Origin of the sequence: Kitasatospora sp. HPM-01-4 (assembly GCF_051374625.1) — a bacterium.
Lineage (GTDB): Bacteria > Actinomycetota > Actinomycetes > Streptomycetales > Streptomycetaceae > Kitasatospora.
Window position 1 is genome coordinate 633,366 of the sequence record NZ_JBPQGP010000005.1, and the last position, 57,671, is coordinate 691,036.

The 57,671-nt window shown below is 73.2% G+C and carries 41 protein-coding genes and 1 pseudogene (2 of these 42 cut by a window edge); 15 read left to right on the top strand and 27 right to left on the bottom strand.

Annotated elements, in window-relative coordinates:
• Positions 1-139 carry the final stretch of a DUF6328 family protein gene (locus ACSMTC_RS02740; RefSeq protein WP_436558011.1) on the top strand. It extends 404 nt beyond the left edge of the window, so 139 of the gene's 543 nt are visible here — the last part of the coding sequence; its start codon lies beyond the left edge, outside the window; the stop codon is at positions 137-139.
• Positions 140-332: 193 nt separating this feature from the next.
• Positions 333-842, top strand: a complete 510-nt coding sequence (locus ACSMTC_RS02745; RefSeq protein WP_436558012.1) for a universal stress protein — start codon at positions 333-335, stop codon at positions 840-842.
• A 254-nt stretch (positions 843-1,096) separates the two neighbouring features.
• Here the strand turns inward: ACSMTC_RS02745 and ACSMTC_RS02750 are convergent, their stop codons facing one another.
• Together ACSMTC_RS02750 and ACSMTC_RS02755 are read right to left on the bottom strand one after the other, a co-directional pair.
• Complete coding sequence (locus ACSMTC_RS02750) at positions 1,097-2,191, bottom strand: PP2C family protein-serine/threonine phosphatase (protein ID WP_436558013.1); 1,095 nt, start codon at positions 2,189-2,191, stop codon at positions 1,097-1,099.
• Between the two features lie 242 nt (positions 2,192-2,433).
• Positions 2,434-3,090, bottom strand: coding sequence for an NADPH-dependent FMN reductase (locus ACSMTC_RS02755; RefSeq protein ID WP_436558014.1), 657 nt, complete (start codon positions 3,088-3,090; stop codon positions 2,434-2,436).
• A gap of 339 nt (positions 3,091-3,429) precedes the next feature.
• Between ACSMTC_RS02755 and ACSMTC_RS02760 the strand changes: the two genes are divergently transcribed.
• Both ACSMTC_RS02760 and ACSMTC_RS02765 read left to right on the top strand, forming a co-directional pair.
• Positions 3,430-3,726: a hypothetical protein gene (locus tag ACSMTC_RS02760; RefSeq protein WP_436558015.1), complete on the top strand. Its 297-nt coding sequence runs from the start codon at positions 3,430-3,432 to the stop codon at positions 3,724-3,726.
• Positions 3,727-3,894: 168 nt separating this feature from the next.
• On the top strand, positions 3,895-5,025 hold the full coding sequence (locus ACSMTC_RS02765; protein WP_436558016.1) for a PP2C family protein-serine/threonine phosphatase: 1,131 nt from the start codon (positions 3,895-3,897) through the stop codon (positions 5,023-5,025).
• A 126-nt stretch (positions 5,026-5,151) separates the two neighbouring features.
• On the opposite strand, the gene ACSMTC_RS02770 is transcribed toward ACSMTC_RS02765, so the two are convergent.
• Both ACSMTC_RS02770 and ACSMTC_RS02775 read right to left on the bottom strand, forming a co-directional pair.
• Complete coding sequence (locus tag ACSMTC_RS02770) at positions 5,152-5,334, bottom strand: hypothetical protein (protein ID WP_436558017.1); 183 nt, start codon at positions 5,332-5,334, stop codon at positions 5,152-5,154.
• Positions 5,335-5,568: 234 nt separating this feature from the next.
• Complete coding sequence (locus ACSMTC_RS02775) at positions 5,569-6,099, bottom strand: hypothetical protein (RefSeq protein ID WP_436558018.1); 531 nt, start codon at positions 6,097-6,099, stop codon at positions 5,569-5,571.
• 164 nt (positions 6,100-6,263) lie between these two features.
• Here ACSMTC_RS02775 and ACSMTC_RS02780 point away from each other — a divergent pair, with 164 nt between their 5' ends.
• Both ACSMTC_RS02780 and ACSMTC_RS02785 read left to right on the top strand, forming a co-directional pair.
• On the top strand, positions 6,264-6,698 hold the full coding sequence (locus tag ACSMTC_RS02780) for a MarR family winged helix-turn-helix transcriptional regulator (RefSeq protein WP_436558019.1): 435 nt from the start codon (positions 6,264-6,266) through the stop codon (positions 6,696-6,698).
• Positions 6,695-7,129 carry a hypothetical protein gene (locus ACSMTC_RS02785; RefSeq protein WP_436558020.1) on the top strand — a complete coding sequence of 145 codons (435 nt, stop codon included), beginning with the start codon at positions 6,695-6,697 and terminating at the stop codon, positions 7,127-7,129. The genes ACSMTC_RS02780 and ACSMTC_RS02785 overlap by 4 nt, the downstream gene beginning before the upstream one ends.
• A 118-nt stretch (positions 7,130-7,247) precedes the next feature.
• Here ACSMTC_RS02785 and ACSMTC_RS02790 read toward each other — a convergent pair whose 3' ends face one another.
• From ACSMTC_RS02790 to ACSMTC_RS02810, 5 genes are all read right to left on the bottom strand, one after another.
• Complete coding sequence (locus ACSMTC_RS02790) at positions 7,248-8,435, bottom strand: cytochrome P450 (protein WP_436558021.1); 1,188 nt, start codon at positions 8,433-8,435, stop codon at positions 7,248-7,250.
• 30 nt (positions 8,436-8,465) lie between these two features.
• The gene (locus ACSMTC_RS02795) at positions 8,466-9,659 is read right to left on the bottom strand and encodes an acyl-CoA dehydrogenase family protein (RefSeq protein WP_436558022.1); all 1,194 of its coding nucleotides are present in this window, start codon (positions 9,657-9,659) and stop codon (positions 8,466-8,468) included.
• A complete protein-coding gene (locus tag ACSMTC_RS02800; protein ID WP_436558023.1) occupies positions 9,656-10,558 on the bottom strand; it encodes a hypothetical protein in 903 nt (300 codons plus the stop codon). Before ACSMTC_RS02800 ends, ACSMTC_RS02795 begins: the two co-directional genes overlap by 4 nt.
• Positions 10,559-10,572: 14 nt before the next feature.
• Complete coding sequence (locus ACSMTC_RS02805) at positions 10,573-12,075, bottom strand: type I 3-dehydroquinate dehydratase (RefSeq protein WP_436558024.1); 1,503 nt, start codon at positions 12,073-12,075, stop codon at positions 10,573-10,575.
• Positions 12,076-12,765: 690 nt separating this feature from the next.
• Entirely contained in the window at positions 12,766-13,731 is a 966-nt protein-coding gene (locus tag ACSMTC_RS02810; RefSeq protein ID WP_436558025.1) for a LysR family transcriptional regulator, read from the bottom strand.
• A 194-nt stretch (positions 13,732-13,925) separates the two neighbouring features.
• On the opposite strand from ACSMTC_RS02810, the gene ACSMTC_RS02815 reads away from it, so the two are divergent.
• A complete protein-coding gene (locus ACSMTC_RS02815) occupies positions 13,926-14,255 on the top strand; it encodes a YciI family protein (protein ID WP_436558026.1) in 330 nt (109 codons plus the stop codon).
• A 257-nt stretch (positions 14,256-14,512) separates the two neighbouring features.
• A complete protein-coding gene (locus tag ACSMTC_RS02820; protein WP_436558027.1) occupies positions 14,513-15,034 on the top strand; it encodes a MarR family winged helix-turn-helix transcriptional regulator in 522 nt (173 codons plus the stop codon).
• 511 nt (positions 15,035-15,545) lie between these two features.
• On the opposite strand, the gene ACSMTC_RS02825 is transcribed toward ACSMTC_RS02820, so the two are convergent.
• From ACSMTC_RS02825 to ACSMTC_RS02835, 3 genes are all read right to left on the bottom strand, one after another.
• Positions 15,546-15,908, bottom strand: coding sequence for a peptidoglycan-binding domain-containing protein (locus tag ACSMTC_RS02825; protein WP_436558028.1), 363 nt, complete (start codon positions 15,906-15,908; stop codon positions 15,546-15,548).
• A gap of 12 nt (positions 15,909-15,920) precedes the next feature.
• Complete coding sequence (locus tag ACSMTC_RS02830; protein WP_436558029.1) at positions 15,921-16,310, bottom strand: hypothetical protein; 390 nt, start codon at positions 16,308-16,310, stop codon at positions 15,921-15,923.
• Positions 16,311-16,495: 185 nt separating this feature from the next.
• Positions 16,496-17,398, bottom strand: a complete 903-nt coding sequence (locus ACSMTC_RS02835) for a helix-turn-helix domain-containing protein (RefSeq protein WP_436558030.1) — start codon at positions 17,396-17,398, stop codon at positions 16,496-16,498.
• A gap of 336 nt (positions 17,399-17,734) precedes the next feature.
• On the opposite strand from ACSMTC_RS02835, the gene ACSMTC_RS02840 reads away from it, so the two are divergent.
• Positions 17,735-18,535: a GNAT family N-acetyltransferase gene (locus ACSMTC_RS02840; protein WP_436558031.1), complete on the top strand. Its 801-nt coding sequence runs from the start codon at positions 17,735-17,737 to the stop codon at positions 18,533-18,535.
• Positions 18,532-19,557 carry a lysophospholipid acyltransferase family protein gene (locus tag ACSMTC_RS02845; RefSeq protein ID WP_436558032.1) on the top strand — a complete coding sequence of 342 codons (1,026 nt, stop codon included), beginning with the start codon at positions 18,532-18,534 and terminating at the stop codon, positions 19,555-19,557. Before ACSMTC_RS02840 ends, ACSMTC_RS02845 begins: the two co-directional genes overlap by 4 nt.
• 37 nt (positions 19,558-19,594) lie before the next feature.
• Here ACSMTC_RS02845 and ACSMTC_RS02850 read toward each other — a convergent pair whose 3' ends face one another.
• From ACSMTC_RS02850 to ACSMTC_RS02875, 6 genes and pseudogenes are all read right to left on the bottom strand, one after another.
• Positions 19,595-20,383 (bottom strand): NAD-dependent epimerase/dehydratase family protein, encoded by a 789-nt coding sequence (locus ACSMTC_RS02850; protein WP_436558033.1) that lies wholly within the window; start codon positions 20,381-20,383, stop codon positions 19,595-19,597.
• A gap of 172 nt (positions 20,384-20,555) precedes the next feature.
• On the bottom strand, positions 20,556-21,359 hold the full coding sequence (locus ACSMTC_RS02855) for a hypothetical protein (protein ID WP_436558034.1): 804 nt from the start codon (positions 21,357-21,359) through the stop codon (positions 20,556-20,558).
• A 538-nt stretch (positions 21,360-21,897) separates the two neighbouring features.
• Entirely contained in the window at positions 21,898-23,691 is a 1,794-nt protein-coding gene (locus ACSMTC_RS02860; RefSeq protein ID WP_436558035.1) for an alkaline phosphatase family protein, read from the bottom strand.
• A gap of 98 nt (positions 23,692-23,789) precedes the next feature.
• Positions 23,790-24,638 (bottom strand): class II fructose-bisphosphate aldolase, encoded by an 849-nt coding sequence (locus tag ACSMTC_RS02865; RefSeq protein WP_436558036.1) that lies wholly within the window; start codon positions 24,636-24,638, stop codon positions 23,790-23,792.
• On the bottom strand, positions 24,629-25,561 hold the full coding sequence (locus tag ACSMTC_RS02870; protein WP_436564579.1) for a 1-phosphofructokinase family hexose kinase: 933 nt from the start codon (positions 25,559-25,561) through the stop codon (positions 24,629-24,631). The genes ACSMTC_RS02865 and ACSMTC_RS02870 overlap by 10 nt, the downstream gene beginning before the upstream one ends.
• A 257-nt stretch (positions 25,562-25,818) precedes the next feature.
• Positions 25,819-26,235, bottom strand: a pseudogene (locus tag ACSMTC_RS02875) (ATP-binding protein); the annotation flags it as partial.
• Positions 26,236-26,366: 131 nt separating this feature from the next.
• Between ACSMTC_RS02875 and ACSMTC_RS02880 the strand changes: the two are divergent.
• Positions 26,367-27,647 carry an ATP-binding protein gene (locus ACSMTC_RS02880; RefSeq protein ID WP_436558037.1) on the top strand — a complete coding sequence of 427 codons (1,281 nt, stop codon included), beginning with the start codon at positions 26,367-26,369 and terminating at the stop codon, positions 27,645-27,647.
• A 126-nt stretch (positions 27,648-27,773) separates the two neighbouring features.
• Here the strand turns inward: ACSMTC_RS02880 and ACSMTC_RS02885 are convergent, their stop codons facing one another.
• Both ACSMTC_RS02885 and ACSMTC_RS02890 read right to left on the bottom strand, forming a co-directional pair.
• Positions 27,774-29,108, bottom strand: coding sequence for a cryptochrome/photolyase family protein (locus tag ACSMTC_RS02885; protein WP_436558038.1), 1,335 nt, complete (start codon positions 29,106-29,108; stop codon positions 27,774-27,776).
• 316 nt (positions 29,109-29,424) lie between these two features.
• Positions 29,425-29,991, bottom strand: a complete 567-nt coding sequence (locus ACSMTC_RS02890; RefSeq protein ID WP_436558039.1) for a GlcG/HbpS family heme-binding protein — start codon at positions 29,989-29,991, stop codon at positions 29,425-29,427.
• Between the two features lie 211 nt (positions 29,992-30,202).
• Between ACSMTC_RS02890 and ACSMTC_RS02895 the strand changes: the two genes are divergently transcribed.
• Both ACSMTC_RS02895 and ACSMTC_RS02900 read left to right on the top strand, forming a co-directional pair.
• Positions 30,203-31,384, top strand: coding sequence for a sensor histidine kinase (locus tag ACSMTC_RS02895; protein WP_436558040.1), 1,182 nt, complete (start codon positions 30,203-30,205; stop codon positions 31,382-31,384).
• Entirely contained in the window at positions 31,381-32,037 is a 657-nt protein-coding gene (locus ACSMTC_RS02900) for a response regulator (protein ID WP_436558041.1), read from the top strand. Before ACSMTC_RS02895 ends, ACSMTC_RS02900 begins: the two co-directional genes overlap by 4 nt.
• 30 nt (positions 32,038-32,067) lie before the next feature.
• Here ACSMTC_RS02900 and ACSMTC_RS02905 read toward each other — a convergent pair whose 3' ends face one another.
• Entirely contained in the window at positions 32,068-33,759 is a 1,692-nt protein-coding gene (locus ACSMTC_RS02905; RefSeq protein WP_436558042.1) for a glycoside hydrolase family 27 protein, read from the bottom strand.
• Between the two features lie 62 nt (positions 33,760-33,821).
• Positions 33,822-35,915 carry a glycoside hydrolase family 27 protein gene (locus ACSMTC_RS02910; protein ID WP_436558043.1) on the bottom strand — a complete coding sequence of 698 codons (2,094 nt, stop codon included), beginning with the start codon at positions 35,913-35,915 and terminating at the stop codon, positions 33,822-33,824.
• Positions 35,916-36,280: 365 nt separating this feature from the next.
• On the opposite strand from ACSMTC_RS02910, the gene ACSMTC_RS02915 reads away from it, so the two are divergent.
• Positions 36,281-36,820 carry a hypothetical protein gene (locus ACSMTC_RS02915; protein WP_436558044.1) on the top strand — a complete coding sequence of 180 codons (540 nt, stop codon included), beginning with the start codon at positions 36,281-36,283 and terminating at the stop codon, positions 36,818-36,820.
• 6 nt (positions 36,821-36,826) lie between these two features.
• Positions 36,827-39,706 carry a M56 family metallopeptidase gene (locus ACSMTC_RS02920; protein WP_436558045.1) on the top strand — a complete coding sequence of 960 codons (2,880 nt, stop codon included), beginning with the start codon at positions 36,827-36,829 and terminating at the stop codon, positions 39,704-39,706.
• Between the two features lie 137 nt (positions 39,707-39,843).
• Here ACSMTC_RS02920 and ACSMTC_RS02925 read toward each other — a convergent pair whose 3' ends face one another.
• The 5 genes in view from ACSMTC_RS02925 to ACSMTC_RS02945 are tightly spaced (at most 52 nt apart) and all read right to left on the bottom strand, a layout consistent with a single transcriptional unit that may run on beyond the window.
• A complete protein-coding gene (locus ACSMTC_RS02925; RefSeq protein ID WP_436558046.1) occupies positions 39,844-40,035 on the bottom strand; it encodes a hypothetical protein in 192 nt (63 codons plus the stop codon).
• 42 nt (positions 40,036-40,077) lie between these two features.
• Entirely contained in the window at positions 40,078-40,809 is a 732-nt protein-coding gene (locus ACSMTC_RS02930; RefSeq protein ID WP_436558047.1) for an SRPBCC family protein, read from the bottom strand.
• 52 nt (positions 40,810-40,861) lie between these two features.
• Complete coding sequence (locus ACSMTC_RS02935; protein WP_436558048.1) at positions 40,862-42,088, bottom strand: cytochrome P450 family protein; 1,227 nt, start codon at positions 42,086-42,088, stop codon at positions 40,862-40,864.
• Positions 42,089-42,099: 11 nt separating this feature from the next.
• Positions 42,100-42,315 (bottom strand): MbtH family protein, encoded by a 216-nt coding sequence (locus tag ACSMTC_RS02940; RefSeq protein WP_436558049.1) that lies wholly within the window; start codon positions 42,313-42,315, stop codon positions 42,100-42,102.
• Between the two features lie 27 nt (positions 42,316-42,342).
• On the bottom strand, positions 42,343-57,671 hold the 3' portion of the coding sequence (locus ACSMTC_RS02945) for a non-ribosomal peptide synthase/polyketide synthase (protein ID WP_436558050.1). The gene runs 8,533 nt beyond the window's last position; the window shows 15,329 of its 23,862 coding nt (coding positions 8,534-23,862); the start codon falls outside the window, past its right edge; its stop codon occupies positions 42,343-42,345.

The following is a 57,671-nucleotide window of genomic DNA, read 5'->3' on the forward strand; positions in this document are numbered from 1 at the left end:
ACTCGCGCTCAACGGCGCGGTCCTGCTGCTGATGGACGTCGTCCTCGGCCGCACGGCCGCCATCGCCATCGTGTCCGTGACCGCCGTGATGTTCGCCGTCCTGTGGTTCCTCCTCCCCCGGGTGCTGCGCCGCTGGTGAGGGCGGTGGTGCGCCACGGTCCGGCCGCGCCCGCTGGGTGGGTTGCCCGCCTCAGAACCGCCCGCATCATGCAAGGGAAAGTTCGCAAAACTCTTTCGATTTGCAGGCAGATCGAGGAACATGGCAGCATAATCACAGGCATCAAGAGGAATGATCCGCCAAGGCGGACAAGAGCGGAAAGAAGCCAGGACCCATGTCGGACGGCGCGCGCGTCATCGTCGGTGTCAGTGGTTCGTTGAACAGCATGACCGCACTGCACCGCGCGGTCGACGAGGCCCGCGCCCGGCAGGCGGTGCTGGTTCCGGTACTGGCCTGGACACCCGTGGGCGGCGAGCGCAACTACCGCGCCCACCCGTGTCCGCCGCTGATGCGGGCCTGGGAGGCGGCCGCCGGTGCGCGACTGGAGCGCGCCTTCGAGGAGGCGTTCGGCGGGTTCCCCGTCGGGGTCCGGGTGGAGCCGCTGGTGATCCGCGGCGAGGCCGGTCCCGCGCTGGTCGAGATCGCGGACCGGCCGGGCGACCTGCTGGTCATCAGCACCGGCCGCCGTGGCGTGCTGAAGCGCCTCCTGCGCGGCTCGGTGGGCCGGTACTGCCTGGCTCACGCCGGCTGCCCCGTCATGGCCGTTCCGCCGTCCGCGCTCTACACGGAGCTGCGGAGCATCACCCGCAGCCTCGACCTCCGAGAGCTGTCGCACGCGGCCTGACGCCCCGCGGGTCCGCGGCCGGCCCGCATCACCCCGGCCGGTTTCGGCGACATCAGCGGCCGGGATCCGTACGGGAGTTGGTGGAGCGTCCCGCCCCTGCCGCAGGGCGGCGACCCGTTCGGCGGCCCCCGCCGCGCCGCTCACCGGGACGTCCGGGGCGACCCCGGGCCGTCACCGCATCACGAGACGGCGGATCCGCCTCACGGCCACGCGGGCACGATCACGGCCGCGGGCGGGGTCCTCCCGGGACCGGGTCACCGGTCCCGGCGAACGGCGAGCAGGGCAGCGTCGTCCGTCAGTCCGGAACCGACGAACGCCCGGACGTCGACGAGCAGTTCGTCCAGCAGTGCCTCCGGATCCCCGTGCGCCAGCACGGCCAGGCGCTGGGCGAGCGGGTAGAACCGGTTCCCCGAGTCCCGGGCCTCGGACACGCCGTCCGTGTAGAGCAGCAGCAGATCGCCGTGGTCGAAGGCGAACGACCAGGCCCGGTAGTCCCCGCCGACCAGACCGAGCAGCCCCAGCGGGGGTGCCTCGACGGGCGGCTCCACCTCGCCGACCCGGCCTTCGTGGCACAGCAGCGGTGGCGGGTGGCCGCAGTTGACCGTGATCGCCGGGCCCGGTGCGTCGGGAATGCCGATCAGCACCGCCGTGACGAACTCCTCGCTCGCCGGGCGGCGGGCGAGCGCCGAGTCCAGCCGTCTGGCGACCTCCGTCAGGTCCGGCTCGGCCCGCGCCGCCTCCCGGAACACCCCGAGCACGTCGGCGGCGGTCTCCACCGCGGCCAGCCCCTTGCCGCACACGTCCCCGAGGAGCAGCCGCACACCGTACGGGGTCCGCATCACCTCGTACAGGTCCCCGCCGATCCGCGCCTCGGCCTCGGCCGCCACATAGCGCACCGCCACCACCAGTGGTCCCAGCCGCCGGGGCACCAGCCGCAGCAGCGCCCGCTGCGCCGCCTCGGCGACCGTGCGGACCCTGGCCAGCTCCCGCTCCTGGGCCCGCACCACCACGACGTTGGCGCAGGTGAAGAAGGTGATCATGACCACCGTCACCGCCGCGGTCGCCATGACACCGCTCGGCACGCCCACATCGTAGAGCGCCAGGAGGACGACGATGACGCTGGCGACCACTCCGGCCGCCAACGGAAGCAGCACTCGACGGGTGCCCACACCGGCCAGTACCGGGAGGGCGGCGAGGACCGGGGCGAACGTGGTGTCGGTTCCGGTGACGAAGTCCACCGCCACGGCCGCCGCCACCAGCAGGTAGCCACCGGCCGTGAGCCTGCGTGACCACTTGGGCAGGAGTCGCGGTCGGCGCCACGATCCGCCGCCGTTGAAGACCTCAGACACCGGACTGCCCTTCTGTCCCGCTCGCCCCCTCAGCCGAGCCGTTCCCCCTCTCCACAGTCAATCGCCTGCCGCCCTCCCGCGACAGGACTCCCGAGAACGGCCCCGGTCCGCGTGCCCCGGGGACCGGCCAGTGGGGGGAACCGGCCGGGCGGCCGCGGAGCGCTGTCGGCTGCCGTGGGCATCCGGACCTCCACAGCCGTCGACACCGCCGTCGGCCGTCACCGGTCCGGCCCGTGGAGCGGCTACGACTCGGCCCGTTGGGTGATGGCCGCCTCGGTCCGGTCCCCGAGGAACTCGTACCAGCGGCGCTCCAGGCAGACGTAGCGCACATCGGCTCTGACGAGGCTGAGGAAGCCCTCCACGGTCTCGGTGAGGCGCTGCCGCAGCCCGGGGTCCTTGAGCGCCCCGTCGGCGAAGGCCTCGTACGCGTTGGCCAGGCTGAACATGTCCGGATAGACGCGGGTGCCGAGGTGCTCGAGCGGGACCCGCAGTGCCCACAGCCCGCGGTTGCCGCCGACCAGGGACGGGGAGGCGGAGACGAGCAACGCGTGCTTGGTCTTGAACGGCTGCGGCCGGACCCGCGAGACCCAGTCGATCGCGTTCTTCAGCACCCCCGGCACCGAGCCGTTGTACTCGGGCGAGGAGATGACGAAGGCGTCGCACTGCTCGATCCGGTCGCGCAGTGCGAGGGCGCCGGCCGGCAGGCCTCGGTCGGCCTCCATGTCGCCGTCGTACATCGGCATCTCGAACTCGCGCATGGCCGCGAGGTCGACGGCGGCACCGGTGTCCGCGATCAGGTGGGCCACCAGGGAGGCGAGCTGGGCGTTGACGGATTCGGCCCGCAGCGCGGCGCCGAAGACCAGGATCCGCAGCGGGCCGGGGGGAGCGTCCGTGGGCATGGAGTACGTCCTTCTGTCGTCTGGGCTCGCGCCGGGGCGGGGAAGCACGGGGAATAGTGTGGCCACGCCGGGACCGCTGTGCGACATGCTTGGGCCATCCGGGGGAACGCCGCTGGGCCTTCCGGGGTGACGCCGCCGCTACGGCGCGGGACCGGGAGGACAGGGCGCCGCGTCCTGGTCGGGCCCGGGTGGTGCGGCCGCGGCCGGAACACCAGGCCGGGCCCGACCGCGACGGCTTCAACGGCGGTCCGGTGTAGCGGAGTTCCGCAGAAGCGTTACCTGCGGTCTCGCGACTCCGCCGACTACGCCATGGTGACGCCCGGCCGGGAAGCTGTGCATATGCCAAACGACTATGACGGAACCGCGATGCTCCACGGGCTGGCCCGGCAGGCGCAGGCGTGGAGTCGGCCGTTCCGCCTCGACCCGTCGTCCGCGCCACCCGCCGCGCTCGATCGGCTGGTGGCCTGGTGGTCGCGCCATCGAGACCCGCTCGGGGTGCCGGCGACGGCCGCCGCCGTCGGCATCCGGGGCCTTCTGGCAGCCGTCCCGCCACCGTTCCACGGGGTGGACCCTGCTCCGCCAGGACCGGGCGGAGCCCCACCGCACCGTACCGGACGGGCCCGGGCGGACCGGTGAGCCGGACCGGTCCGGACCGCGGCCGAGAAGGCGGGTCCCACGGGGTGTTCCGCTGGTGGGGTACCGCCCGTACCAGGGTCTTCGGGTCCTGACGTGGCGCCGCGCGCGGGGCTCCCGGAGGCGCCCGACGCCCGGCGCGCCTCCGGAGGGACTTCATATACTGCCCATATGACCGGTCCGACGCGGTTGACGCCGAAAGGCCGGAAACGGATCACTCCGTCCGACTACGTGAACCTCATGCCGTTCGTGCTCATGGCGCTGACGGTTGTGTTGGACCTGGCCACCCCGGTGGATCTGCAGTTCGACCGTCTGCTCTCGGCCGTCCCCGCTCTGGCCGCCTGCACCTACTCGGTCTCGGGGACTCTGTGGATCGGACTGCTCACCCTGGTGGTGAACGTCAGCCTCGCCGCCGGCCAGGGGCTGCTCCTGCGCCCCGGGCACTTCTTCACCGTGGGAGCCATCGCGGCCGTCACCCTGGCCGCCGCTTTGGCCAGCGGCTTCAGGCAACGGCGGGAACGCACCCTCGCCGACGTCCGCTCGGTGGCCGAGACCGCCCAGCGGGTGCTGCTCCGCCCCGTTCCCCACCACCTCGGCCATGTCACCGTCGACACCCTCTACATGGCCGCCGCCGCGGAGGCCCGGATCGGCGGGGACCTGTACGAGGCGATGCGCACCCCGCACGGCGTACGCCTGCTCATCGGCGACGTGCGCGGCAAGGGCCTGCTCGCCGTCGAGGCCGCCGCGATCATGCTGGGCGCCTTCCGCGAGGCCGCACACGACGAACCCGACCTCCCCCACCTGGCACACCGGGTGGAGACCAGCATGATCCGCACCGCGGCCCAGCTGCCGGGCGGCGACGTCGCCGAGCGCTTCGTCACCGCGGTGTTCGTCGAGATCCCCGACGACGAACCGGCCGTCCGCATCGTCAACTGCGGCCACCCGCCCCCGCTGCTCATCCACGACGGGCACGTCCGCGAGGTCGAGGCCACCGCCCCTTCGCCGCCCCTCAACCTGGGGATGCTCGTTCAGGACGGCGGCTACCACGTGGACGTGGTCCCCTTCACGGCCGGTGACCAACTGCTGCTCTACACCGACGGCGTGACCGAGACCCGCGACCTCGGCGGAACCTTCTACCCCCTGGTCGAACGCGTCCGCTCCTGGCTCGCCGCCCCTCCCGGCCAGCTCCTCGACCTCCTCCACCAGGACCTCGTCACCTACAGCAACGGCACTCTCCACGACGACATCGCCGCCCTCGCCGCCAGGCGGCTCCCGACGACGGCCGGGCCGTCGGCCGGTTGACCCGGGACCGGATGTTCCGGCCGCGGAGCGGGGCGTCCGGCCGGTCCGCCGTGGAGCCCGTCCGCACCGCGCGGGTGCGCGGCCGGGCTCGGTCTCCGCATGGCGACGCCGGGGGCACCCGCCGGATCAGGTCTGCGACTCGCCGGGGTCGGCGGGCTCTGATATCGCCTCGCGTACCTGTGGCTCCTCCTCGGCCGGCGATGTCTCCTGCCGGTCCGGCGGCGGCGCGGTGAGGCGGTCCTCCAGTCGGCCGAGCAGCAGCACGGCACCGAGCAGAGCAGGGGGTATGAACAGCACGAGCACCGACATGTGAGCCTCCGGGAGGGACGGTCACGGTTCGCTCGACCCGCCGATCTATCCGCATACAAACTCTATGGTGCGCAGTCCGGCCCCGCCCCCTCGGTCGGCGGGCACCCAACCGGCGCAACCCGTCACCACCAGGGCTGACACCGGGGCGGCGGTCTCGCGCGACCCGGTCGCGGCACACACCCGAACGGGTGAAACCCACCGTGCCAGGTGCCGTGCCACGCGTCCGGGACCGCGTCAGTAGTGGAGCGCCGCCTTGGCCATCACGATGATCACTCCGAGCAGGAGGTTGGCGACGCCGCCGGCCAGCACCATGCGACGCGGGGCACCGGCCCGCAGGACCGGGACGGTCGCCCAGCCGACCTGCTCGGCCAGAGCCACCGCGAGCGCGAACCACGCGGTCCCCTCCGCCCCCAGTTCCAGCAGCGGGCTGATCGCCACGGCGGCGGCCGGCGGGACGGCCACCTTGACGATCGGCCATTCACCGACGGCCACCCTGCGGACGTCCCTGCCGGTCAGCGGCTGCCGCAGCAGCCGCTCCCCCACGATCCGCGCGTAGACGTGCGCCGCCCAGAAGACCACCCCGGTGACCAGCAGGAGCAGCACCAGCTTGATTCTCGGGAACGGGCCGAGAGCTCCGGCGGTGGCCACGACCGAGGCCGCGAGGATCGAGCCGTAGACGGCCCCGGCGTAGTCGGTCCGCGTTACGGCGGGCGGCTTCGGCGCCTCGCCGTCCGCACCGCCGCCCCTGGCAGCTCGACGTCCCACGCTCCCCAGGATCGGTCCGGTCGGACGGGGCCGCAGAGCGACAGCCGCCGGTCGGCCGCACCCACAGCCCCGATGAGAGGGGGCGGCACCGCGCGGGTCCGCGCCCTCCGTACATGGCCGGTTCGACTTGCAGGCGATACTACGAAACCGTAATATCCGAAATCGTGAAGTCCGAATCCGTTCCGTCGGAGCCGTCGGCGCTGCTCGCACTGCAACGCGCGACCCATGCCACGCTCCAGATCATCGCCGCCGAGCTGGTCGACCTCGATCTGACCGCTTCCGAGATCAACGCTCTGGCGAACCTCGCCGACGGACGCGGCCGCACCGTGTCCGAACTGGGCGCGGCCGTGGGCACCCGCCCGACGACGCTGACCGGCGTACTGGACCGGCTCGAACGCCGCGGCCACATCACCCGCGGCGCCCGCGCGGGCGACCGCCGGTCCGTACTCATCGAGTTGACCCCCACCGGCCGTCTGACCGCCGACACGGTCCGGCAGACCCTGACCGATCTGGAGGACCGCGCGCTCGGCGGCCTCTCCCCCACGGAAGTGGCCGGCTTCCACGCCGTCCTGCAGGCCTTGACCGAGGTGTCCCCGTGAACGTTCCCCAGCACGCCCCGAACCCGGGCGAGACGGCCTTCAAGACACTGATGCGGGAGGTGATGGCGGATGCCGACCACTTCGGCCACCGCCAGCACGTCCGGCTGACCTGGCTGGCCGTCCGGCGCTACGGCACCGCCGCCGCGCTGGACCTGGTCGGCGAGGGCATCCGGCAGGCCGCGAGCGACGCGGGGGCGCCGCAGAAGTACCACGCCACCGTCACCCGTGCCTGGGTCGAGCTGGTGGGCCACCGGGCGGACCGGACGGACACCCGTGACTTCGACGCGTTCGCCGAGCAGCACGCCGAGTTGCTCGACAAGCAGCTGCTCGACCGCTACTACCGGCCCGAGACCCTGGCAAGCGACCGGGCCAGGACCACCTGGGTCGAACCCGACCTCTCGCCCTTCCCCTGGCAGCTCACCGGCCGGTGAGACCCCGGGAAGCCCGCCTGTCAGGCACGGCAGTTGAGCATGAGGTGAGTGTGCGCCCGACCGCAAGGCCCGATTCGGCTCCCCCGACCGGTCGGTGAGCCGCGCGCGGCCGGGCGTCTCACCAGGTCACCGGCAGCTCCGCCAGGCCCTGCATCCTGGGCAGGTCCTTCCAGCGGGGTCCCGACTCCGGTGCGGCCGGCCGGAGTTCCGGAAAGCGGTCGAGCAACCGGGCGAGGCAGACCCGGAGTTCCACCGGTACGAGGTGTGCGGCCAGGCAGCGGTGGATGCCGTACCCGAAGGCCAGGTTCGGCGCGCCGGAGCGCTCAGGGTCGAACACGTCGGGCTCGGGGTAGACGGCGGCGTCCCGGTCGGCGGCGTTGATCGACGCGACCACGGGATCGCCGGCGCGGATGAGCACGTCGGCCAGCCGGACGTCCTCGGTGGCCACCCGGAGGCGGCCGTCCGTCAGCAGCAGGTGCCAGCGCAGCATCTCCTCCACCGCGTCCGGCAGCAGCTCGGGGCGGCGGCGCAGCAGCGACCACTGTTCGGGGTGGTGCAGCAGGCCGTGCACGGAGGCCGCGATCAGGTTGGACGTCGTGGTGTGTCCGGCGAAGACGATGGCCTGGCCGAGGCCGACCAGTTCCCGCTCGTCCAGCGCGCCCTCCTGGTCGTGGGCCTCGACCAGTGCGCTGAGCAGGTCCTCGCCCGGCGCGGCCCGGCGCTCGGCCAGCGCCCCCGCCAGGTAGTCGCACATCTTCCGCTGGATCGCGATCACCTCGTCGACGGGTCCGGCACCGGTGATCTCGGCGTTCCAGGCCAGGAGGCGGGGGACGTCCGCCCGCGGGAGTCCCAGCCAGGCGCACACCACGCTGAGCGGCAGCACATCGGTCAGGGCGGGGACGAGGTCGGCCGGCGGGCCCGCCTCCGCCATCGCCTCCAGCAGTCCGTCGACCGTCCGCCCGACCATCGGGGCGAGCCGCTCCATCCGGCCGGCGCTGAAGGCCGGTGCCACCAGCCTGCGCAGCCGCTGGTGGTCCTGTCCGTCGGTCTCCCGCAGCTGGACCACGTCCGGCAGTGTCATGGGCACCCGGTCGAGGCTGGGGCCGCCGGGCCGCGCGGCCTCGGCCGCACTGAACCTGGGGTCGCCGAGGACCAGGCGGACGTCCTGGTACCTGGTCACCAGCCAGGCTTCGTGGCCGCTCGCCAGTACGACCCGGCTGACCGGTTCGCTCTCCCGCAGCCGGGCGAGCTCGGCGTGCGTCCCGGCGGGGTCGGTGCAGCGGAAGGGGAAGGGCCTGGCGGACATCCGGCTCTCCCTTCAGAGCGTGTGGAACGTTCAGAGCCTGTGGAACGCGGGGTCGTAACTCTCACCGAGCGCCGCCCGGCCGATGGTGGCCAGGATGTGATCGTCGTTGTCGTGCCGCTGGTAGAAGGTCAGGTCGCGCAGGATCCGTTCCACCGGTGAGGGCCGGATCAGACTGCGGGCGCCGCAGGCGCGGATGCAGTGGTGAACCGTCTCCTCGGCGAGATGCTCGATCAGATGCCGTGCCTGGCTCCCGGCGATCCTCGCCTCCTCCAGCCTCCCCTCGTCCCACAGTGCGGCGACATGGCGCAGCCACAGGCGTGCCGTGTCGATGTTGACGGCCATCCGTCCCACCCGCTGCTGGACGTACGGGTCCCCGCTCTTGCCCTGGTGCTTCAGGTAGCCCAGTGCGTACCTGTAGGCGGCTTCGGCGGCGCCGAGGAAGCTGGCGGCGTAGTGCGGGACGAACGCGCACTGCCAGTATCCGGCGAGGTAGCTGCCCGGCTCGCCGATCAGCCGGTCGTACGGGAGGAAGGTGCCGTCGAAGCGCACCGCGTGGCTGGCGGTGGCGCGCATGCCGCCCGGGTTCCACCACGAGGTGTCGACGGTCACGGTCGGGTCGCCCAGATCGCAGGCCAGCAGCAGCACTCCGTCCGACGTCCCTGGCGAGTGCCGGGCTCCCCCCGGCCCGGCCCGGTCGACCAGCAGGATCGCCCAACGGGCGCCGGTGGCGCTGGTGGCGAACGCCTTGGTGCCGTGGAGCACCCAGCCGCCGTCGGCGGCTGCCACGGTGGTGCCGAACCGGGGAACCTCGCCCGGTTTGGGGGCCCGCGGCTCACCGCTCCAGGCGGCCCAGATCTCGCCCCGCTCCACCACTCCGCCGAACCAGCGCCGCTTCTGTTCGGCGCTGCCCAGGGCGTCGATCAGGACGAGGGAGTTGGCGTGGCCCTCCCAGCAGCGGGCCAGCGACAGGTCGGCACCCGCGAGCAGCGTCGTCAGCTGCCACAGCGGCAGCGTCTCGCGCTGCTGCGGTCCAAGGCCGAGGCCGCCGTAGTCCGTCGGTACGGCGGCGGCCAGCAGGCCGGCCGCGAACAGGTCGGCGAAGTCGTCGGCCGGGAAGACGGCGTCGCGGTCGTAGCCGTCGGCGCGGGCGGCGAAACTGTCGCGGGCCAGTCTCTCCGCCTGCCGAAGGGCGGTGGTCGCGGGGGTGTGCGCGGTTGTGGTCATGCCTTGGCCGCCTCCTCCGGACGGTGGAAGTGGGCGCGGTACATCACGCTCGCCGCCGGGTCGCCGGGTACGGCGGCGTGGACGTCGATGGTCAGCAGGCCGCGGTTGAGGTAGCCGCAGAGGTAGACCTGCCGTGGGCCGGGCTCGGGGCCGAGCTGCGCCTCGGCCCTGAATCCGATGGCCCGACGACCGTCGACGCCGGTTGCCAGCGGGAGGACGGGCAGCGGGCCCCAGGCGCTGCCGTCGGCCTCCAGGAGCCGCAGCCGCAGCCGGTCCGCCCGCTGCTCCGCCTGTGCGTCCAGCACACCGGTGGTGGCGCGGTCGAAGTTGGTCCACCGGCCGAGCAGCGGCAGGACGTCGAGCGGCCCGGTCGGCCCGGTGCCGGTCGGGCGGTCCTCCTCACGGCTGACCTCCGTCATGACCGCCGCTTCGCCCCGCCCGCCCCCGGGCGATCCTGGCCCGGTTCCCCCGCCGCCGGGCTCCGGCCGGGCCCGGGGACGGCTCTCTCCGGCACCGGCGCACCCTTCGGCCCGCCCGGTCCGGTGGAAGAACTCGCGGGTCCAGTAGTCGGCGCGGGAGCTGCCGTCCCTGAAGACGTTGGACGTGGTGACCACCAGGATCCCGCCCTTGTGGTGGGCCGAGACGACGGTGCGCAGGAAGCCGAAGTCGAAGGCCACGGTGAGTGCGGACGCCGGCACGCCCAGCGTCGTGTACCGCACGGCGGGGGCCACCCCCCAGTCGCGGGAGCCGCCGCCGAAGGCCCGTACCCAGGTCGCGCCGTCGTGCTCCCGCACCTCCAGCCGGGCGATGCCCGGCGAGGAGTGGCCCTCGGTGCTGAGCCAGTCGCCCAGCAGCGGGCTGGTCGGTCCGGTGTGCCGGGTTCCCGTATCGGGCGTCATGGGGACTCCTCATCTCACCGGTTGCCGGGCGGACGGGCTTCGGTCCGCCGGCGCGTGCCGAGGGCGCAGAGCTCCGGGCCGAGTGGCATCTGCCGTCCGGTCAGCAGGCGGAACTGCTCCCGCATCTCCATGATCAGCACTTCCCGGCCGTCGATGGCCGGCAGGCCGTGGGACCTCGCGGAGACGGCCAGCGCCGTGGGCCCGTCCCGGTAGACCAGGTCGAGGACGGCCGTGTCGGGGGCCGCGGCCGCCAGCCGGAACGGCACGCGGTCGGCCAGCGGTGTGGCGTGGACCAGCAGCGAGTAGCCCCGGGCGGAGAAGCCGGCCAGCGGTACGAAGGGCAGGCCGGTAAGCGCGGCGGCCTGGCGGCCCCGGGCCCGGCCTCGGTTCACCAGGGTCACCGAGGCTCCGGCCAGGTGCAGCGCCAGGGCGGCGGCCCGGCCCGCGCCCCCGCAGCCGACCACGGCCGCGCGCTGCCCCGTCGGGTCGACCCCGGCCCAGGCCAGGGCGTGCAGGACGGCGGCGCCGTCGGTGGTGTCGGCGTACCAGCGGCCGTCCTGCTGCCGCAGGACGTTGGCGGCTCCGGCTCCGCGTGCCGAGGGGGCGACCCGGTCGGCGAGGCCCACCGCGTCCTCCTTGTGCGGGGCGGTCACCGTCAGTCCGCGCAACGGCAGGCCGGTCCACCGGCCGAGGACGGCCGCGCTCCGCAGCAGGCGGGGCAGCGAGTCGGTCGCGAACGGCAGGTAGAGGGCCGGCAGCCCCAGCTCGCGCAGGGCCGCGTTGTACAGCCGGGGCGCGAGTGAGCGTCCGGACGAGGGGCCGGCGATGCCGTAGAGGGCGTCCAGTCGGGGAAGCGCGGGCAGGCCGTAGTCCGCGACGAGCCGACGCAGGGGCGGCATCCCGTCCGCGCCGGTTCCGCCCACCCTGCCGAAGGCCACCGGAGCGCCCAGCCACGGAGCCAGGACCCGGGTCCAGAGACCGGCCTCACCGGTGCCGAAGGCCGTCACATCGGACCGCCCGAGGGCGGCGAGCAGGCCGGGCGCCGGTGCCGGGCCCTCAAAGACCAGCAGGTAGAGCGCCGCGGGTACGACCGCCATGGCGCCGAACAGGGCGTGCGGGCCGCCGGTCGCGCGCTCCGGTCCGTGCCAGGAGATCCGGCGCTGCCGCGGGGGTATGCGGCTGGTCAGCTCCGGTACCAGGTCGTCGGGCCACTCCAGGTCGACCAGGTCGTACTGGGCGGCGGCGCGCAGCAGCCGGGCTCGCCGCTCCACCGGTGTCCCGTCGTGGCTCCCGCCCTGACGGCGGGAGCGCAGGGTGTAGGTGAGCGGGCCGCTGAACAGCCTCCGCAGCCGCCGGGGTTCGGGGTCGCCCACCAGGTCGGCGCGGATCTCCAGTCCGTCGGCCGTCGGGGCGAGGCCGCTCAGCCGGGCACCATCGAGGTCGTCGGCGGTCGCGACGACGGCCACCAGTGAGGCCCGCCGCCCGGTGCCGTACCGCCCGGTGGCCGACGCGCTCATGGGTGACACCGCCGGTACTCCGTACGGCGGGCCGGCGGTGGATCGGACCGGCGCGCGGGAGCGCCCCGGTCGGCTGCCGCCCGCGGTGTCCGCAGCGGTGCCCGCGGGGTTCGTCCCGTCACCACGACGGCCCGCCCGGCTGGGGCGGCCGACGGCTCCGCGCCGGTGTCGCGGGCCTCGGGGTACGCGAACGCGAGCCAGCCCATAGTGCCCACCTCTGACCATGTCACCGCGCGGTGGAGATCGGGTGATGAGCGCGGATCGACGGTTGTCTCATCGGAGGGAGCAGGTCCCGGTACGGGCCGCGCCTGAGCCGGGATTCCTGCGGTGTGCCCGAGGTCGCACACGCCGACGGGTGGGCGGACCGGCCACGTCGCGGTACCGGTCCGCGTCCACGGGCTGCCGGTGCGGGCGGCCCCGGGCGGAGATCACGGTGTTCCGTCCGACTGTATCCGAGTGGTCATCGCCCCGCCTTCCGGCAGGCGACCGGACCTGCGCCGGGGGCCGCCCGGCGGCTCGCGCAGCCGCCGTCCGCTCCCCCGACGGCGAATTCGTTCACCGGCCGGCCCGACCGGTGCCGCCCTGAGGCTTACGCGGCCGTCCCGGCACCGCGGGACCGCCTGGCGCTGCCGTCTCGGCGCTCGCGGTCCACCGGCCTCCCCCGGGGACGGGCCGAGGGCTCGGGAGTGATCAGGGTCGGCCACCGGCCGGGTACGCCCGCTCGTCCGGTGCGGCGCCGAGTGCCCGGCCTGGCGCCGACCGGTGCCGCCGCAGTGCGGCGACCAGCTCCAGGAGGACGGGATCGGTGTTCGCGGCGCGCCAGGCGGCGGCCAGGGTGAGGCTGGGAGCGTCCCGTACGAACGGCCGCCAGACGAGGGCCGGGTCGTCCGCCGCCGTCGAGGCGGCCTGTACGGCGACGACCGGCTCGCCGCAGGTGAGCTGGGTCTGGAAGACCGAGCGGCGTCCCGATCCCGGGCGCAGCCGCGGATCCCACCCGCCGCGACGGCAGACGGCCAGCACCTCGTCATGGTGGCCAGGCGCGAACTCCCTTGGGAACCATATGAGTTCCTGCCCTTCCAGATCGCCGAAGCCGACCGCGTCCAACCGCGCGAGCGGGTGGAGGCGGTCCATCACCACCCCCATCGGCTCCTGCCACACGGTGAGGGTCCGCAGGCCCGCCGTCGGGAACGGGGCGGTGAGCAGGCCGAGATCCAGGTCGCCGTCGGCGAGCCGGTCGAGCTGCTCGGCCGTCGAGGCGTCCAGGAAGCGGATCCGCACGGGCGGCAGCTCGCCCGAACCGGCCTGCCGCAGGGCCGCACCGGCCTCCCGCACGCACCTGACCAGCGCTGCGGGTACACCCGCCGGCACCCCGACCCTCAGGACCACGGGCTCCGTACGGGTGGCCGACTCGACCGCACGACGCGCTCGTTCCACCGCGTCCAGCGCGGCCTTCGCCTCCGGCAGCAGGGCGAGCCCGGCCTGTGTCAGGGCCATTCCGCCCGCACCGCGTTCGAAGAGCGCGGCGCCCAGCTCCTTCTCCAGCAGACGGATCTGCTGGCTGAGCGTGGGCCCGCTGAGGTACAGCCGCTGGGCCGCCCTGGTGAGATTGCCCTCTTCGGCGACGGCCTGGAAGTAGCGAAGCTGACGCAGTTCCACGGTGCTCCCCGAGCTGGGCGGCGGGTCGGTGTCCTCGGCAGCTTACTGACCCCTGAACCCGCGATGACCTGCGGCGTTCGCTCCCGCCTACCGCCCCTTCGGCCGGAACTCATGGACGTCCCGGCACTCCGGGAGGTTCGCTGGGGTCGGGCACGGCCCTGACGACGACCGATCACGGTAGAACGGAGCACGCGGTGTTCATCCTCACCCTCACCTACCTCGGCAGCCTGGAGGAGATCGACGCGCTGTTGCCGGCGCACCGGGAGTACCTCGAACGCCACTACCGCGAAGGGCGCTTCCTCCTCTCCGGCCGGCAGGTTCCCCGGACCGGCGGCTTCATCCTGGCCCTGGGAGACGGTCTGGAGGAGCTACGGGAGATCACTCGCACCGACCCCTTCGCCGACTCCGGCCTGGCCCGGTACGAGATCATCCAAATCGCCCCCACCACGGCGAGCACGCTGATCCTCGACGGCCTCGCGGCGGCGGGGATCCACGACATCGCGAGCGTCCAGCCCGCTCGGTGAGCGGAGCCGCCGGCCTGATACCGGTACCGGCCCGGCCGACCCTCCCGGAACCGGCCTGATACCGGTACCGGCCCGGCCGACCCTCCCGGGCCGCTCCGGCACCGCGGCACCGCGGCACCGGCCCGGGGGCCCGCCAGGACCAGGGCCTGTTCCATGATTGCCCAATGCGAAGTTCAGCGAGGCCGTCCCGCCCGACCGGCGCGGTGCGCCCCCAGCGGCCGCTCGCCGCAAGCGACACAAGCGATATAAAGGGCGGCATGGGACAGGACGCGCACTCTCACCCGGACCGGCCCGAGGGCGGACGAGACGGTCTCTCCCACGACACGGAAGAGGTCATCGACGCGGTCATGACCGCGTCGCGGCTCTTCGTGGCGCTGTCCGCCCGCACCCTGGCCGACACCGACGCTCCGCTCACCCTGCCCCAGCTGCGGACCCTGGTCGTCCTGAAGAACCAGGGCCCGGTCAAACTCGCCGTTCTGGCAAGCGCGTTGGCGGTGAACCCGTCCACCGCCATGCGCACGATCGACAAGGTCGAGGCCCTGGGCCTGGTCGACCGCCAGACCAATCCGGACAACCGGCGTGAGGTCATCCTCCGTCTGACGGCGAAGGGCCACGAGCTGGTGGACGAGGTCCTGGCCCACCGGCACCGCGAGATCGCCAAGATCGTGGCGCGGCTGTCTCCCGATCAGCGCTCCGAGCTGGTACGGGCGCTGCGTGCGCTCATCACGGCGGCGGACGAACCCGCCCTCGAGCCGTACGCCGACCTGCCGACCCCCTGAACCGCCGCCCGGGGGCCGACCGGTCGGCGACGGCGTGCCGCCCGGCCGGGATCAGCGCACCGTCCGCCACCCTCGGCGGGAAGCCGCCGGGCCACCGCGCACGGCGCGCGATCGGTGCACCTCCCGGTCGACCCGGCGGACGACCCGAAGATCACGCGTGGCCGCCGCCCGCTGAAGCGCCGCCCCTGCCCTCAGCAGCTGCTCCGCGGCCGTTGCCGCCGCCCGCTCCGCCGTCCCACGCGCCCTGCGATACCTGGGTTCCCGCCGATTCCGCGCACCGAGGCGCACCGAAGGCGGCCCGGCCGCTGACGCGGCGACCCGCTCCGGACGGGGCCGCGGCTCTGCCCATCCGCCGTCGAAGCCCCGGAGGCCGGCAACTCCCCTGCCCGGTACCGGGCAGGACGGGCATCCGCCTCCGCTCCTCGCCCCCGGGCATGCGGAGGTGACGGACCGGAGCCCGGCCCGTCACCCGTTCTCCCGCAACCCCGTCAGCGGGCCCTGCCGGCGGGCGTCATCGGTACAGCGCCGCCCAGGTTCCGGCGTCGACCCTGCCGTTCGCCGGCAGACCGCGCTTGGCCTGGAACTTCTTCACGGCGGCGAGCGTGGTCTTGCCGAAGACACCGTTGACGTCGCGCCACGGGAGGTACTTCCGGTTCGCCAGCAGGCACTGGACCTGGGAGACCCTGGGCCCGTGGTCCCCGTAGACGGTCAGCGCGCGACCGTCGTAGAAGGCGCAGGCCGCCCGCGGGGACTCGGCGCCGGGTGCGGTGGTCGTGGCGGCGCTCGGCGTGGCCGCGTCGGCCACCCCGGCGAAGCAGACCAGGGACAGCAGGGCGGCCGCCGCCGCCGCCGGTGTGCGACCGGTTCGGAACATCGTCGGCCTCCCTCAGCAGTCCGGAACGCCGGCGATCTTCTGGCTGCTGCTCTGCAGGTTCACGTTGCTGACGTACGCGAAGTCGCTGCCGCCGACCAGCGTGACCATGCTCCACCACCGGTTGGTGCCGCCCTTCGGGGTCTTCACCGGCGTGGTGTTCCGGTCGGTCTGGCACCAGTCCCACAGGTGCTTGTGCGAGACGGTGGCGAGCACGATGGCACTGGTCCGCGGGGCCTCCCTGAGGTGGACGTTGGTACCGAAGACGTAGACGGTCTTGTGCTTGGTGGGCACCTTGAGGGGCGCCCGGTGCTCCGCGGCCTGGGCCGCCGGCGCCATGAGGAGCGCGGCCGCGCTGATGGCGGCGACGCCCGTCGCGACGAGAGTGCGCTTGCGTACGGACATGTCGTCTTCCCCCGTTCCTTGACGACGTTGTGGCGGACAACGCCCTGCCGAAGAGCCTGCCTTGCCGCCCCCCACGCCGTATTGGAAGAAAACGCACAGAAGCGGACTGATCGCATCCGAACAGACTCGTCCGCTCAAGCCCGGCCCACCGGTCCCCTGCCCGGCGCCGCCCACCCGCACCGGGCTCAGCCCGCCAGCACCAGGCTGGTGACCTCCCCGGGCAGGCGGTCCACCACCGGCGGGCCGCCGCGGCCCCTGGCCCGCTCCGCCGTGAACGTCCTCGGGGTGCACCCCGTCATCGTCTTGAACTCGCCGCACAGATGGGCCTGGTCGTAGAAACCGCAGCGCGCCGCGACCATCGACGCCCGCTCACCGGAGACGAGCAGTCGCCGGGCGCGCTGGATCCGCAGCACACGCGCGGCCGCCTTCGGCCGCTGTCCGATCTGCTCCCGGAAACCGTTCTCCAACTGTCTTACGCTCCAGCCGACTTCAGCGGCCAGTTGCGGCACCGGCATGGTTCCGGCGGTCCGGGTGAGCTCGGCCCAGGCCCGTACGGCCTGCGGTGACGGCGGCGGGCCCATGCGCGCCCACCGGCGGAGGGTGAGGTCGAGCAGCTCGAACCGGGCCGCCCAGTCCGGGGTCCCGGCGAGCGCGTCGGTCAGGGTACGGATGCGGTTGCCGGGCAGCCCGAGCGGGTCGACGGGGCCCCCGGAGAGCTCGTACTGGTCCACGCCGAAGAGCGTGAACGCCATCCAGGGCGCGAAGTTGACCTCGACGCCGCACAGCCGCCCGCCGTGCACGGCCAGCAGCGCGCCCGTGTACAGCCCGGCCAGCACGGACACCAGGGTGACCGGCGGCCGCTTGCTCCCCACCCGGGTCACGGTGATGGGATGGTCCTCGAAGGCGAGGAACAGCGTCGCCGCGCCGACGGGTGCTTCCAGCCGACGACGCGGGCGGTCCAGGGCGATCCTCAGACCCCGGTATCCGATCACCCCGGGGCGCAGAGCGGGGTGCGGAAGTGCGTGCGCGATCTCCCAGGTGCCCAGTGGACAGGCACGCAGACGCAGGTTCGTGTCGGTAGCCGTCACGCGATGTACACGCCATGCGGAGCACGATGGTTCCCGTTCCGGACCGCCCGGCCGGCAAGGCGGCGGCCGCGCCGGAAGCCGCGTCCCACCATCGCCCACCAGCCCCTCCGGCACCACCGGGAACCCGGCGGACCGGGCCGCCGGTCCGGGAAGGACGGCCCGCGGAGGAGGGCCCGGTCCGCCGGCGGCAGCCGTTCAACGGGTGCACATCTCGGCTCCGTCAGTTGGCCATCTCGATGCCGGCCGGGGCGGGGACACATAGCAGAGCAAGCCGTCGTGAGCCCGACCACCACCGGACTCGATCTCCTCTGTCCTTACCGCCCCGGAGAGTTCGCCATGACCGCTGTGCCCTCCACCAGTTCGTCGACCCCCGCCCAGGGCGTCCCGGCCGCGTCGCGGCGCCGGGGACTGCCGGGCTACTCCGTCTCCCTCGCCGAGGACGGAGCCGATGTCCGTGCCGCGCAGCGGCTGCGCCACCAGGTGTTCGCCGAGGAGATGGGAGCCGTGCTCGACAGCCCGGAGCCCGGCCTGGACGTGGACGCCTTCGACGAGTACTGCGACCACCTGCTGGTACGGGAGTTGGAGACCGGGACGGTGGTGGCCACCTACCGGCTGCTGCGGCCGGCGCAGGCCGTCCGGGCCGGCCGGCTGTACGCGGAGACCGAGTTCGACCTCTCGCGGCTGGCCGGCATCCGCGGTGACCTGGTCGAGACCGGCCGCTCGTGCATCCACCCGGACCACCGGGGCGACGGCTCGGTCGTCAACCTGCTGTGGGGCGGAATCGCGCGGTACCTGGTGAACAGCGGCAACACCTGGATCGCGGGCTGCTGTTCGGTACCGCTGGCCGACGGCGGCGGCCTGGCGGCGTCGGTCTGGGACACCGTCCGGGCCAGGTACCTCGGGCCCGAGGAGTACCGGGTGACCCCGCACCGGCCGTGGGATCCCACCGGCGTTCCCCGGCCCGCCGGGGCCGGGCTGCCGCCGCTGCTGCGCGGCTACCTGCGGCTGGGTGCCCAGGTCTGCGGGATGCCCGCGCACGATCCCGGTTTCGGCGTGGCGGATCTGTACGTGCTGCTGTCACTGGAGCGGACCGACCCGCGCTACCTACGGCACTTCCTGTCCGGAGCGCCCGCGTGAGCGAGCACGAGGACACGGGTGTCTGGCTGCCGTGCCCGCCCTGTACGCCCGAGTCGTGCGTGGCCCCGCCGTGGCCGGTGGTGGGCGTCGCGCGCCGGCTGCTCCGGGTCGCGGGCTGCGCGTCCGTCCTCGTCGTGGGGGTCGCCCTCGCCCCGGTCCTGCGCGGCCGGGGCCGAGGGGCGGGAGAACGGCTGGTCCGCTGCTGGGCCCGCACGATCGTCACCACCCTCGGGGTCCGGATCCGGCCCGCCGTCCCGCCCCCGGACGGCGGCGGAGAGCTGCTGGTGGCCAATCATGTCTCCTGGCTGGACGTCCCGTTGATCGCGACGGCGTTTCCCGGCCGCATGCTGGCCAAGACCGAGGTACGGAGCTGGCCGGTGCTCGGCCCGCTCGCGGCCTGGGGCGGCACGGTCTTCATCGACCGGGACCGGCTGCGCGCGCTGCCGGGCACCGTCGGGGAGGTCGCGGCCGCGCTGCGCCGGGGCGAGCGGGTGGTGGTGTTCCCCGAGGGCAGCACCTGGTGCGGACGGAGCGGCGGCCGGTTCCGGCCCGCGCTCTTCCAGGCCGCGATCGACGCCGGGGTGCCCGTCCAGCCGGTGGTGATCCGCTACCGGCTGGCCGACGGGGCGCCGACCACCACACCGGCGTTCGTGGGCGAGGACGGGCTGCTCTCGTCGCTGCGGCGGGTGGTCGCCGTCCGCGGTCTGTGCGCGGAGGTGGTCCCGCTGCCGCGCATCCCCGCCGGGCGGCACTCCACCCGGCGCTCCCTGGCCCGTGCCGCGCAGGCCGCGGTGGACCGGCACCGCTTCGCCGGCTCCGGCGGCTCCGGCGGCTGCGCCGCGCAGAGCGCTCCCGGGCGGCGTCCGGGCATCCCCGGCCCGCGGACGGCACCGCCTCCGGGCTTCGCCCGGGAGGCGGTCGCGGCCTTCCTCGCCGTCCGCGGCGCACCGGTCGCCGCGGCCCGACCCGACGTCCGCCCGGCCCGGGCCGCCGGCCTCGCCGTGGCGTGCCCGCGGCCGTAGCCGTGGCCGTGGCCCGGCGGCCCGGGGTCTTCGTCCGTCACATCCGGGTGAAGGCCCCGCCGATGTAGCGGTGGTCCGGGTCGTCCTCGGCGAGCTCGCCGTGTTCGGCCAGGAGCCCGGCCGCGTACTCCTCGGCGTCGTCCTGCGGCCGGTAGCCGAGCCGCCGGGCGGGTTCCAGGTCCCACCAGGCGCGGGAGTTGGCCGAGATGCCGTACACCACCTGGTGGCCAGAGACCGGGGCGGTCAGTGCGGCGTGGACCAGGCGGGCGCAGTCGTCGGGGCTGAGCCAGGTGCTGAGCATCCGGACGGTGGTGGGCTCGGGGAAGCAGGAACCGATCCGCAGCGAGACGGTGTCGATCCCGTGCCGGTCGGCGTAGAGCGAGGCGAGGTTCTCCCCGAAGCACTTGGACAGGCCGTAGTAGGTGTCGGGGCGCTGGGGCGTGTCCACTCCGACGGGCTCACCCGCGGGCGGACGCCCGGTGAAGCCCACGGCATGGTTGCTGCTCGCGAAGACGATCCGCCGCACCCCGGTCCGGCGGGCGGCCTCGTACACGTGGTAGGTGCCCTCGATGTTGCTGCCGAGGATGTCGGGGAACGGGGCCTCCGTGGCGATCCCGGCGAGGTGGACGACGGCGTCCACCCCCCGCATGGCGTCGGCCAGTGCGGCGGCGTCGCGCACGTCGGCGGTGACGGCGTCCGGCTCCCCGGGGATCGGGACCCGGTCGAACAGGCGCAGCCGGTGGCCCTGTTCGGGCAGCCGGGCGCGGAGGAAGGTGCCGACGAGTCCGGCGGCGCCGGTGAGCAGGACGGTCTGCGGGTCGCTCATGGGGTCACCTCGTTGATGGTCGGTCAGTCGGTCCCCCGAACATATGCCGGGCGCGGTGCCGCACGGGCTCAAACGGTCGTGTCCCCGGCAGACCCTGGCCCGATCGGTGGTCTCGGCGAACGCCGGATCCGGTCCGGCTCGCCCGGGCGGGGTCGGCGGCCGGTCCGCTCGGTCAGCCGCAGTGGCTCCAGCCGCTGGTCCAGGAAGCGCCCTGGTACGAACCTCCCCACTGGACGCAGCTCTTGGGAGCGTTCTCGGTGACCGGGCCCGCGTAGTAGGTGAAGCTGCCGGGGTCGCTCGCCGATCCCTTGCCCTGGACGGCCAGGGTCGCGTTCATCGCGACCGAGCCACCGGGGTGGTCCGGGAGCGTGACGACGCAGTTGCTGCCGGTGGCGGCGTTGAACAGCAGGTACACGCTGGCTCCGCCCAGGCTGTGCGAGTCGACGACCCGGTAGCCGCCACCGCACACCTTGGCGGCGCTGTACGGGTTGGCCGCGGCCGGCGGCGGTGTCTGCGACTCCTTCGGGCTGGGGGTGGCGCTCGGGGTCCGGGCCGGTGGCGGTGGTGCGGCCGAGGAGGCCCCCGCCGCCGGAGCGGCCGACCGCGACGCTCCGGTGCTCGGACCCCCGGCCGTGGCCGAGGCGGAGACGGCGGCGAAAGGTGAGACTTCTTCACCGGGGGCAGTGCTGGAAGCGCCGGGGCCGGTCGAGGCGCTCTGTCCCCCGCCGATCCGGTTGACCGCCGTGGCGGGGGCGTGCGCCGTCTTCTCCCCCGTACCGCTGACCTGGACCACGGTGGCGATGATGCCGCCGACCGCCGCGGTGGCCGCGACACCCGCCGCGACCATCCGGATCTGCTTGCGGCGCCGGACCTCCTGCTCATGACGCTCCGCCAGTGCCGCCCAGTCCGGCTGCGGTACCGCGGTCACCAGCGGTTCACCGCTCCACTGCGGCCCTGTTCCCCGTGTCTCCGTCATGGGCCGACATCCTAGAAGATCATCCGCAGGACCTGCGCACGGGCTGCCACCGCCCCGGCAGCGTGGGACGACGTCCGGCGGAACGCCCGGGACTCCGCCCGCCGAGCCGTACGCGGCCCGCGCGGGGACGGCTCGGGCCCGACCGCCTCCGGGGCCTGCGGCACCCTCGTCACAGCATCTGGTACCCGGCGGCGCTCCGGTGCCTCAACGGCTACCGGCACCGGGGCTCCGAACGGAGCGCGAGGCGTTCGGCACCCCTTCCTCCGGGGGCGCTCCGCCTTCTCCTCATCGATTCCTCAGGTTCCCCCGGCAGACTTCGGCGGAGGTCGATGACGGCGCTCTCCCGGCCCCCGACGGGAGGGCGCCTCGTCGGTCCGCCACGCCGAAGCTCCCCGCACCCGGTCGCGGCGCTCTCGCCCGCCTCCCGGAGACCAGCCGTGCCCGGCGACGGCGGCCGGCCGGTACGGCGAAGCCCCCGGCCGCGGGCGACCGGGGGCTGAGCACAACGCGTGTCCGATGTTACGTCAATTACGGTGCTTCAGCTGACGGTTAGCGTCAGCGGGCCCGCCAGTGCCGTGTAGCCGTTGTTGTAGAGGTACCAGACGGCATAGGTGCCGGGGCCGGAGAGGCTCCCGGTGCCGAAGGTCAGGCTGCCGCTGCCGTTCGGGGCGTACTGCCAGGTCAGAGATGCCTTTTGACCGGGGGTCACACCGGTCGGGTAGATGCCGATCCAGTTGGTCGAGCTGGTGCTCGCGGCCGGGGCCGAGTACTGGAAGGTGACGCTCGACCCGTTGGGGACGGTCGGGGTGGCGGTGGTCAGGGCGCTGGTCGGAGCGGGGGTCGAGGAGGGGACGAAGGCGTCGTTCAGCGGTGTCGCATAGGTGTCGTTGGCGGTGATACCGGGCAGGCCCAGCGCCGCCTCGATGGTGCGGGCGGTGCTGTAGTGGTCGTAGCGGGTGGCGCTGGTGGTTCCGGCCGGCACGGTGCCCTGGGAGCCGACGACGATCGCGGCGACCTGGTTGTCGGGGTTGCTGGTGTCCTCGTCCCAGGTGAGGATCAGCAGGGACTTCTGCGTGGTCCAGGCCGGGGACTGCATGACCGGGGCCAGGGTCTGCTTGAGCCAGCCGTCCTGGGTCTTGAGGCTGGTGGAGTTGCCGTTGCCGGAGGCCTCGCCGTCGTAGTAGTCGTCCGCGGCGATCCAGGAGAAGGCCGGGGTGGTGGCCGCGCTCTGCAGGTCGGTGGTCAGCTGGGTGGTGTCGAAGAGGTGGGCGGCGCAGCGGGCCGGATTGCCGCTGACGTTGGTGTAGTTGATGAACGGCGCGTCGTCCGGCTCGTAGTACGAGTCGTACTGGGTGGTGGTGTTGCAGGGGGTGCCCATGCCCTGCTCGTACGCCTTCCAGGTCTTGCCTGCGGCCTCGATCCGGTCCCCCAGGTGCGTGCCGGGGGAGTTGATGTGCGGCCAGTAGGTGGCGCCGGTGGTGTAGGTGTCACCGCCGGCGACGGCGAGGTAGTTCTCGTCGCTGGGGTGGTAGACGGCGTGGTAGTTCGCCATGGACGCGCCCTGGGCCATCAGGCTGTGGATGAAGGGGGTGTCCGCCGGGTCGCCCATCACCGCCGTGTAGTCGGTGTTCTCCATCATGACCGTGAAGACGTGGTCGTAGCCGGGCACCTTGGAGGCCGGCGGGGTGAGGCCGGCCGCGGTGACGGGGGTGGAGAGGGTGAGCGACAGGTTGTCCAGGTAGCCGGATTCGCCGGAGCTCTGCAGGAACTGCGCCTCGACGAGGATCGAGCGGGTACCGGCCGGGACGGCGCCGGTACTGCTGCGGGCCAGGAAGGAGGTGGCGTTGGACCGGTCGGCGGCGGAGACGGTGGGCAGGACGGCGCCCGCGCCGAGCTGCCGGCCCGAACCGTCCTGGAACTGCAGCGAGACCTGGACGTGGCCCGCGTAGGTGGTCCAACCGCCCAGCCAGCCGGACAGGTTGTAGCTCACGCCGCCGCCGTCTATCGCACCCGCGGCGGAGGAGACGTCGACGGCCTGTTCCATCGCACCGTCACCCTGGTTGCCGGGGGCGAAGAACGCCGTGCCGGGTGCCGGGCTCGCCGGATGGCCGAAGGAGCCCGCCGAGTAGCAGACGACGTCCGGGCTGCCGGACAGCACCGTCCAGCCCGGGATGGTGGTCGCCGCGGTCCAGTCGGTGGTGCAGTAGCCCGCTTCGGCGTCGCCGTTCACGATCAGGTTCCCGCTGGTGGCGGCCGCATGTGCGGGCGTCACCACGAGAAGCGCTCCCAGTAGGGCGACAACGCCGCCGAGCGCTCGCCAGAGTGGTCTCATCTCCGCTATTCCATCCCATCGGTGTGAACAGGCGTCATCGCCGTGTGCTGAGTGCAGGGGGTCGATCCGGCGCCGTCCGCGTGCTGTCCGCGTCGCGTTCAGGTCACGGGTGCCGCCGCCTTCAATACACCTAGCAGTCGGGTGACTTCGTCCGCCATCACCGCTCGGCCAACACCGAGATAACGGCGGGTGTCCACCAGTCTTCCGTCCTCGGCCAGGATCCGGCGCACGGCGGTGGTGAAGACCCGGTTCAGCTGGGTGGCGATGTTGACCTTGGTCATACCGCGCTCGACGGCGCGGGTCAGATGCTCGTCGGCCACCCCCGAGGAGCCGTGCAGTACCAGCGGCACGGGTAGCGCCGCGCGCAGGGCGCCGATCAGCTCGTAGTCGAGCACGGCGTCCCGGGTCGGCATGGCGTGCGAGGTCCCGACCGCGACGGCGAGCGCGTCGACTCCGGTGGCCGAGACGAAGGCGGCGGCCTCCCCCGGGTCGGTGCGGACGCCGGGGGCGTGCACACCGTCCTTGCCGCCGACCTCGCCGAGCTCGGCCTCCACCCAGACGCCGGCCGCGTGGCAGTGCTCCACCACCTGCGCCGTGGTGCGGACGTTGGTCCCGTAGTCCAGCGCGGAGGCGTCGAACATGACCGAGGAGAATCCCAACTCGACGGCCTCGTGGACGAGTTCAGCTGAGGTCGCGTGGTCCAGGTGGACTGCGACCGGCACCCCGGCCGCGCGGGCGACGGCCAGCGTGGCGGCGCCGATCGGGCCGAGCGCACCGTGGTAGCGGACGGCGTTCTCGCTGAGCTGCAGGATCACCGGGGCCCCGGCGGCCTCGGCGCCCGCCACGATGGCCTGGGCGTGTTCGAGCTGGATGACGTTGAACGCGCCGACGCCGCGCGCGGCGCTCGCCGCGGGGGTGACGATGGCGCCGGTACCGGTCAGGGGCATTGCTGGCTCCTCAGGGGTCGGACGTCCACCAGGGACCGCAGGCGGTGGTGGACGGCGGGATCGAAGTCGCCGGCCAGCGGTGCGGCGACGGCGGCCGCGGAGAGTGCCACCGCCTCGGCCAGCCGGTCCGGCCAGGAGGCGCCGGTGACCAGCCCCAGGGTGAGCGCGGCCACCGCCGCGTCCCCGGCGCCGGTGGGGTTGCCGGCCAGCCGTTCGGGCGGACGGGCCCGCCAACCGCCGTGCGATGTCAGGGCGATGAGGCCTTCCGGGCCGAGTGAGGCGATCACGGCACCGGCTCCGGCGGCCTGCAGGGAGCGGGCCGCGGCCACGGGATCGGCCAGGCCGGTGGCCGCGGCCAGTTCGTCCACGTTCGGCTTGATCACCGCGGGGCGGGCCGGGAGTGCGGCGCGCAGCGCCTCGCCGTCGGCGTCCAGCACCGCGGGGACGCCGTGGGCGTGGGCGAGCCGCACCAGGCGGGCGTACGCGTCGCCCGGCACACCGCGCGGCAGGCTGCCGGAGAACACCACCGCCGCCGCGCCGGGGAGCAGCCCGCCGAGGTGGTCCAGGAAGCGCGCCCACTCGCCGGGCCGCACCACCGGTCCGGGCTCCAGCAGGATCGTGGTGTCGCCGGCCTGCTCCTCGACCACCGCCACGGTGCGGCGGCTCTCGCCGTCGATCGGCAGCAGGTGGTCGAGCAGGCCGGCCGCCGCGAGGTCGCGGCGCAGTGCGGCGCCGGTCAGGCCTCCGGCCAGGCCGGTCACGGCGGTCCGCTGCCCGAGCGCGTGCAGCACCCGGGAGACGTTGACGCCCTTGCCGCCGGCCCGTTCGGCCACCGCGCCGACCCGGTTGCCGCCGTGCCGGTGCAGCCGGTCGAGGCGGTAGGTGATGTCGAGCGCGGCGTTGAGCGTGACGGTGAGGATCATCGGCCGGCTGGCGGTCTCCCGCTCGACATGGCGCACGACAGCCCTCCCGATGCGCAATCCTGCACGATGATGCTCAAAGATGCTTTCTTTATAGCCCAAAGCATCATGTGCGATCAATGATTTGTGCACAGTGCGCGCGGTCCCGAGCAGCCGCGGTGCTCCTCGCGCCCGCGTTCAATCCCGTGGCCGGGCCGAGGAGTTGGCGGCGGGCGGGTGCGAGCGGCGGACGGCCGGGCGCGCCGGAGCGCGGTAGGCGGTCAGGAAGGATGGGAGGCCGGAGCGAGTGCCTGCCCGAAGGCGGCGAACTCCGCGGGCCTGATGGCCTGCTCGGCCCAGATGGTCTTGCCGGTCGGGGTGTACCGGGTGCCCCAGGCGTCCGCAAGATGGGCGATCATGAACAGCCCGCGGCCGCCCTCGTCGGTGGCGGCCGCCAGCCGCAGGTGCGGCGAGGTACTGGCGGCGTCGGAGACCTCGCAGGTCAAGGTGCGGTCGTTGATCAGCCGCAGCTGGATCGGGCTGCGCCCGTAGCGGATGGCGTTGGTCACCAGTTCACTGACGATCAGTTCGGTGACGGGCGCGATCTCCGCCAGATCCCAGGTCTCGAGCTGGCGGTCCGCCATGGCGCGGGCCCGGGACACCACGGCCGGCTCCGAGGACAGTTCCCAGGTGGCGACCGCCGAATACCGGCCCCCGCAAGGGCCCGGCCCCAGGAACGACCGCCGCGCCCGCCCGGGTCGGCGTGGCGCGAGTGGTCGCCGTCGTCAGCCGCTGGTGGGATCCTGGCCGCAGTGGCGAGGAGGTGGCCATGTCGGCATGGCGGTTGCGGGATTTCCACGATGACGATCTCGATCAGGCGATCGAGATCTGGGACCAGAGCCGCCAGAGCGACGAACCGCTCCCGGTCTTCCCCGTCTCCGAGGTGATGTCCGCCGCGCGGGCGGGCCAGCCGGCGGTGGTCGCGGTGGTCGGCGACGAACTCGTGGGCATGGCCGTGGCCCAGGCGCAGGGTGAGCGCGGCTGGGTGATCCTGGTGGCGCTGGCCGCCCGCTGGCGCAGCCATGGGATCGGAAGCTCCCTTCTCGCGGAGCTGGAGCGGCGGCTGCGGGCCCTGGGGGTGCACCGGATCAGCGCGCTGCTGCCGGACCGGGCCACCGGCACGAAGGCGTTGGAGAACTCGGGATTCCACCCCCGGGAGGGCCTGGTCTACTACGAGAAGGTGGAGCATCTCGCGGCCGACGACGCGGGGGTGCTGGCCGCGCTGGGCGGCCGGGTGCTGCCTCCCGGCCTGTGGCAGTCGATGGCGGGGATGGAGCGGGAGAAGAGCGTCATCGAGCGGCAGATCGTGCTGCCGCTGTCGGAACGGGACCTGGCCGACCGGTACGGGGTGCAGCCGCCGAAGGCGGTCATCCTGTTCGGCCCTCCCGGAACCGGCAAGACCAGCTTCGCCAAGGCGGTCGCCTCACGGCTGGGCTGGCCGTTCGTCGAGATCTTCCCCTCCCGGCTCGCGGACCTCTCCGACGGCGGACTCATGAGCGCCCTGCGGGAGGTCTTCGCCGACCTGGCGGAGCTGGAGTCGGTGGTGGTGTTCATCGACGAGGTCGAGGAGGTGGCCGGGGTGCGCTCCGGGATCGCGGCGGACCCTGGGCACGGCGTGACCAACGAACTCCTCAAGAGCATCCCCGGCTTCCGTGAACGCGACGAAAGGCTGCTGGTCTGCGCCACCAACTCGGTCCGTTCACTGGATCCGGCCTTCCTGCGTCCGGGCCGGTTCGACTACGTGATCCCGATCGGGCCGCCGGACCCGGCAGCCCGCCGCGCGATCTGGTCCCGCTACCTCGGCCCCGCCCTCGCCGTGGTGGACCTCTCACGTCTGGTGGCGGCCAGCGACATGTTCACCCCGGCCGACATCGAGTTCGCCGCCCGCAAGGGCGCCCAGGCGGCCTTCGAACGCGAGGTCGTGGAGCGCTGCGGCAGGCCTGCCGGCACCGACGACTACCTCGCCGCGATCGGCAGCACCCGGCCGTCGGTCACCGATGCGCTCCTGGCGGAGTTCACCGAGGACATCGAGCGGTACACCCGGATCTGACGACTCGCGCCGGTCCTCGGCGCCCCGGTGGGGACGCTGCCGCCCGTGAACCGTCCGGCCGTGCCGCCCCCGGGAGCCGGGATGGACGGATCAATTTCCGCCCTTCACGGCAGACTTGACTATTCGTCACTTCCGGTCGAGACCGCGGGCGGCACGGAGGCGGGTCGAGATGTCCTCGGGATCGATGATCGGCCGCGGGTATCCGCCGGGGATCTCCGCCAGCCGCCAGGGCCGGTGGATCGTCCGGCCCGGGAGGCCGGCCAGTTCGGGCACCCAGCGGCGGACGTAACTTCCGTCGGGGTCCAGGCGGTCCGCCTGGGCGAGCGGGTTGAGGACCCGGTTGGGGCGGGTGTCGGTCCCGGTGCCGGCCACCCACTGCCAGTTGAGCTGGTTGTCGGCGATGTCGCCGTCGACCAGCAGGGACAGGAAGTGGCGCGCGCCGATCCGCCAGTCCTGGTAGAGCGTCTTGGTCAGGAACGATGCCGTCACCAGGCGGGCCCGGTTGTGCATCCAGCCCTCGTGGGCGAGTTGGCGCATGCCGGCGTCCACGATCGGGAAGCCGGTACGGCCCCGGCGCCAGGCCTCGGCCTCGCGGTCGTCCTGCCACCAGCGGTCCTGCCTGGAGCGGTAGTCCTCCCAGGCCGCCTGCGGCCTGGCGGCGAGCACCTGGTGGTGGAAGTCCCGCCAGGCCAGCTGCCGGACGAAGGCCTCGGCACCCGGCCCGCCGTGGTGTCCGGCGCGGTCGGCGAGTTCGGCGGCGGACAGAGAGCCGAAGTGGAGGTGGGGCGAGAGCCGCGAGGTCGCGTCGGCGGCGAGGTCGTCGTGCTGCTCCTCGTACCGGTCGACGTGCCATGCCCGCCACAGCCGCCGGGCGGCCGACTCGCCGCCCTGCGGCAGCCCGGGCGAGTCGGGGCTGACCCGGGGGACCGGCTCGCTCGCGATCCCGGCGGGCGTGCGCAGGGCCGTCGGAGCCCGGTGGACGGCGCGCCGTCCGACCTGCCGCCAGACGCGGAAGTACGGGGTGAAGACGGCGTAGTGGTCCCTGCCGGCGGGGGTGAGGGCGCCGGGCGGGACGACGGTGAGCGACCCGTCGTGGACGTGCAGGCGGTCGCCGAGCTCCCGTCGCAGTTCGCCCTCGCGGCGCCGGGCGAAGGCGCTCACCCCCGCCGCGAGGTGCACGGAGCCCGCGCCCACCTCGCGGGCCAGCCTGGCGGTCTCCGTCGCCGGGCGGCCCCGGCGCAGGATGAGCCTGCCGCCGATCCGCCGGAGCGAACCGTCCAGATCGGTGAGGCAGTCCGCGAGGAACGCCAGCCGGTTGGGCACCGCGAAGCCCGCGGCCTCGATGCCGGGATCGAGGACGAAGAGCGGCACGACCTCCTCGGCCTCGTGACAGGCGGCCCGCAGGACGGGGTTGTCGTGCAGTCGGAGGTCCTGGGTCAGCAGGGCGATGGAGACGGTCATGGAGTCGGCCAGGGTGCTCGTCGGTACGGGAGGAAGTGGGCTCCGACCGATCTCGGTGGGGCGGCGGTCGATGCGGCCCGCGTACACCTCCAGCCGGGACCGGTCGGGCCCAGCCGGCGTCCGACCGCTTGCCGCCGCCGAACGCCGGCAGACAGCTCATCAGTACCGGGCCGCGGACGAGGGTCCATCCGGTCGGCGTGTCGGCGGCGGATGAGAATGATCCCCACCCCGCGACGGCCGGGACGGCGGGTTCACCGCCGTCCCTGCCGGCACCGCGAGCCGGCCGCCGCCGGGCGCCGTCGCCGCCTGGGCCCGGTCACCCGCCGAGCGAGGCCACGCCCGCCTGAGCGAACTGCTCGTCCAGGTCGCCGCTGGGCGCGCCCGCGACACCGACCGCCGCGATCGGGGCGCCCTTGGCCTGGACCGGGGCGCCACCGGACAGGAACAGGGTTCCGGGAATGTCCTTCAGCCCCGGGGTCTGGGCGAGGCGCTTGGCCAGCTCGGAGGTCGGGGCGTTCCAGGAGACCGCGGTGAACGCCTTGCGCTCGGCCGACTCCACCGACTGCGGGCCGGCGCCGTCCCCCTTGAGCAGGACCCGGGTGATGCCGTCCCGGTCGACCACCGCGACCGAGACGTGCTGCCCGCTCTTCCCGGCGGCGGCGAGCGCGGCCTGGGCGGCCCTGGTCGCGGCCTCGATGGTCAGACCGGTCGACTGGGTCAGGTTCTGCCCCGCCGTGCCGGTCCTGGCCGCGGCCGCCGTGGCCGCGGTGCCGGGCTGCTCGGCGCTGGCCGAGACCGCGCCGACGGTGGCCGCGCCGACCACGGCGGCCACCGCCGCGCCGGTCAGCACCCTGGTGCGCACGCTCATGGTTGCGATGGTCATCTCTCACTCCTTGTGCTCGGTTGCGTCCCGGCCGGGTTCGAAGGCCGACCGCCCGGATCGATCCTCGACGTGGTGCACCGGTTCGGGGATCGGCGTTCCGGCTTCGGCCGGAAGGCATGATGGATGACCGGCGGGTCAGCCGATCGGTTGATGCGCCCGGGCTCCTGGCAGGTCAGGATGCGAAGGAAGTGCAGGTCAGCGAGGAGCAGCAGTGCAGCACCCCCCGAACGCGGTCACCGGCCGCGACCCCGACGAGCGATGGCTGCGCGCGGCGCTGCACACCGCCTTCCTGCTGCTGCTCACCGCCTCGCTCACCCGCTATCTGAGCCATCACGGCGGGACACCGCGCGCCCCCTGGGTGGTGGCCCTGAGCGGTGCGCTGGCGGCGGTGCACCTGCTCGGCGCACGGCGGCGGCAACTGGCGTGGCTGGTCGGCGTGGTGGCGCTGTGGGTGGTGCTGGTCCTGCTCGCACCCAGCTTCGCGTGGTGTGCGGTCCCGTTGATCTACACCGGACTGCGCATCCTCCCGGCCCGGGCCGCGATCCCTCTGGTGGCGGCGCTCACCTCGCTGGTCGTGGTCGCCGAGCTGCGGCTGGCCCATGGCATCGACCCCAATGTGCTGCTGGTGCCGTCGGCCGTGGCCGGCCTCGCAACCGCGGTCTTCCGCCACATGGAGCGACAGGCGGCCCGGCAACGCGAACTGATCGCCGACCTGGTCCGCACCCGCCGCGAGCTGGCCGCCACCGAGCGGCGCGAGGGCACGCTCGCCGAGCGCGAGCGCCTGGCCGGTGAGATCCACGACACGCTCGCGCAGGGCCTGTCCAGTCAGCGGATGCTGCTGCAGGCCGCCGACCGCACCTGGGACGGCGACCCGGCGACCGCGCGGCGCCACGTCCACACGGCGGCCCAGGTCGCAGCCCGCAACCTCGCCGAGGCCCGTCGCTTCGTCCGTGACCTGGCCCCGGCCGAGCTCGCCGACGGCCGTCCGCTGGAGGCCGCGCTCCGGGCCCTCGCCGAGCGGGAGACCGCCGAGAGCGGACTGCCGGTGCGCTTCCACCTGGACGGCACCCCGGTGCCGCTGCCGGCCGCGGCCCGGTCGGCGCTGCTGCGGATCGCCCAGGGCGCCCTCGCCAACGTACGGGAACACGCCGACGCCTCGGCCGCCGAGCTGACCCTGTCCTTCCTCGACGACCAGGCGGTCCTCGACATCACCGACGACGGTCGCGGTCTCGCCGCTGCGGACGCCGGCCACCGTGGCTCGGCGGACGGTCGCGGCTACGGGCTGCCCGCGATGCGGGCCCGGCTGCACCAGCTCGGCGGCGCCCTGACGATCGAGAGCTCTCCCGGCGACGGCACCGTGCTGTCCGCCGCGATCCCCCTGGAGGCCCCGTGACCACGCCCGCACCGTCCGACGGGCCGCCCGCGCAAATCCGGCTGCTGGTCTGCGACGACCACGCCGTGGTACGGGCGGGGCTGCTCGCCCTGCTCGCCAGCACCGAATCCATCGAGGTGGTCGGTGAGGCGAGCAGCGGCGAGGAGGCGGTCGCGCTGGCGGCGGGACTGCGACCGCAGGTGGTCCTGATGGACCTCCAACTCGGCTCCGGCATCGACGGGGTGGAGGCCACGGCCCGCATCACCGCCCAGCCCGCCGCGCCGCACGTCCTGGTCCTCACCACCTACGACACCGACGCGGACATCGCCCGGGCCATCGCCGCCGGTGCCACCGGTTACCTGCTGAAGGCCGAGCGGCCCGAGGAGCTGTTCACCGCGATCCGTGCCGCCGCGCTCGGCCGCACCACGCTCTCCCCGCCGGTCGCCTCCCGGGTGATGGCGCGGATGCGCTCATCCGCGCCCCAGCTCACCGGCCGCGAGCAGGACATCCTCGAGCAACTCGGCCAGGGCCTCGGCAATCGCGAGATCGCCCGTGCGCTGTTCATCAGCGAGGCCACCGTCAAGACCCACCTCGGGCGGATCTACGCCAAGCTCGGTGTCGACACCCGGGCCGGCGCGGTCGCGGTCGCCAAGGAGCGCCGCCTGCTTCGCTGACCGCATGGTGCGGCGGAACCGGGGGCCGGCCTACTGCGCGGTCCAGCGCTGGTTGGCGCCGCCGTTGCAGCCGTAGACCTCGACCGTGGTGCCGTTGACGTTGCCGGAGGGGAGGTTGCCGCCGGTGACGTCCAGGCAGAGGCCGGACTGGCTCGGGGTGGTGATGGTGCCGCCGGGGCCGGGCCGCCACTTCTGGGCGGTGCTGCCGTCGCAGGGCTGGATCACCACCGGCGTACCCCAGGCCAGGCTGCCGCCGGCGCCGCCGAGGCACTGGGTGCCGTCGTAGCTGCGCAGGTCACCGTTGGAGGTGAAGGACCAGCTCTGGTTGGCGCCGCCGTTGCAGTCCCAGATCTCGATCCTGGTACCGGGCGCGGTCTGGTTGTCCCAGGCGTCCAGGCAGCGGCCGGAGGAGGCGGAGACCAGCTTCGCAGCCGGGCCCTGGGTGAGCGGTCGGGCGGACACCCGGTACAGCACCGTGCCGCCGGCCGGCACGGTGGCGCTGATGGCGCCGTCGGTGCTGACCGAAGTGGTGTGCGCCCACAGGTCGTTGAGCGAGTACCCGCCACCGCCGGCGGGCAGGCCGACCGCGGCGGCGGTGGTGGAGACCACGGCCGGCGCGGAGGTCTCGTTGATCAGGGCGACCGCCACGTCGCCGCCGGCCAGCGGGCGGCGCAGCACGTCCAGGCCGCCCGCGGTGGAGACCGCCGTGCCCTGCTGCCCGAGGCTGTCCTGGTCGACGGCGATGACGTCCTTGTTCAGGTAGACGCTCAGGTCCTGCTGGCTGATCGGGTAGCCGGAGCCGCCCGCCGTGGCGGCGGTGCGCAGGTCGGCGCCGGAGATCAGCGGGGCGGCCAGTACGGCGGCGGCGGAGAGTTCGGTCTTCTCCTGGTCGTAACTGAGCCGCTGCCCGGGGTTGTCGGCGGCGGAGGAGTAGTTGCCGGTCTCCAGCATGTCGATGTCGTTCCAGGCGCCGGGTCCGGCGTAGCGGGACTTGTCCAGGTCGGTGTGGATCAGCCGGGTCAGGCCCGCGAAGGAGGCGTCCCGGTCGCCGTCGATCCGCCACATGTTGGCGACGCTCCGCCCCCACACCCAGGGGGTCTCGCCCTGCGCGGCGGGCTGGAGCGAGAGGCTGAGGACGATCGGCCGGCCGGTCGCGGCCAGCGCGTCGCGCATCCAGCCGTCCCGGGTCTGCAGCGGCAGCCGCTCGTCGCCGACCCGCTGGTTCGGGTCGCTGGCAAGGCAGTTGTCGTACTTGAGGAAGTCGACGCCCCAGCCGGCGAAGGTCCTGGCGTCCTGCTGCTCGTGGTCCAGGCTGCCGGGGAAGCCCTGGCAGGTGTGCAGGGTCGGACTCTCGTAGACGCCGAACTTCAGCCCCTTGCCGTGCACGTACGCGGCGAGCGCCGCCAGGCCGTCGGGGTACTTCTGCGGGTCGGGGGTCAGATTGCCGCCGGCGTCGCGGGTGCGGCTCATCCAGCAGTCGTCGATGGTGAGGTACTGGTAACCGGCGTCGCGCAGGCCGCTGGCGGCCATGAAGTCGGCGGTGTCCTTGACGATCCGCTCGTTCGCGTTGCAGCCGAAGGTGTCCCAGCTGTTCCAGCCCATCGGCGGGGTGCGGGCCAGGCCGTTGTCCAGGGCGTGGGCCGGCTCGACCGCGAGCAGCGGGAGTGCGAGGGCGGGCAGGGACAGACTGAGGGCGAGCAGGAGGCGCGGGAGGACGCGCATGGGGGCTCCAAGAGGGGTGCGGGACGGCGGAGCGGCCGGGGGGCCGCTCCGCCGTGGGGGTGTCAGTTCTGGCTGAAGCCGGTGAAGTCGGCCTCGCCGCTGGTGCCTTCGCTGTGCGAGCTGGTGAAGACGCCCACGTCCTGGGTGGCCGTCACCCCCGGCAGGGTGGCGGTGCCGACCTGGGTCCAGGCGGTGCCGTCGGTGGAGTAGTAGCCGGTGTACGTCGAGCCGGAGCGGACCAGTTTGAGCCAGCTCGGGTACGCGGCCGTGCCGCTGCCCTGGTCGGCGGGGGCGCTGTTGGAGTCGAGCCGGCCGCTGCCGGTGCTGTCCCACTGCAGGACGTAGCCCTTGCCGGGCGCCTCGGCGAGGATCAGGTAGCCCGGGGAGCTGTTGGGCTTGGTGATGTCGTCGCGGACCATGATCCCGGCCTTCGCCCAGTCACTGGTGCGGGCCTGGGCGGTCAGCCTGACCACGGTGGTGGAGCCGTCGTGTTCGGCGCCCGGCTGGTAGACGGCGCTGTACTGGTCGACGTCGTAGTACAGGTCGGCCCCGGCGCCGTCGATCGCGATGCTGCCGTTCTGGGCGCCGAAGACGGCCGTGTTGTCGGTGAAGGTCCGCAGCGGCGCCTGGACGGGCGCGGCGAGTTCCACCTGGTTCGGTGAGCTGACCTTCTCCGGTCCGCCGGGCGTGCGGGCGGTCACCGTGCCGGTCACCGTGGCATGGGTGATCGGCGCGGGCAGCACGGCGGGTGCGGTCACGCTGAACCGGGCGGTGGCCTGCTCACCGCCGGCGAAACGCCGGTACGTGGTGCCGCTGAGCGGGGTGGCGGTCCAGCCCTTCGGCAGGTCCATCCCGACGGTCGCGTCGTACGCGGCGCCCACGCCGTTGTTGGTGAGCGTCGCGGTCACCGTGGCGGTGCTGCCCGCCGACCAGTTCGGTGTGCTGGTGCGCAGTGTCAGGTCGGGGGCGTACCGTTCGGGGGTCGCGGTGGCCTTGACCCGGTACATCGCCGTGCCGTGGCCCGGCACGGCGGCGCTGACCGTGCCGGCGGTCTCGGTGGTGCGGTGTGCCCACAGGTCACGCAGCGTGTAGCCCTTGGCGTGCGGCAGCCCGATGGCGGCGGCGGTGGTGGAGATGACGGCGGGCGCGGCGTTCTCGTTGAACAGGGTCACCGCGACGCTGCCGTCGGCGAGCGGCTTGGCCAGGACGTCGAGCCCGCCGGTGGTGCTCACCGGCACGCCCTGCTTACCGAGCCTGTCCTGGTCGACGGCGATGACCTCGCGGTTGCCGTAGATCGCCAGGGTGTCGGCGCTCGCGCTGCGCAGGTCGGTGCCGGCGATCAGCGGCGCGGCCATCTCGGCCCAGAGCGAGAACTCGGTGCGGTCCTCGGTCGGCGTCATGCCGTTGCCGACCTCCAGCATGTCCGGGTCGTTCCAGGCACCCGGCTTCGCGGCGGCGGCGAGCGGCATGTTCTGGTGGACGATGTCCAGCATCCGCCCGTAGGAGGCGTCGATGTCGCCGGTGGTGCGCCAGAGGTTGCCGACCGAGCCGCCCCAGTCCGCTACGGACTCCTCGCCCCAGTCGCAGAGGCTGTAGACGATCGGGCGGCCGGTCCTGGCCAGCGCGTCGCCCATCGCCTGGTAGCGCTGCTTGGCGGGCACGCCCTGGTTGTAGCAGTTGTCGTACTTCAGATAGTCGACTCCCCAGGCCGCGAAGGAGTCGGCGTCCTGCTGCTCGTGGCCGAGGCTGCCGGGGTAGCCGGCGCAGGTCATCGTGCCGGCGCTCTCGTAGATGCCGAGCTTGAGACCCCTGGCGTGCACGTAGTCGGCGACGCCCTTGATGCCGTCGGGGAACTTGACCGGGTCGGGCACCAGGTTGCCGCTCGCGTCCCGGGTCTTGGTGAGCCAGCAGTCGTCGATGTTGACGTTCTGGTAGCCGGCGGTCCTGAGCCCGCTGGAGACGATCCGGTCGGCGGTCTGCTCGACCAGCTTCGCGCTGACGTCGCAGCCGAAGGCGTTCCAGTCGTTCCAGCCCATCGGCGGGGTGAGTGCCAGGCCGTTGTCGACCGCGGCGGCGGGTGTGGCGGTGAGGGGGACGGCGGCCAGAGGTGCGGCCGTCAGCGCGGCCGCGACCAGCGCGGCCCACGTCTTGCGCATCGGTTCTCCTGAGTCCGAGAGGGGGGCGGACGGTACGGCGGAGCAAGTGCCTTGCGCAGGGCGTGGCCAAGCGAACCAAAGTCAACAGAAACCGTCAATACTCAACGCAGATTTACGGCCGTCGTGACATAACCAAACAGCACAGGATGCCCCCTGCACCGTGGTCCGGGGCCCGGTCCTGGCCGGTCCGCCAGGGCGGACCGCCTCGACCGCGCACGGAGGACCCCGACCCTGTCGGGCCGCCGGGCGTACGCCCCCCGACCCCGGGCGCCTCCGGCCAACCGGAACCCCCGTATTCGGCCGCGGTGAATCGGCCGTCCGCGCTACGGTGTTGCGGGCACGCTGCCCGGTGACAAGGAGGCGTCATGGTGGGCGCGGAAACGACTGCCGGCAAGACCGGGCTGCCCGAGGTGGTGCGCGACGTGGTGGCCGAGGTCGCCCCCGAGGAGCTCCCCCTGGTGGCCGCGCTGGCCGCACTGGACGAGGCCGCGGCACTGCGGCGGCTGGCCCGCCCCAGCACCCGGCAGGACCCGCTCGGATTCGGCCTGGGCGAGGTCGCCGCACTGGTGACCCCGGTGGTCTGGCTCGCCGTGAACGAAGCGGCTCGCCAGCTCGGCGGCGAGGCGGCGAGCGGCGCCGCCAAGGGGGCGAAAGCCGTCGCACGCCGGCTCCTGCACCGGCGGGAGGAGACGGTCATCCCCGCCCTGACCCGCGAACAGCTCGTCCAGGTACGGCAGTTGGTACTGGAGACCGCAGCTCAGCGGGGCCTGGGCGAACAGCGGGCCTCGGCCATCGCCGACGCGGTGGTGGCCAGACTGGCGCTCACCGCGCCGGACCAGGAACCGGCGGCGGGCCCGCCGGATCCGACCGGTCCGGCCGGCGAGGGCACCGCGGCCCGGGGCTAGGGTCCGATGGCCGCGACCGAGGCACCGCACCGGGTCGACGAACGGGCGGTCAGCGCCGGCACCACCATGCGCTTCGCACTGCTGGTGATCCTGCTGCTGGTGAGCAGCGGATCGATGATGTCCGCGATCACCGGCCTGCGCTACGGACACGACGGTTTCGGCGGTTTCGGCTGCCACCTCGCCGCGGGGGTGGATCCCAACCGGGGCGACGACCTGGCCAACTCCGCGAGCATGTTCGCCCACCCGGACGCCCTCAGTGCCTGTATGGCCCGCTACGAACCGGGGCCGCCCCGGTGGCTCGCCTTCGTGTGGCCGGGCCTCGCGCTGGTCGCGGCGGCGGGGTTGTTCATGGTCCTGCCGCGCTGGAAGGCCCGCCGCGGTCGCGTCGTCCCGCTGGAGACCATCGACCACACCCGGGCGATCGGGCACACGCTGGACGAGCTGGCGGCGACCGCCGGACTGGCCCGTACACCCCGGATCGTCGTCGACCCGACCAGGTTCTCGACCGGCGCCCTGGTGTTCGGCAGCAACCGCCGGCCGACGGTCTGCCTGCACGCGGGTCTGCTGGCCCGCCGGTCGCACGACCCGGAGGGCTTCCGGGCGGTGCTGCTGCACGAGTTCGCCCATGTCCGCAACGGCGACGTCACCTTGACCTACGCCACCATCGCCGTGTGGCGGGTCTTCATCGCCCTGGTCCTGCTGCCCTACCTGGTGTGGTGCGCGAGCGTGATCCCGACCTCGCACCACTCGCCGTACTGGCACGGTGAACAGCCTTTCGTGGCACGGGTGTTCGTTCTCCCGGTCTTCCTCACCGCGCTGGTCTACCTGGCCCGTTCGGATGTGCTGCGGATGCGCGAGGTGTACGCCGACCTCGCCGCGGTGCGCTGGGGCGCCGACCCGCGCGGCTGGGCGGTCACCGCACCCGGACCCGCCGGCGGCGGGCTCGGGCGGGCGCTGGCGTCCTTCGTCGAGCTGTGGCGCACCCATCCCCGCTGGGAGCTGCGGCGGCGCGCTCTGGCCGATCCGGGACCGCTCTTCGGTGTCCCGGCCCTGCCGATGTTCCTGACCGGGGCCGCCGCCGCGCTGATCGGCGCTCAGGCCGGCAGCTACCTGGGGTCCGGCGCCCCGAGCAACGGCTGGATCGCCCTGCTCGCGGCGGTGGCGGTGACCGGCGTCGCCGGGGTCGCGCTGTGGCGGGCGGTCGCGCACGCCCTGCTCACCGGTGGCCGCGTCCCTTCGGGAGTGCGCGCCGGGCTCTGGCTGGGCGCCGGGATGGCCGTCGGCGAACTGGACATGGCACAGATGTCGGTCACCCGGTGGCTGCCGGCCCGGCCCGAGCTCCTGGTCACGGTCGTGGTGGCCGGCGCACTGTTCGCCTGGTGGACGACGCAGTGCTCGCACCTGTGGTTCACGGCATGGCCACGACGTGCCGGCGTCGGGGCGATGCTGCCGGTCATGGCGGCCGCCTGCCTGCTGATGACGGCGTGGTTCGACTGGTGGCAGCTCGACGGCACACGGCTGGCGAGCGGCTGGATCGATCTGGCGGTGGAGCGCCGGATGGTGGAGACGACGTTCCCCGGACCGACCGGGTCGCACCAGGTCCTGGTGTCCGCAATCGGCGTGTGGTTCCAGGTGTTCTCCGGGCTCGTCCGACCGTTGGTCCTGGCCGCGGTCTGCGCCCTGTGGGTGGTACCCCTGCTCTCCTGGACGGCCGGCCGGCTGCCGTGGCCGCGCCGCCGGGCGGCCGGGGCTCCGGAGGGCTCGCCGGATCCGGGGACGACACCGCCGACACCGCCGACACCGCCGACACCGCCGGGAGCGACACCGCCGTCCCTGCGCCGGGTACTGTCCGCCTCGGCGCTCGGCGGGATCGCGTGCTGGGCCGCCATCGCGCTCGCCAAGGCCTATCTGCACACCTGGCAGCCGCCGGAGGGTCAGCGCGGAGGGCTGTACGCCGTGGCCGTGGCCGCCTGGGGGCTCGTCGCCGTGGTAACGGTGGCGACGGCGGTGGCCGTCGCCACCGCCGCGCGGAACCGTGCGCACCGGCTGCTCATGGCGCTGATCGCCGCTCAGGTCTGCGCGCTGATCGGCCTGCTCGGAGACTTCGTGCTGATGTCCGCCGACGGCTGTGCGCAACCGCTGAGCACACTCGGGTCGACCTGCCACTGGCTCCCCTCCGCGGCGTGGCCGATGGTCGAGCTGGTCCTGGGTCCGGTCCTGGTGTCCACCGCGCTGCTCGCCGCCGTCGCCGCCTCGATCACCGCCGCGGTCCACCGGCTACGGGAAGCAGGTCGCCAACACTCCGTACCCGCAGGGCCGTTCGCACCACGACGGAGGCCGGGCGCCCGCCGTGTCGCCGTCGGCGTGCTGTGCGCCGTCGCCGTGGCGGCCACGACCTCGGCGGCGAGGTTCGAGAACCGGTCCGGCGGTTCGCAGTCCGAGGTGTTCTACACGCAGATCCCCCCGTCCGTGGCCGGCACCGCTGTGATCAGGCAGCTGCAGATGTCCGCCTGGTACACCTTCGGCGGGCGGGACCTCATCCTGCGCTACGCCGGCATCGACGGCCGGTTCGGCAAGATCTTGCAACAGGCCGCGGACGCGGGCGGCCGGATCGAGGAGTCCGCCTTCACTCCGGTCTGCTCGGACTTCGGACGGCTCGCAGGGGATACCGGACACTACTTCCCGATCCCGGATCCGCAGGCCCAGTCCCTGTGGAAGTCGTTCGTCACCCAGGCCCAGGCGGGGAGCCGGGACTGCCTGCTCGGTCTCACCCAGGACAGCTCCAGCCTCTTCACGACGTCGTTGAACGAGCTCACCGAAGCGGACCGGAGCCTCACGGCGGTGCAGGCCCGTATCGACACGGTGCGGCGCTCGGGCGGCGGGTAGCCGGGGCGGGGGGTGGCGCACTCCCCCACCCCGGTAGCGCCAGGGGCGGCGGAGCCCGCCCCACGCCGCCGCCCCGGTCGGCCGCTGTCCGGCCGCTCGGCATCGCACGGGCCGGGCGGCCGGACTTCACGCTCGGTTCAGTAGCCGGCCCGCTGCTTCGACCGCAGCAGGGAGAGGAAGTACGGGAGCCTGTCGACGGCTCCCCCGGAGACTTCGGCCCGCTGCACGGTGTCCCGCACGAAATCCCTCACGACCAGCGTGAACCTGCCGTTCTCCTCGATGAGTTCGGCCGTGCACAGCACCGTCGTCCGCTCGGTCGCCGTCTCCATCGCGGCCCCTTTCCCTGTCGCACCTGCGGATGGGCAGAGGGGCTACACGTCCTCCAGCCACTTGCTCCACGCCTGGGTGGCCCGCTCCTGGTCGACGTCGGCGGCGAAGAGGTGGTGGCCCAGCCAGACCGGCCAGTTCCAGGCGCTGCCGTTGAAGAAGCGGTAGAGCCCGTGGTCGGAGCGCAGGCCGACGAAGTCCTCGCTCAGGTAGTCCACGACGACGTCGAGCGGGTGGATACCGCGCGGTTCGAGGTGGAGCGCGTCGCCGACCGCGGTGTCCTCCGAGATACCGAGCCGCCGGCGCAGCGTCGCGAACACCTCGGGCCCGGTGGGGGGCTTCGGCTGCTCGGCCCTGATGTAGGCGGCGGGCCGTCCGTCGAAGTACCTCAGGTACTGCTGGAGGCTGTGCTGGTAGAAGTCCACGTGCTTCTGTGCGGCGTCGGCCTTGGTGTCCCAGCGGTCGTCCACGACGCCCTCGTGGACCCAGTGGATCCCCATGTCCAGCTTGGACGTACCGTTCCCGCGGCCGTCGATGTAGTAGTGCAGCGTGTTGGAGAAGCCCTCGTCGTTCGCGTAGCGGCACACGAACCGGCGCGGCGGGTCCCACTCCAGAACGGTGCAGGGCCCGCGGGAGACCACGCCGCCGACTCGTGGCTCGACCTCCATCGGGTAGAGCCAGCCGATGATTCCGGGGCCGGTCGCGACCGCGCTCCAGACCTGCTCGGGTGTGGCCGACAGCTCGTACTGCCGGTTGACGGTGAACTCCCTGGCCATGGTCGGGGTTTCCTTCGTATGTCGGGATGTGTCGGGGACGTGGGGGTGGTGGTCAGTAGCGGACGGGCAGTTCGACGAGACGGCGCTGCAGCGGGTTGTCCCGCCACCGAAGGGTGTCGGTGTCCAGGGACAGCGCGGGCAGTCTGCGCACCAGGCTCCCGATCGCGAGCTCGGCCTCCAGCCTGGCCAGCGGGCCGCCGAGGCAGAAGTGCGGGCCGTTGCCGAAGGCCAGGTGGCGGTTGCCGGCCCGGCCGAGGTCGAGCCGGTCCGGCTCGGTGAAGCGCTCCGGGTCCCGGTTGGTCGCGGCGAGGACGAGGTACACCAGTTCGCCCTCGCCCAGGGTCCTTCCGCCGATGGTCAGTTCCTCGGCGACGACCCGGATGATCGCCTGGGTCGGGGTGTCGAACCGCACCAGCTCGTCGACGGCCGAGCGGATCAGCGCGGGCTCCTCGCGCAGCCGGTGCAGCTGCTGCGGGTGGCGCAGCAGCGCGAGGGTGCCGTTGCCGATCAGATTGGTGGTCGTCTCGTCTCCGGCCGTGATGAGCATGAAGACGGTGGCGAGCAGTTCCTCGTCAAAGAGGTGGTCACCCCGGGCCTGTGCGGTGACCAGTGCGCTGATCAGGTCGTCGGCCGGGTCCCGGCGGCGCTGGTGGACGAGCTGGGACAGGTACTCCTCGAACTCGTCGACGACGCTCTCGGCGTGCGCCATGTCCTCGGCGAGGCTGCCGAGCCGGCGGAACCAGGCGGTGACGCGCTCCCGGTCGCCGTCGGGGATGCCGAACAGCTCGCAGATCACGGCGTTGGGCAGCGGTGCGGCCAGCGCCGTGATGACGTCCATGGAGCGCCCGGCCGCCACGGCGGTGTCGAGCAGGTCGTCGACGATCGCCTGGATCCGGTCGCGCAGCGCTTCGATCCGCCGGGCGGTGAACGCCTTGTTGACCAGCTTGCGCAGTCTGGCGTGGTCCGGCGGGTCCGTGTTGGTCATGACCCGGCCCAGCCTGGCGGTGAGCTTGCTCAGGTCGCGCAGGCGGCCGTCGCGGGCCGCCAGTGCCCGGGTCATCCGTTCCCGGTCGTTGGACAGCCGCAGATCGCCCAGCGCCGTCTCGACGTCCGCGTAGCGGGTGAGGTACCAGATGCCCGCCGAACTGCGGTGGACCGGGTCCTCACGGCGCATCCGCGCGTAGAACGGATAGGGATCCCGGCGGAATTCGGGCGTCCGCATCGTCTCGGTGAAGTCGCCGGGCGCCTCCTGGCGCTCGGCGACCCGGGTGTCGGTCATGGGCACCACGTCTACTGCCGGACGCTCATCGCGTCGATCAGGCTCTTGGGCCGCAGGTCGGTCCAGTTCTGCTCGATGTGGTCCAGGCAGGCCTGGCGGGTGTCCTCGGGCAGGGCGACGGTCCATCCTGCGGGCACGTCGGCGAAGGCGGGCCAGAGGGAGTGCTGGCCCTCGTCGTTGACCAGTACGAGGTAGCGGGAGTCGGTGTCCTCGAACGGGTTGGTCATGGTCAAGTCCCCTCAGGTGGTTCGGCGTTACTGGTGGAGTTCGGTGATCCGCGCGGCCAGGACCGGCCCGATCTGGGCCAGCGATCCCGGCTGCGTCATCCGGTCGTGCCGGGTGGTGACGTCATGGGATTCGATCCGGCCGCCGATGTGCGGCTGCCAGACACGGGCGTCCGGGGAGCCCTCCTCCCGGTCGATCGTCGAGTTGAAGAGCAGCAGGTCTCCCTCGAACAGCCCGGGGACGAAGTCCAGTGCGAGCCGGGCATTGTTGATCATGATTTCGACGACGGCCGCGATGTGGCGCTCCTCCAGGCTCGCCAGCGCGCTGCCCCGGCTGCGCAGCACCTGGGAGACCTCGGCGAAGGTGAGCGGCCCCTCGTCCAGCAGTTGCGGATCGCAGTCCAGGATGCCGACCAGGACGTCCCGTTCGGTGGGGACCGGCGGTTCGTCGAACGCGACGTCGCCGACCGGATAGGCGTCGAGGACGGCGAGCAGCGAGGTCCTCTCGCCCCGCTTCTGGAGTTCGGTGGCGATCGCGTGGGCGACCAGGCCGCCGACGGACCAGCCGAGCACCTGGTACGGGCCGTCCGGCTGGACCTTGCGCATCTGGTCGACGTAGTCGGCCGCCATCTCCTCGATGGAGGCCGGCCGGGGCTCCGGACGGCCCAGGCCGCGGGCCTGGATCGCGTAGATCGGGAACTCCGGGCCGAGATGGTTCAGCAGACCGCAGTACGACCAGCTGATCCCGCCGCCGGGGTGGACGCACCACAGCGGCGTGTGACGCCCCTTCGGCCGCAGCGGCAGGACCACGTCGAAGGCGTCGGCGGGCTCGTCCATGCCGAGCCGTTCCGCCAGTCCGGCCACGGTCGGCGCCTCGAACAGGGTGCGCAGCCCCAGTCCGAGGCCGAGGGTCTCCCGTACCCGTGCCACCAGGCGGGCGGCCAGCAGCGAATGTCCGCCCAGCTCGAAGAAGTCGTCGTCGATCCGGACCTGTTCGCGGCCGAGCACCTCGGCGAACAGGGTGCACAGCAGCTGCTCCTGCGGCGTCCTCGGCATCCGGCCGGTGGCCGCCGCCCCGTACGCGGGGGCGGGCAGGGCGCCGCGGTCCGGCTTCCCGTTGGCGGTCAGCGGCAGCGCCTCCAGCGGCACGAACACCGAGGGCACCATGTACTGCGGCAGCCGCCGGCCAAGCTCCTCCGACAGCCGGGACACCTCGATGGTGCCGCCCGGCGCGGGCACGACGTAGGCGACGAGGCGCTTGTCCCCCGGCTGCTCCTCGCGGGCGACGACGGCGGCCTGCGCGACGTCCGCGAGGCCGGTGAGCACCGTCTCGATCTCGCCCGGTTCGATCCTGAAGCCCCGGAGCTTGACCTGGGCGTCCGCCCGGCCGGCGAACTCCAGCCTCCCGTCACCGCGCCACCGGACCAGGTCGCCGGTGCGGTACATCCGCGACCCCGCGGGGCCGTACGGGTCGGCGACGAACCGCTGTGCGGTCAGACCGGGCTGGTGCAGGTAGCCCCGGGCCGGCCCCGTCCCGGCGAGGTACAACTCGCCCACCACGCCCGGCGGTACCGGCCGCAGCCCGACGTCGAGCACGTAGGTGCGCGTGTTGGCCATCGGGAGTCCGAGCGGCAGGGTCCGTGCGGGGTCGGGCGGTGCGCTCAGCGGCTGGCACACCGCGAAGGTGGTGGTCTCGGTCGGCCCGTAGACGTGCACCACCGTCGTTCCCGGGCAGGCCGCCAGCACCGCGGCGACGGCGGTGGGCGACACCACGTCGCCGCCGGTCCACACCTCGCGCACGCCCGTGAAGCAGCCGGGCCGCTGCTCCGCCGCCAGGTGGAAGAACCCCACCGTCAGGAACAGCCCGGTGACCTCGTGGCGGCGGATCGTCTCCGCCAGTGTGTCGACGTCGAGCTGGCCGGCCGGCGCGACGACCACCTGTCCGCCGCCCAGCAGCGGCACCCACATCTCGTAGGTGGAGGCGTCGAACGCGGTCGGGGAGTGCAGCAGCACCCTCCGGTGCCCGCCGCCGGCCCAGCACGGGTCCAGGGCCAGGCCCACCACGTCGCCGTGGGTGATCCCGATGCCCTTCGGCTTCCCCGTCGATCCGGAGGTGTACATCACATAGGCGAGCTGCCGGGGGTGGCAGCCGACTTCGGGGTCGGAGGTGTCGGACTCGCACCCGGTCAGCGCGGTGAGGACGTCCTCCGTGAGCAGTACCCCGGCCCCGGTCTCCCGCATGATCAGATCGACTCGGGAGGACGGGAAGCGCGGGTCCAGCGGTACGTAGGCCGCGCCCGCCTTGACGACGGCCAGGATCGCCACCACCAGCTCGACCGAGCGCTCCAGCAGCACCGCCACCGCGCTCTCCGGGCCCGCCCCCTGCGCGATCAGGGCGTGCGCGAGGCGGTTGGCCCGCGCGTTGAGCTGCGCGTAGCTGACGGCCTCGTCCCCGCACACCACGGCCACCGCGTCCGGTGTCGCCCTGACCCGCGCCTCGAACAGCGACGGCAGCCCGGCGTCGGGGAGTTCGACGGACGTGTCGTTGCGCTCCACCAGCAGCAGCCGGCGTTCCTCGGCGGAGAGGACGTCGATCCCGGTGATCGGCCGGTCCGGGTCGGCCACCACCGCCCGCAGCAACCGCGTCCAGCGGCCGAAGAGCGCCTCCACGGTGGACCGGTCGAACAGGTCGGTGGCGTACTCGACCGCACCGAGGATCCCGGTCAGACGCCCGTCCGGGCCCAGTTGCTCGGACAGGCTGACGGTCAGGTCGACCCGGGAGGTCCCGGTCGGCGCCGACTCGAAGCCGGTCACCAGTCCGGGCAGTTCGAAGCCGCCGTCCGGAGTGCTCTGCAGCGCGAGCATGATCTGGAACAGCGGGTGGTGCGACAGCGACCGGGCCGGCCTGAGTGCTTCGACCAGGTACTCGAACGGCACGTCCTGGTGGGCGTACGCGGCGAGCGCCGTCTCCCGCACCCGGGAGAGCAGTTCGGTGAAGCTCGGGTCGCCCGAGGTGTCGGTGCGCAGCACCAGCGTGTTGACGAAGAAGCCGACGAGGTCGTCCAGCGCCTGGTCGGTTCGGCCGGCGATCGGGCTGCCGACGGGGATGTCGGTGCCGGCGCCGAGCCTGGTCAGCAGTGCGGCGAGTGCGGCCTGCAGGACCATGAAGACACTCGTACCGCTCGCCGTCGCCAGCTCGCGCAGGCCCGCGTGCAGCTCCGCGTCGATGCGCACCGCCAGCTGGTCGCCTCGGTGCGAGGCCGTCGCGGGCCTCGGCCGGTCGGTCGGCAGCTGCAACCGCTCGGGCAGTCCGGCCAGTTGTCCGGACCAGTAGGCCAGCTGACGGGCGAACAGGCTCTGCGGGTCGGACTCCTCCCCGAGGACCTCCCGCTGCCACAGCGTGTAGTCCGCGTACTGGACCGGCAGGGGTGCCCACGCCGGTTCCCCGCCCTGGCACCGGGCGGCGTAGGCGGTGGCGAGATCGCGGGCGAGCGGCCCCATCGACCAGCCGTCGGCGGCGATGTGGTGGACCACGACCAGCAGCACGTGTTCGTCCCGGCCGAGGGCGAACAGCTCGGCCCGGACGGGCGGTTCGGTGGCGAGGTCGAATCCGCGCCGGGCCGCCTCCGCCAGCCGTGCGGGCAGCTCCGCCGCTCCGCTCTCGACGACGGGCAGCGACGGCCGTGCCTCACCCGCGCCGAGGACGTGCTGGAGCGGTACGCCGCCGTCCTCGCGGAACACGGTGCGCAGACTCTCGTGCCGGCCGACCAGGTCCCCGAGCGCCGCCTCAAGGGCCTGCCGGTCGAGCCGGCCGCGCAGGCGAAGCGCCAGCGGCATGGTGTAGGTCGCGCCGGGCCCGTCCATCTGGTGCAGGAACCACAGCCGGCGCTGGGCGAAGGACAGCGGCAGCGTGTCCGGCCGCTGCCGGGACACCAGCGCCGGCCTGGCCTCCCCGGCGCCGGGCAGCCGCTCGGCGAGCGCCGCCACGGTAGGTGCCTCGAACAGGGTGCGGACCGCGAGTTCGGCGCCGAGGGTCGCGCGGATCCTGGACACCAGCCGGGTCGCCAGCAGCGAGTGCCCTCCCAGGGCGAAGAAGCCGTCCTCGACACCGACCCTGGGCAGGCCGAGCACCTCGGCGAACAGCTCGGCCAGCAGCTGCTCCTGCGGGGTCCTCGGCGCCCGGCCGGCTCCGGCCGACCCCAGGTCGGGGGCGGGCAGGGCGCCGCGGTCCAGCTTCCCGTTGGCCGTCAACGGCAGCCGGTCCAGCAGGACGTACGCGGTCGGCACCAGGTACTCGGGCAGCCGCTCACCCAGGTACTCGCGCAACTCACCGGCCAGTGCGCCGGTTTCGCGGGTGCCCGCCGGGTTGTTGGTCAGCGGGGAGAGTGGCACCCCGGCGGCTCCGGCGGGCCGGTACAGGCCGACGGGCAGGAAGTCCGGGTGCCGCGCCGGATCGGCGAAGAGCACGTCCACGGTGTCCGCGGCAGTGGCCGACCAGGTGATCCCCACCCAGTGGCCGGACCGCTCCCCCAGCCCGTGGAAGGCCTCGAGCTCGACGGGGCCGTCCTCCTCGGTGCCGTGCAACCGCTCCAGCAGGTCGGCGAGCGGGGTGTCACCGGCCTGTACCGCGCGCGCCAGCGCCGCCTCGCGTACCACCCGGCCGTTCGGCACACCGGTGACACGGAGCCGGTCGGGGTGCTCAGCCGCCAGGATCCGCTCCAGTTCGGCGAGGTCCTTAACCTGCCCGCCCCAGGCGAGTTCGGGCGCCTCGTCGAGGGCGACCGGGGTGACTGGGCCCTTGTGGAGGGTGACGTCGTAGCGGTAGCGGGTCAGCTCGTTCCGGTGGGTGCCGCGTTTGACCTGGACGGACACTCCGGCGATGTCGCCGCACCCCTCCCGCAGCAGGGTGAAGAACTCCGGGTCGACCAGGAGCTCCTTCTCGACCAGTACGGCCTGCTCCACCGCTCGGCGCAGAGCCGGCAGGTCGGCCGTGGGCCCCGCCCTGTGCAGCTGCACCGCGGTGGCCAGCGGTCGCAGCAGCCGCAGGTTGCGCACGTCACCGATGAACAGGGTGCCGCCGGGCGCGAGCAGCGCCATCAGCCGGTCGACCACGTCTCGGAGGTAGTCCGCGGTCGGGAAGTACTGGACGACGGAGTTCACCACGATGGTGTCGAAGGCACCGGACGGCAGCCCGTCGGTGTCGTGCGCGGGACGGGTCTGCAGGGTGACCCGCCCTGCCAGTCCGGGTTCCCGGCTCACCTGCTCGGCCAGCGCGTCGATCGCGGTGGCGGAGAAGTCGGTGGCCCAGTACGCATCGCAGTGCGGCGCGACCTTGGCCAGCAACAGCCCGGTACCGCAGCCGACTTCGAGCACCCGCCGGGGGCGGAGCGCCAGGATCCGGGAGACGGTCCCGTCGCGCCACTCCCGCATCTGCTCGACCGGGATCGGACGCGCGTCATAACTGCTGTTCCAGCCCGTGAAGTTCTCGCCGAGGGCCGCGTCGTCGGGGGAGACGGGGAGCGCGTCGTAGATGGTCCGCCACTCGCCGACGTGCTCGTCCTCCAGCCGCGAGTCGCGGCGTCGGTCACCGCCTGCCACCACATAGGCGACCAGCGTCCGGTCCGCCTCCGCCCGGTCCTGCCGGGCGATCACGGCCGACTGTGCGACGGCGGGGTGCGTGGCGAGCACCGCCTCGATCTCGCCGAGCTCGATCCGGAAGCCGCGCACCTTCACCTGCTGGTCCGCCCGGCCAACGAACTCCAGCTCCCCGTCGGCCCTCCGGCGCACCACATCGCCCGTACGGTACATCCGCGAACCCGCCGGACCGTACGGGTCGGCCACGAACCGCTCGGCGGTCAGCCCCGGCCGGTTCAGATAGCCACGCGCCAGCCCGACACCGGCGACATACAGCTCCCCCGGCACCCCCGGCGGCACCGGCTGCAGCGCCGAATCCAGCACATACGCACGGGTGTTGGCGATCGGCCGGCCGATCGGCGGAACCTGGCCCGACGGCACGAGCGGATCACTCATCGTCGCGCACACCGTGACCTCGGTCGGACCGTACGCATTGATCATCCGCCGCCCGGGCGCCCACCGCGCCACCAGCTCCGGCGGACAGGCCTCACCCGCGACAACCAGGGTCATACCCTCGGGCAGACCGTCCTCGGCCAGCGCGGCCAGAACGGAGGGCGGCACCGTCGCATGACTCACCCCGAGCCGGCGGACCGTCAGAGCCTCCACCGGCGAACCCGAGGACGGCAGGACCAGCGTCGCGCCGGAGAGCAGCGCCGTGCACAGCTCCGAGACGGAGGCGTCGAAGCTGGGCGAGGCGAACTGCAGGATCCGGCTGCTTCCGTCGATCCCGAACCGTTCGCTCTGCGCGGCGGCGAGGTTGGCGATGCCCGCATGGCTCACCACCACGCCCTTGGGCCGCCCGGTCGAGCCGGAGGTGTAGATCACATAGGCGGCGTGGTCCGGCCTCGCCGCGACCATCGGATCGGTCTCCGGGTACCCGTCCGCGCTGAGCACGGTCGCGGCATCGTCCAGCACCAGCACCGGCCGTGCGTCCGCGAGCATGAACTCGACGCGTGAGGGCGGGTAGTCCGGGTCCACCGGCAGATACGCCGCCCCCGCCTTCAGCACCCCCAGCACCGCCACCACGAACTCCACCGAGCGCGGCAGCTTCAAGGCCACCACCCGCTCCGGGCCCACCCCGCGCTCGATCAGCGCATGCGCGAACCGGTTGGCCGAAGCGTTCAACTCCCGGTACGTCAGCGACCGTTCACCCGACACCACCGCCACCGCGTCCGGCACCTCCGCCACCCGCGCCTCGAACAGCGTCGGCACGGTGCGGTCCTGGGCCGTCACCGGGGTGTCATCGCAGCCCGCCAGCAGATGGCGGCGTTCCTCGGCGGAGAGGATGTCCAGTCTGCTCAGTGGCCGTTCGGGGTCGGCCACCGCCGACGTCAGCAGCCGGATCCAGCGCGCGACCAGGGTTTCGACCGTCTCGGGATCGAAGAGGTCCGTCGCGTACTCCGCGACCCCGACGATGCCTGCCGCAGCGCCGTCCGGGCCGTGCCGCTCGGAGAGGCTGAACCCCAGGTCGAACTTGGCGGTGCCGGTCGGTGCCGACATGTTGACGACGCGCAGGCCGGGCAGGTCGAAGTCGCCCAGCGGGGCGTTCTGCAGCGCCAGCATCACCTGGAACAGCGGATGGTGCGACAGCGACCGCGCCGGGTTCAGCACCTCCACCAGATGCTCGAACGGCAGATCCTGATGCGCGTACGCACCAAGGGAAACCTCCCGCACCCGGCCCAGCAGCTCCACGAAGCCCGGATCCCCGGACAGATCCGTCCGCAGCACCAGCGTGTTGACGAAGAACCCGACCAGATCGTCCAGCGCCTCATCCGTACGACCGGCCACCGGACTGCCCACCGCGATGTCCGTCCCCCCACCCAGACGACTGAACAACGCCGCCAACCCCGCCTGCAATACCATGAACAGGCTCGTCCCGCTCCGCCGGGCCAGCTCCACCAACCCCGCATGCAACCCGGGGTCCAGCTCCATGAGCAGACGCTCACCGCGATAGGACGCGACGGCGGGGCGCGGCCGATCGGTCGACAGTTGCAACTGCTCGGGAACACCGGCCAGTTGATCTGCCCAGTATGCCAACTGGCGGGCGAACAGGCTCTCCGGGTCGGACTCCTCCCCCAGCAACTCCCGCTGCCACAGGGTGTAGTCCGCGTACTGCACCGGCAGAGCCGCCCACTCGGGCGCCGCACCCCGGCAACGGGCCGCGTACGCCACCGCGAGATCACGCGACAGCGGACCCAGCGACCAGCCATCGCCAGCGATGTGATGCACCACCAGCATCAGCACATGCTCATCCCGACCCACCGCGAACAACTCGGCCCGCAGCGGCGGCTCCACCGCCAGGTCGAAGCAGTGGGCGGCCGCATCCGCCAGCCGCTCCGACAGCTCCGACTCACCGATCTCGGTGACCGGCAGCCCTACGTGGACCTCGTCCAGCACCCGCTGGCACGGCACACCGTCGATCTCGGGAAAGACCGTCCGCAGACTCTCGTGCCGACCCACCACATCCGCGAGCGCCGCCTCCAACGCCGCCCGGTCGAGCCCGCCGGACAACCGCAGCACCAGTGGGATGTTGTAGGTCGCGCTCGGGCCTTCGAGGCGGTGCAGGAACCACAACCGCCGCTGCGCGAACGACAACGGCACCACCGCAGGCCGCTCACAGGCCCCCAGCGCAAGCCGCGCCCGCCCCGCACCGGCAAGCCTCGCCACCAACCCCGCCACCGTCGGCGCCTCGAACAACGCCCGCAACTCCAACTCCACACCCAGCACCGCACGCACCCGCGACACCAGACGCGTCGCCAACAGCGAATGCCCACCCAACTCGAAGAAGTTCGCGTCGACACCCACCTCGGCCACACCCGACAACTCCGCGAACAACCGGCACAACACCTGCTCCTGCGCCGTCCTCGCGACCCGGCCGACCTGATCCACACCGAACTCCGGCACCGGCAGAGCACCCCGGTCCAGCTTCCCGTTCGCCGTCAGTGGCAGCCGGTCCAGCGAGACGAAGGCGGCGGGCAGCATGTAGTCCGGCAGCCGGTCGGCAAGCTGTGCCCGCAGCGCCTCCGGCAGGCCCTCACCCTCCCCGGCCGCCACCACGTAGGCGACCAGCCGCAGGTCACCGGCCCGGGCCCGGTCCGCGATCACCGCGCTCTGCGCCACGCCGGGGCAGGCGGCCAGTACCGCCTCGATCTCGCCGAGCTCGATCCGGAAACCGCGCACCTTCACCTGCTGGTCCGCCCGGCCGACGAACTCCAGCTCCCCCTCAGCCCTCCGGCGCACCACGTCGCCCGTACGGTACATCCTCGAACCCGCCGGACCGTACGGGTCGGCCACGAACCGCTCGGCGGTCAGCCCCGGCCGGTTCAGATAGCCACGAGCCAGCCCGACACCGGCGACATACAGCTCTCCCGGCGCCCCCGGCGGAACCGGCTGCAGCGCCCAATCCAGCACGTACGCACGGACGTTGGCGATCGGCCGGCCGATCGGCGGCACCTGGCCCGACGGCACGAGCGGATCACTCATCGTCGCGCACACCGTGACCTCGGTCGGACCGTACGCATTGATCATCCGCCGCCCGGGCGCCCACCGCGCCACCAGCTCCGGCGGACAGGCCTCGCCTCCCACGACCAGCGTCGGCATCAGCACGGCGCCCTCGGACACCGCCGCCAACGCCGAAGGCGGCGCCAGTACATGCGTCGCCCGCAGAGCGGGGTCGGTCAACGCGGATACGGGATCCTCGGACGGTGCCAGCACCAGGGCCGCACCGGACAGCAGGGCACCGCAGAGGTCCCAGAACGACGCGTCGAAGCTGGGCGAGGCGAACTGCAGGATCCGGCTGTCAGCGGTGATCCCCCAGCGTTCGGCCTGCGCGGCGGCGAGGTTGGCGATGCCCGCATGGCTCACCACCACACCCTTGGGCCGCCCGGTCGAACCCGAGGTGTAGATCACATAGGCCGGATGCCCGGGCCTCAGCGCGACCGCCGGGTTCGTCTCCGGATACCCGTCCGAACGCAACACGGTGGCCGGATCATCCACCACCAGCACCGGCCGCGCATCGTCCAGCATGAAAGCGATCCGCTCCGCCGGATACCCGGGGTCCACCGGCAGATAGGCCGCCCCCGCCTTCAGCACCGCGAGCACGGCCACCACGAACTCCACCGAACGCGGCAGTACCAGCGCCACCACCCGCTCCGGGCCCACCCCGCGCTCGATCAGCGCATGCGCGAAACGGTTGGCCGAAGCGTTCAACTCCCGGTACGTCAGCGACCGTTCACCCGACACCACCGCCACCGCATCCGGCACCTCCGCCACCCGCGCCTCGAACAGCGCGGGGAAGGCGGGACCGGCCCCGGCCCCGGCGGTGGAACCCCACTCCGCCAGCAGCTGCCGGCGCTCCTCGGCGGAGAGGATGTCGAGCCTGCTCACCGGCCGCGCGGGATCGGCCACCGCCGACGCCAGCAGCCGGATCAGGCGGGCGAAGAGAGTACTGACAGTCCCGGCGTCGAACAGGTCGGTGCTGTACTCGATCAGACCGCCGATTCCCCCGGGGCTGCCGTCCGCTCGCCGCCGCTCGGTGAGGCTGAAGGTGAGATCGACCCTGGTGGTACCGGTCGGCACGCCGACACCGGACACCCGCAGGCCGTGCAGGTCGAAGTCGCCCAGCGGGGCGTTCTGCAGCGCCAGCATCACCTGGAACAGCGGATGGTGCGACAGCGACCGCGCCGGGTTCAGCACCTCCACCAGATGCTCGAACGGCAGATCCTGATGCGCGTACGCACCAAGGGAAACCTCCCGCACCCGGCCCAGCAGCTCCACGAAGCCCGGATCCCCGGACAGATCCGTCCGCAGCACCAACGTGTTGACGAAGAACCCGACCAGATCGTCCAGCGCCTCATCCGTACGACCGGCCACCGGACTGCCCACCGCGATGTCCGTCCCCGCACCCAGACGACTGAACAACGCCGCCAACCCCGCCTGCAACACCATGAACAGGCTCGTCCCGCTCCGCCGGGCCAGCTCCACCAACCCCGCATGCAGCCCGGCATCGACGAAGACGTCGAGCAGCTCTCCCCGGTTGGACGCTACGGCGGAGCGTGGGCGGTCGGTGGGCAGCTGCAACTGCTCCGGCAAGCCGGCCAGTTGCTCCGACCAGTACGTCAACTGGCGGGCGAACAGGCTCTCCGGGTCGGACTCCTCCCCCAGCAACTCCCGCTGCCACAGGGTGTAGTCCGCGTACTGCACCGGCAGAGCCGCCCACTCGGGCGCCCCACCCCGGCAACGGGCCGCGTACGCCACCGCGAGATCACGCGACAGCGGCCCCAACGACCACCCGTCTCCAGCGATGTGATGCACCACCAGCATCAGCACATGCTCATCCCGACCCACCGCGAACAACTCGGCCCGCAACGGCGGCTGCACCGCCAGGTCGAAGTGGTACCGGGCCACCGTGGCGAGCCGCTCCGACAGCTCCGACTCACCGATCTCGGTGACCGGCAGCCCAACGCGGACCTCGTCCAGCACCAGCTGGCACGGCACACCGTCAACCTCGGGAAAGACCGTCCGCAGACTCTCGTGCCGACCCACCACATCCGCCAGCGCCGTCTCCAACGCCGCCCGGTCCAGCCGGCCCGAGAGCCGCAGGGCCAGCGGCATGTGGTAGGTCGCGCTCGGGCCTTCGAGGCGGTGCAGGAACCACAACCGCCGCTGCGCGAACGACAACGGCACCACCGCAGGCCGCTCACAGGCCCCCAGCGCAAGCCGCGCCCGCCCCGCACCGGCAAGCCGCGCCACCAACCCCGCCACCGTCGGCGCCTCGAACAACGCCCGCAACTCCAACTCCACACCCAGCACCGCACGCACCCGCGACACCAGACGCGTCGCCAACAGCGAATGCCCACCCAACTCGAAGAAGTTCGCGTCGACACCCACCTCGGCCACACCCGACAACTCCGCGAACAACCGGCACAACACCTGCTCCTGCGCCGTCCTCGCGACCCGGCCGACCTGATCCACACCGAACTCCGGCACCGGCAGAGCACCCCGGTCCAGCTTCCCGTTCGCCGTCAGCGGCAGCCGGTCCAGCGAGACGAAGGCGGCGGGCAGCATGTAGTCCGGCAGCCGGTCGGCAAGCTGTGCCCGCAGCGCCTCCGGCAGGCCCTCACCCTCCCCGGCCGCCACCACGTAGGCGACCAGCCGCAGGTCACCGGCCCGGGCCCGGTCCGCGATCACCGCGCTCTGCGCGACGCCCGGGCAGGCGGCCAGTGCCGCCTCGATCTCGCCGAGCTCGATCCGGAAGCCGCGCACCTTCACCTGGTCATCCGCCCGGCCGACGAACTCCAGCTCCCCCTCAGCCCTCCGGCGCACCAGATCACCCGTGCGGTACATCCGCGAACCGGCCGCACCGTACGGGTCCGCGACGAACCGCTCGGCGGTCAGTCCCGGCCGGTTCAGATAGCCGCGCGCGAGCGCGGCACCGCCGAGGTACAGCTCACCGACGACACCGGGAGGTACCGGCTGCAGAGACGGATCCAGCACATACGCACGGGTGTTGGCGATCGGCCGGCCGATCGGCACCGGCAGCGGGCAGTCGTCGAGCCCGGTCGGCAGTGTGCAGGCGGTGACCACATGGGTCTCGGCCGGCCCGTAGTGGTTGTGCAGCAGCCGGCCGGGCCTGCGCCGGTGGAACTCGCGGACCTGGCCGCCCAGGCGCAGCGCCTCACCGGCCTGGGCGATCTCCCTCAGGTTCGGCAGATCGAGCCCGCGCTCGTTGGCGGCCTCGGCGAGCGCCTCCAGGACCAGGTTCGGCGCGAACAGCTCCTCGACGCGGTGCCGGTCGAGCCACTCGGCCAGCAGTTCCGCGCTGTGCCGCTCCTCCTCGGTGGGGATCACCAGCGTCTTGCCGAAGAGCAGCGCGGAGAGGATCTCCTGCACCGAGACGTCGAAGCTGACCGCCGTGAACTGGGCGGTCCTGGTCCCCGTGCCTCCGCCCAGGGCCCGATGGTGCCAGCCCAGCAGGTTGACCAGGGCGAGGACCGGCATCACGACGGCCTTGGGACGGCCGGTGGAACCGGAGGTGTAGATGACGTAGGCCGGGTTCCGGGGGTCGACCCGCACCGCGGGGTCACTGTCCGGGTGCGAGCGCACCGAGGCGGCACTCCCGGGGTCGTCCAGTACCAGCCGGACGGACGGCTCGGCCTCCGGCAGGCCGGCGCCGGTCGAGGTGTCGGTCAGCAGCAGGGTCGGCCGGGCGTCGTCGAGCATGAACGCGATCCGGGCCGCCGGGTAGCCGGGGTCCACCGGCAGGTAGGCCGCCCCCGTCTTCAGCACCGCGAGCACCGCCACCACGAACTCCGGCGAACGCGGCAGGGCGAGGGCGACGATGCGCTCGGGACCGGCGCCCCGCCGGATCAGTTCGTGTGCCAGCCGGTTGGCGCGTGCGTCGAGCTCCGCATAGCTCAGCGCGGTCTCCTCGAAGACCACCGCGACGGCGTCCGGGCTCGCCTGTGCCTGGGCCCGGAACAGCTCGGCGAGCCCCCGGCTCTCGGCGGAGGTGGCCTCACCCGCGGCCAGCAGCTCGCGGCGTTCCGCCGCGGACAGCAGGTCGATCCGGCCGATCCGCTGCTCCGGGTCGGCGACCACGGCCTCCAGCAGCCGCACCCACCGCGCGGCGAGCGTCTCCACGGTGGCCTGGTCGAACAGGTCCGTGCTGTACTCCACGGCGCCGCTCAGCCCCGCACGACCGCCCTCCGGGCCGTACCGCTCGGACAGGGCGAAGAACAGGTCGAACTTGGCCGTCCCCGTCGGCACCGGAACGGCGGACACCCGCAGTCCCGGCAGCTCGAACTCACCGGTCGGCGCGTTCTGCAGCGCCAGCATCACCTGGAACAGCGGGTGGTGGGAGAGCGAGCGGACCGGGTTGAGCACCTCGACCAGGTGCTCAAAGGGAAGGTCCTGGTGCGCGTACGCGGCCAGCGCGTTCTCCCGTACCCGGCCCAGCAGTTCGGTGAAGGCGGGGTCGCCCGAGGTGTCGGTGCGCAGCACCAGGGTGTTGACGAAGAAGCCGACCAGGTCGTCCAGCGCCTCGTCGGTACGGCCGGCCACCGGCGTCCCCACGGGGATGTCGCCACCGGCACCGAGCCTGGTCAGCAGCGCCGCGAGAGAGGCCTGCAGCACCATGAACAGGCTGGCACCGCGGCGGCGTGCCAGCTCGGCGAGCCCGGCGTGCAGCGCTCGGTCCAGCTCGACGCTCACATGGGCGCCGCGGTTGGAGGCCACCGCTGGACGGGGCCGGTCGAAGGGCAGCTCCAGCCGTTCCGGAAGTCCGGCCAACGCCGTGGTCCAGTGGGCGAGTTGCTCGGCGAACAGGCTGTTGGCCTCGTCCCGGTCGCCGAGCAGCCGGTGCTGCCAGAGCGTGTAGTCGGCGTACTGCACCGGCAGCGGTTCCCAGCCGGGTTCCCGGCCCTGGCACCGCGCGGTGTAGGCGGTCGCCAGGTCACGCGCGAGCGGCCCGCTCGACCAGCCGTCCCCGGCGATGTGGTGCACCGTCACGAGCAGCAGGTGCTCCTCGGGCCCGATCGCGAACAGCTCGGCCCGTACCGGCGGCTGTGCCGCCAGGTCGAAGCGGTGGGCGGCCGCCTCCGCCAGCCGCGCCGGCAGGTCGGGCTCAGCGGCCTCGGTGACCGGCAGCCCGATGCGGACCTCGTCCAGGACCCGCTGGTAGGGCACACCGTCGATCTCGCGGCAGACCGTGCGCAGGCTCTCGTGCCGCTCCACCACGTCCGCCAGCGCCGCCTCCAGTGCGGACCGGTCGAGCCCGCCCGAGAGCCGCAGCGCCATCGGGATGTTGTAGGTCGCGCCGGGCCCCTCCAGGCGGTGCAGGAACCACAGCCGCCGCTGCGCGAACGACAGCGGCACCGCGCCGGGCCGGGGCTGCGGGGTCAGCGCGAGCCGGGCCGGCTTCGCGCCGTCGAGGTGGGCCGCCAGCCCGGCCACCGTCGGAGCCTCGAAGAGCGTGCGCAGCTCCACTTCGACACCCAGCACGGACCGCACCCTGGCGAGCAGCCGGGTGGCCAGCAGGGAGTGCCCGCCCAGGTCGAAGAAGCTGTCCTCGGCCCCGACCCCGGACACCCCCAGCACCTCGGCGAAGAGCTCTGCCAGCAGCTGTTCCTGCGGCGTCCTCGGTGCCCGGCCCGCGTCCGCCGTGCCGGGCTCCGGGGCGGACAGCGCCCGGCGGTTCAGTTTGCCGCTCGGGGTCAGCGGCAGGGCGTCGCGGACGGCGAACGCCGACGGGACCAGGTACTCCGGCAGCCGCTGCTGCAGGTACCGGCGCAGTTCGGCCGGGCTGACGGTGCGGTCGGGCCTGGGCACCACGTGTCCCACCAGCCGGCCGTCCTGGGCGGTCACCACGCTCTGTGCCACCGCCGGGTGTGCCGCGAGCACGGTCGCGATCTCCCCCGGCTCGATCCGGAAGCCGTGGACCTTGACCTGTTCGTCGGCCCGGCCGACGAACTCCAGCTCGCCGTCGGCCCGGCGGCGCACCACGTCCCCGGTCCGGTACATCCGGGTGCCCGCCGCTCCGTACGGGTCGGCGACGAACCGCCCGGCGGTCAGCCCCGGCCGGTTCAGATAGCCGAGCGCCAGCCCGGCACCGGCCAGGTACAGCTCCCCCGCCACCCCCGGCGGCACCGGCCGCAGCGCCGAATCGAGCACGTACGCCGAGGTGTTGACGATCGGCCGTCCGATCACCGGACGGTCCGAGCCCGCCA

What these genes read in the sequence shown, in the direction of transcription:
- ACSMTC_RS02760 (WP_436558015.1), top strand. Translation starts at nt 3,430, where the DNA reads ATGCCAAACGACTATGACGGAACCGCGATGCTCCACGGGCTGGCCCGG.
- ACSMTC_RS02890 (WP_436558039.1), bottom strand. Translation starts at nt 29,991, where the DNA reads ATGACCATCGCAACCATGAGCGTGCGCACCAGGGTGCTGACCGGCGCG.
- ACSMTC_RS02930 (WP_436558047.1), bottom strand. Translation starts at nt 40,809, where the DNA reads ATGGCCAGGGAGTTCACCGTCAACCGGCAGTACGAGCTGTCGGCCACA.
- ACSMTC_RS02915 (WP_436558044.1), top strand. Translation starts at nt 36,281, where the DNA reads ATGGTGGGCGCGGAAACGACTGCCGGCAAGACCGGGCTGCCCGAGGTG.
- ACSMTC_RS02860 (WP_436558035.1), bottom strand. Translation starts at nt 23,691, where the DNA reads ATGAGACCACTCTGGCGAGCGCTCGGCGGCGTTGTCGCCCTACTGGGA.
- ACSMTC_RS02795 (WP_436558022.1), bottom strand. Translation starts at nt 9,659, where the DNA reads ATGACCACAACCGCGCACACCCCCGCGACCACCGCCCTTCGGCAGGCG.
- ACSMTC_RS02925 (WP_436558046.1), bottom strand. Translation starts at nt 40,035, where the DNA reads ATGGAGACGGCGACCGAGCGGACGACGGTGCTGTGCACGGCCGAACTC.
- ACSMTC_RS02935 (WP_436558048.1), bottom strand. Translation starts at nt 42,088, where the DNA reads ATGACCGACACCCGGGTCGCCGAGCGCCAGGAGGCGCCCGGCGACTTC.
- ACSMTC_RS02880 (WP_436558037.1), top strand. Translation starts at nt 26,367, where the DNA reads ATGTCGGCATGGCGGTTGCGGGATTTCCACGATGACGATCTCGATCAG.
- ACSMTC_RS02865 (WP_436558036.1), bottom strand. Translation starts at nt 24,638, where the DNA reads ATGCCCCTGACCGGTACCGGCGCCATCGTCACCCCCGCGGCGAGCGCC.
- ACSMTC_RS02850 (WP_436558033.1), bottom strand. Translation starts at nt 20,383, where the DNA reads ATGAGCGACCCGCAGACCGTCCTGCTCACCGGCGCCGCCGGACTCGTC.
- ACSMTC_RS02820 (WP_436558027.1), top strand. Translation starts at nt 14,513, where the DNA reads ATGGGACAGGACGCGCACTCTCACCCGGACCGGCCCGAGGGCGGACGA.
- ACSMTC_RS02840 (WP_436558031.1), top strand. Translation starts at nt 17,735, where the DNA reads ATGACCGCTGTGCCCTCCACCAGTTCGTCGACCCCCGCCCAGGGCGTC.
- ACSMTC_RS02910 (WP_436558043.1), bottom strand. Translation starts at nt 35,915, where the DNA reads ATGCGCAAGACGTGGGCCGCGCTGGTCGCGGCCGCGCTGACGGCCGCA.
- ACSMTC_RS02770 (WP_436558017.1), bottom strand. Translation starts at nt 5,334, where the DNA reads ATGTCGGTGCTCGTGCTGTTCATACCCCCTGCTCTGCTCGGTGCCGTG.
- ACSMTC_RS02920 (WP_436558045.1), top strand. Translation starts at nt 36,827, where the DNA reads ATGGCCGCGACCGAGGCACCGCACCGGGTCGACGAACGGGCGGTCAGC.
- ACSMTC_RS02745 (WP_436558012.1), top strand. Translation starts at nt 333, where the DNA reads ATGTCGGACGGCGCGCGCGTCATCGTCGGTGTCAGTGGTTCGTTGAAC.
- ACSMTC_RS02870 (WP_436564579.1), bottom strand. Translation starts at nt 25,561, where the DNA reads ATGATCCTCACCGTCACGCTCAACGCCGCGCTCGACATCACCTACCGC.
- ACSMTC_RS02855 (WP_436558034.1), bottom strand. Translation starts at nt 21,359, where the DNA reads ATGACGGAGACACGGGGAACAGGGCCGCAGTGGAGCGGTGAACCGCTG.
- ACSMTC_RS02940 (WP_436558049.1), bottom strand. Translation starts at nt 42,315, where the DNA reads ATGACCAACCCGTTCGAGGACACCGACTCCCGCTACCTCGTACTGGTC.
- ACSMTC_RS02885 (WP_436558038.1), bottom strand. Translation starts at nt 29,108, where the DNA reads ATGACCGTCTCCATCGCCCTGCTGACCCAGGACCTCCGACTGCACGAC.
- ACSMTC_RS02830 (WP_436558029.1), bottom strand. Translation starts at nt 16,310, where the DNA reads ATGTCCGTACGCAAGCGCACTCTCGTCGCGACGGGCGTCGCCGCCATC.
- ACSMTC_RS02800 (WP_436558023.1), bottom strand. Translation starts at nt 10,558, where the DNA reads ATGACGCCCGATACGGGAACCCGGCACACCGGACCGACCAGCCCGCTG.
- ACSMTC_RS02765 (WP_436558016.1), top strand. Translation starts at nt 3,895, where the DNA reads ATGACCGGTCCGACGCGGTTGACGCCGAAAGGCCGGAAACGGATCACT.
- ACSMTC_RS02905 (WP_436558042.1), bottom strand. Translation starts at nt 33,759, where the DNA reads ATGCGCGTCCTCCCGCGCCTCCTGCTCGCCCTCAGTCTGTCCCTGCCC.
- ACSMTC_RS02790 (WP_436558021.1), bottom strand. Translation starts at nt 8,435, where the DNA reads ATGTCCGCCAGGCCCTTCCCCTTCCGCTGCACCGACCCCGCCGGGACG.
- ACSMTC_RS02755 (WP_436558014.1), bottom strand. Translation starts at nt 3,090, where the DNA reads ATGCCCACGGACGCTCCCCCCGGCCCGCTGCGGATCCTGGTCTTCGGC.
- ACSMTC_RS02805 (WP_436558024.1), bottom strand. Translation starts at nt 12,075, where the DNA reads ATGAGCGCGTCGGCCACCGGGCGGTACGGCACCGGGCGGCGGGCCTCA.
- ACSMTC_RS02825 (WP_436558028.1), bottom strand. Translation starts at nt 15,908, where the DNA reads ATGTTCCGAACCGGTCGCACACCGGCGGCGGCGGCGGCCGCCCTGCTG.